The 57671-nt window shown below is 34.0% G+C and carries 49 protein-coding genes, 8 tRNA genes and 1 pseudogene (1 of these 58 running past the window's edge); 30 read left to right on the top strand and 28 right to left on the bottom strand.

What is annotated here, in order from left to right; genetic code table 11:
• Window positions 1-606, top strand: partial view of a two-component system sensor histidine kinase RcsC gene (gene rcsC, locus M997_RS12465; protein WP_074379360.1) — the end only. Its footprint begins 2223 nt before the window's first position; only the last 606 of its 2829 coding nucleotides appear in the window; its start codon lies off the left edge, out of view; the stop codon is at window positions 604-606.
• Window positions 607-1012: 406 nt separating this feature from the next.
• Here rcsC and rcsB read toward each other — a convergent pair whose 3' ends face one another.
• Together rcsB and rcsD are read right to left on the bottom strand one after the other, a co-directional pair.
• On the bottom strand, window positions 1013-1669 hold the full coding sequence (gene rcsB, locus M997_RS12460; protein ID WP_064720435.1) for a response regulator transcription factor RcsB: 657 nt from the start codon (window positions 1667-1669) through the stop codon (window positions 1013-1015).
• Between the two features lie 2 nt (window positions 1670-1671).
• Complete coding sequence (gene rcsD, locus M997_RS12455; RefSeq protein ID WP_064720434.1) at window positions 1672-4386, bottom strand: phosphotransferase RcsD; 2715 nt, start codon at window positions 4384-4386, stop codon at window positions 1672-1674.
• A 201-nt stretch (window positions 4387-4587) separates the two neighbouring features.
• Here rcsD and M997_RS12450 point away from each other — a divergent pair.
• The 5 genes from M997_RS12450 to M997_RS12430 all read left to right on the top strand — a co-directional run bounded on the left by M997_RS12450 (window position 4588) and on the right by M997_RS12430 (window position 5690).
• A tRNA-Ser gene (locus tag M997_RS12450) sits at window positions 4588-4675 on the top strand.
• A 6-nt stretch (window positions 4676-4681) separates the two neighbouring features.
• Window positions 4682-4757 (top strand) — tRNA-Thr (locus M997_RS12445).
• Window positions 4758-5019: 262 nt separating this feature from the next.
• Window positions 5020-5107, top strand: a tRNA-Ser gene (locus M997_RS12440).
• Between the two features lie 6 nt (window positions 5108-5113).
• Window positions 5114-5189 (top strand) — tRNA-Thr (locus M997_RS12435).
• A 75-nt stretch (window positions 5190-5264) separates the two neighbouring features.
• On the top strand, window positions 5265-5690 hold the full coding sequence (locus tag M997_RS12430) for a GNAT family N-acetyltransferase (RefSeq protein WP_064720433.1): 426 nt from the start codon (window positions 5265-5267) through the stop codon (window positions 5688-5690).
• A gap of 553 nt (window positions 5691-6243) precedes the next feature.
• Here the strand turns inward: M997_RS12430 and M997_RS12425 are convergent.
• The 3 genes from M997_RS12425 to M997_RS12415 form a co-directional block, all read right to left on the bottom strand.
• Window positions 6244-7146: a helix-turn-helix domain-containing protein gene (locus tag M997_RS12425; protein ID WP_064720432.1), complete on the bottom strand. Its 903-nt coding sequence runs from the start codon at window positions 7144-7146 to the stop codon at window positions 6244-6246.
• Between the two features lie 410 nt (window positions 7147-7556).
• On the bottom strand, window positions 7557-8003 hold the full coding sequence (locus M997_RS12420) for a hypothetical protein (protein WP_064720431.1): 447 nt from the start codon (window positions 8001-8003) through the stop codon (window positions 7557-7559).
• A gap of 177 nt (window positions 8004-8180) precedes the next feature.
• Window positions 8181-8360 carry a GhoT/OrtT family toxin gene (locus M997_RS12415; protein ID WP_064720430.1) on the bottom strand — a complete coding sequence of 60 codons (180 nt, stop codon included), beginning with the start codon at window positions 8358-8360 and terminating at the stop codon, window positions 8181-8183.
• A 658-nt stretch (window positions 8361-9018) separates the two neighbouring features.
• Between M997_RS12415 and M997_RS12410 the strand changes: the two genes are divergently transcribed.
• Window positions 9019-9561, top strand: a complete 543-nt coding sequence (locus M997_RS12410; protein ID WP_064720469.1) for a DUF924 family protein — start codon at window positions 9019-9021, stop codon at window positions 9559-9561.
• A 71-nt stretch (window positions 9562-9632) separates the two neighbouring features.
• Here the strand turns inward: M997_RS12410 and M997_RS12405 are convergent, their stop codons facing one another.
• Genes M997_RS12405 through M997_RS12395 form a run of 3 tightly spaced genes read right to left on the bottom strand, consistent with a single transcriptional unit; the run spans window position 9633 to window position 13474 of the window.
• Window positions 9633-10409: a dimethyl sulfoxide reductase anchor subunit family protein gene (locus M997_RS12405; protein WP_064720429.1), complete on the bottom strand. Its 777-nt coding sequence runs from the start codon at window positions 10407-10409 to the stop codon at window positions 9633-9635.
• 3 nt (window positions 10410-10412) lie between these two features.
• Window positions 10413-11030 carry a DMSO/selenate family reductase complex B subunit gene (locus tag M997_RS12400; protein WP_023581764.1) on the bottom strand — a complete coding sequence of 206 codons (618 nt, stop codon included), beginning with the start codon at window positions 11028-11030 and terminating at the stop codon, window positions 10413-10415.
• 11 nt (window positions 11031-11041) lie between these two features.
• On the bottom strand, window positions 11042-13474 hold the full coding sequence (locus M997_RS12395) for a DMSO/selenate family reductase complex A subunit (RefSeq protein ID WP_064720428.1): 2433 nt from the start codon (window positions 13472-13474) through the stop codon (window positions 11042-11044).
• A 939-nt stretch (window positions 13475-14413) separates the two neighbouring features.
• Here M997_RS12395 and M997_RS12390 point away from each other — a divergent pair.
• Window positions 14414-16054 carry a hypothetical protein gene (locus M997_RS12390; RefSeq protein WP_064720427.1) on the top strand — a complete coding sequence of 547 codons (1641 nt, stop codon included), beginning with the start codon at window positions 14414-14416 and terminating at the stop codon, window positions 16052-16054.
• Window positions 16055-16158: 104 nt separating this feature from the next.
• Here the strand turns inward: M997_RS12390 and M997_RS12385 are convergent, their stop codons facing one another.
• Entirely contained in the window at window positions 16159-16737 is a 579-nt protein-coding gene (locus M997_RS12385; protein ID WP_064720425.1) for an HdeD family acid-resistance protein, read from the bottom strand.
• 194 nt (window positions 16738-16931) lie between these two features.
• On the opposite strand from M997_RS12385, the gene M997_RS12380 reads away from it, so the two are divergent.
• Window positions 16932-17789, top strand: a complete 858-nt coding sequence (locus M997_RS12380; RefSeq protein ID WP_064720468.1) for a D-amino-acid transaminase — start codon at window positions 16932-16934, stop codon at window positions 17787-17789.
• 149 nt (window positions 17790-17938) lie between these two features.
• Here M997_RS12380 and M997_RS12375 read toward each other — a convergent pair whose 3' ends face one another.
• Window positions 17939-18499, bottom strand: a complete 561-nt coding sequence (locus M997_RS12375) for a helix-turn-helix domain-containing protein (protein ID WP_064720424.1) — start codon at window positions 18497-18499, stop codon at window positions 17939-17941.
• 85 nt (window positions 18500-18584) lie between these two features.
• Between M997_RS12375 and M997_RS12370 the strand changes: the two genes are divergently transcribed.
• Both M997_RS12370 and M997_RS12365 read left to right on the top strand, forming a co-directional pair.
• A complete protein-coding gene (locus M997_RS12370; protein WP_064720423.1) occupies window positions 18585-19247 on the top strand; it encodes an AzlC family ABC transporter permease in 663 nt (220 codons plus the stop codon).
• Window positions 19244-19579 carry an AzlD domain-containing protein gene (locus M997_RS12365; RefSeq protein WP_064720422.1) on the top strand — a complete coding sequence of 112 codons (336 nt, stop codon included), beginning with the start codon at window positions 19244-19246 and terminating at the stop codon, window positions 19577-19579. The genes M997_RS12370 and M997_RS12365 overlap by 4 nt, the downstream gene beginning before the upstream one ends.
• Before the next feature lie 94 nt (window positions 19580-19673).
• Here the strand turns inward: M997_RS12365 and M997_RS12360 are convergent, their stop codons facing one another.
• From M997_RS12360 to M997_RS12350, 3 genes and pseudogenes are all read right to left on the bottom strand, one after another.
• Complete coding sequence (locus tag M997_RS12360; protein WP_064720421.1) at window positions 19674-21074, bottom strand: ATP-binding protein; 1401 nt, start codon at window positions 21072-21074, stop codon at window positions 19674-19676.
• Window positions 21075-21740: pseudogene (locus tag M997_RS12355) on the bottom strand (response regulator). It abuts the gene before it with no gap.
• A 671-nt stretch (window positions 21741-22411) separates the two neighbouring features.
• On the bottom strand, window positions 22412-22903 hold the full coding sequence (locus tag M997_RS12350; RefSeq protein ID WP_064720420.1) for a hypothetical protein: 492 nt from the start codon (window positions 22901-22903) through the stop codon (window positions 22412-22414).
• 402 nt (window positions 22904-23305) lie between these two features.
• Here M997_RS12350 and M997_RS12345 point away from each other — a divergent pair, with 402 nt between their 5' ends.
• The 8 genes from M997_RS12345 (at window position 23306) to M997_RS12310 (ending at window position 30528) form a co-directional block, all read left to right on the top strand.
• Complete coding sequence (locus M997_RS12345) at window positions 23306-23647, top strand: DUF5713 family protein (RefSeq protein ID WP_064720419.1); 342 nt, start codon at window positions 23306-23308, stop codon at window positions 23645-23647.
• Window positions 23648-23986: 339 nt separating this feature from the next.
• On the top strand, window positions 23987-24253 hold the full coding sequence (locus M997_RS17240) for a DUF2798 domain-containing protein (protein WP_074379359.1): 267 nt from the start codon (window positions 23987-23989) through the stop codon (window positions 24251-24253).
• Window positions 24254-24537: 284 nt separating this feature from the next.
• Window positions 24538-25185 (top strand): hypothetical protein, encoded by a 648-nt coding sequence (locus M997_RS12335; protein WP_064720417.1) that lies wholly within the window; start codon window positions 24538-24540, stop codon window positions 25183-25185.
• A 296-nt stretch (window positions 25186-25481) separates the two neighbouring features.
• Window positions 25482-26573: an NADH:flavin oxidoreductase/NADH oxidase gene (locus M997_RS12330; RefSeq protein ID WP_064720416.1), complete on the top strand. Its 1092-nt coding sequence runs from the start codon at window positions 25482-25484 to the stop codon at window positions 26571-26573.
• Between the two features lie 255 nt (window positions 26574-26828).
• Window positions 26829-27458, top strand: coding sequence for a CatB-related O-acetyltransferase (locus tag M997_RS12325; RefSeq protein WP_064720415.1), 630 nt, complete (start codon window positions 26829-26831; stop codon window positions 27456-27458).
• A 53-nt stretch (window positions 27459-27511) separates the two neighbouring features.
• Window positions 27512-27940: a hypothetical protein gene (locus M997_RS12320; protein WP_064720414.1), complete on the top strand. Its 429-nt coding sequence runs from the start codon at window positions 27512-27514 to the stop codon at window positions 27938-27940.
• Window positions 27941-28311: 371 nt separating this feature from the next.
• Window positions 28312-30099: a YadA-like family protein gene (locus tag M997_RS12315; protein ID WP_064720467.1), complete on the top strand. Its 1788-nt coding sequence runs from the start codon at window positions 28312-28314 to the stop codon at window positions 30097-30099.
• A gap of 117 nt (window positions 30100-30216) precedes the next feature.
• Window positions 30217-30528, top strand: a complete 312-nt coding sequence (locus M997_RS12310; RefSeq protein WP_064720413.1) for a hypothetical protein — start codon at window positions 30217-30219, stop codon at window positions 30526-30528.
• A gap of 231 nt (window positions 30529-30759) precedes the next feature.
• On the opposite strand, the gene M997_RS12305 is transcribed toward M997_RS12310, so the two are convergent.
• The 7 genes from M997_RS12305 to ttrS all read right to left on the bottom strand — a co-directional run bounded on the left by M997_RS12305 (window position 30760) and on the right by ttrS (window position 39001).
• Complete coding sequence (locus tag M997_RS12305; protein ID WP_064720412.1) at window positions 30760-31170, bottom strand: acyl-CoA thioesterase; 411 nt, start codon at window positions 31168-31170, stop codon at window positions 30760-30762.
• Between the two features lie 105 nt (window positions 31171-31275).
• Entirely contained in the window at window positions 31276-32055 is a 780-nt protein-coding gene (locus M997_RS12300) for a PhzF family phenazine biosynthesis protein (RefSeq protein ID WP_064720411.1), read from the bottom strand.
• Between the two features lie 125 nt (window positions 32056-32180).
• Complete coding sequence (locus M997_RS12295; RefSeq protein ID WP_064720410.1) at window positions 32181-33716, bottom strand: peptide MFS transporter; 1536 nt, start codon at window positions 33714-33716, stop codon at window positions 32181-32183.
• A 420-nt stretch (window positions 33717-34136) separates the two neighbouring features.
• Entirely contained in the window at window positions 34137-35345 is a 1209-nt protein-coding gene (mdtG, locus tag M997_RS12290; protein ID WP_064720409.1) for a multidrug efflux MFS transporter MdtG, read from the bottom strand.
• A 267-nt stretch (window positions 35346-35612) separates the two neighbouring features.
• Entirely contained in the window at window positions 35613-36554 is a 942-nt protein-coding gene (locus M997_RS12285) for a Kdo(2)-lipid IV(A) acyltransferase (protein WP_064720408.1), read from the bottom strand.
• 73 nt (window positions 36555-36627) lie between these two features.
• Window positions 36628-37230: a tetrathionate respiration response regulator TtrR gene (ttrR, locus tag M997_RS12280; RefSeq protein WP_064720407.1), complete on the bottom strand. Its 603-nt coding sequence runs from the start codon at window positions 37228-37230 to the stop codon at window positions 36628-36630.
• A gap of 13 nt (window positions 37231-37243) precedes the next feature.
• A complete protein-coding gene (ttrS, locus tag M997_RS12275; RefSeq protein ID WP_064720406.1) occupies window positions 37244-39001 on the bottom strand; it encodes a tetrathionate respiration histidine kinase TtrS in 1758 nt (585 codons plus the stop codon).
• Between the two features lie 163 nt (window positions 39002-39164).
• Between ttrS and ttrB the strand changes: the two genes are divergently transcribed.
• Genes ttrB through ttrA form a run of 3 tightly spaced genes read left to right on the top strand, consistent with a single transcriptional unit; the run spans window position 39165 to window position 44003 of the window.
• Window positions 39165-39905 carry a tetrathionate reductase subunit TtrB gene (ttrB, locus tag M997_RS12270; RefSeq protein WP_064720405.1) on the top strand — a complete coding sequence of 247 codons (741 nt, stop codon included), beginning with the start codon at window positions 39165-39167 and terminating at the stop codon, window positions 39903-39905.
• Window positions 39902-40930: a tetrathionate reductase subunit TtrC gene (gene ttrC, locus M997_RS12265; RefSeq protein WP_064720404.1), complete on the top strand. Its 1029-nt coding sequence runs from the start codon at window positions 39902-39904 to the stop codon at window positions 40928-40930. Before ttrB ends, ttrC begins: the two co-directional genes overlap by 4 nt.
• A complete protein-coding gene (gene ttrA, locus M997_RS12260) occupies window positions 40923-44003 on the top strand; it encodes a tetrathionate reductase subunit TtrA (RefSeq protein ID WP_064720403.1) in 3081 nt (1026 codons plus the stop codon). Before ttrC ends, ttrA begins: the two co-directional genes overlap by 8 nt.
• A 261-nt stretch (window positions 44004-44264) precedes the next feature.
• Here ttrA and M997_RS12255 read toward each other — a convergent pair whose 3' ends face one another.
• The 6 genes from M997_RS12255 to M997_RS12230 all read right to left on the bottom strand — a co-directional run bounded on the left by M997_RS12255 (window position 44265) and on the right by M997_RS12230 (window position 47632).
• Entirely contained in the window at window positions 44265-44867 is a 603-nt protein-coding gene (locus tag M997_RS12255) for a response regulator transcription factor (RefSeq protein ID WP_064720402.1), read from the bottom strand.
• 277 nt (window positions 44868-45144) lie between these two features.
• Window positions 45145-45399, bottom strand: coding sequence for a biofilm formation regulator BssS (gene bssS / locus M997_RS12250; RefSeq protein ID WP_064720401.1), 255 nt, complete (start codon window positions 45397-45399; stop codon window positions 45145-45147).
• 211 nt (window positions 45400-45610) lie between these two features.
• On the bottom strand, window positions 45611-46663 hold the full coding sequence (gene pyrC / locus M997_RS12245; protein WP_064720400.1) for a dihydroorotase: 1053 nt from the start codon (window positions 46661-46663) through the stop codon (window positions 45611-45613).
• A gap of 196 nt (window positions 46664-46859) precedes the next feature.
• Window positions 46860-46935, bottom strand: a tRNA-Asn gene (locus M997_RS12240).
• A 269-nt stretch (window positions 46936-47204) separates the two neighbouring features.
• Window positions 47205-47280: transfer RNA gene (locus M997_RS12235), tRNA-Asn, on the bottom strand.
• A gap of 276 nt (window positions 47281-47556) precedes the next feature.
• Window positions 47557-47632 (bottom strand) — tRNA-Asn (locus tag M997_RS12230).
• Window positions 47633-47930: 298 nt separating this feature from the next.
• On the opposite strand from M997_RS12230, the gene M997_RS12225 reads away from it, so the two are divergent.
• Window positions 47931-48872, top strand: a complete 942-nt coding sequence (locus tag M997_RS12225; protein ID WP_064720466.1) for an AraC family transcriptional regulator — start codon at window positions 47931-47933, stop codon at window positions 48870-48872.
• 91 nt (window positions 48873-48963) lie between these two features.
• The gene (locus M997_RS12220) at window positions 48964-49554 is read left to right on the top strand and encodes an NAD(P)H-dependent oxidoreductase (RefSeq protein WP_064720399.1); all 591 of its coding nucleotides are present in this window, start codon (window positions 48964-48966) and stop codon (window positions 49552-49554) included.
• Window positions 49555-49710: 156 nt separating this feature from the next.
• On the opposite strand, the gene M997_RS12215 is transcribed toward M997_RS12220, so the two are convergent.
• A tRNA-Asn gene (locus tag M997_RS12215) sits at window positions 49711-49786 on the bottom strand.
• A gap of 157 nt (window positions 49787-49943) precedes the next feature.
• Window positions 49944-50450, bottom strand: coding sequence for a YlaC family protein (locus tag M997_RS12210; RefSeq protein ID WP_064720398.1), 507 nt, complete (start codon window positions 50448-50450; stop codon window positions 49944-49946).
• A gap of 455 nt (window positions 50451-50905) precedes the next feature.
• Between M997_RS12210 and cspE the strand changes: the two genes are divergently transcribed.
• From cspE to M997_RS12180, 6 genes are all read left to right on the top strand, one after another.
• Window positions 50906-51118, top strand: coding sequence for a transcription antiterminator/RNA stability regulator CspE (gene cspE, locus M997_RS12205; protein ID WP_004243573.1), 213 nt, complete (start codon window positions 50906-50908; stop codon window positions 51116-51118).
• 110 nt (window positions 51119-51228) lie between these two features.
• Window positions 51229-51423, top strand: coding sequence for a protein DsrB (gene dsrB / locus M997_RS12200; RefSeq protein ID WP_064720397.1), 195 nt, complete (start codon window positions 51229-51231; stop codon window positions 51421-51423).
• Window positions 51424-51789: 366 nt separating this feature from the next.
• Window positions 51790-52488 carry an MgtC family protein gene (locus M997_RS12195; RefSeq protein WP_064720396.1) on the top strand — a complete coding sequence of 233 codons (699 nt, stop codon included), beginning with the start codon at window positions 51790-51792 and terminating at the stop codon, window positions 52486-52488.
• 3643 nt (window positions 52489-56131) lie between these two features.
• Entirely contained in the window at window positions 56132-56482 is a 351-nt protein-coding gene (gene flhD, locus M997_RS12190; protein WP_064720395.1) for a flagellar transcriptional regulator FlhD, read from the top strand.
• A 2-nt stretch (window positions 56483-56484) separates the two neighbouring features.
• On the top strand, window positions 56485-57066 hold the full coding sequence (flhC, locus tag M997_RS12185) for a flagellar transcriptional regulator FlhC (protein ID WP_064720394.1): 582 nt from the start codon (window positions 56485-56487) through the stop codon (window positions 57064-57066).
• 134 nt (window positions 57067-57200) lie between these two features.
• Window positions 57201-57671 (top strand): motility-associated protein (locus tag M997_RS12180; RefSeq protein WP_156510824.1); only part of this gene is annotated, 471 nt, incomplete at its 3' end.

Raw genomic sequence — 57671 nt, 5'->3', positions numbered from 1 at the left:
GAAGAAATTGCGCTTACTTCAACGGATTTTATTATCACTGATTATGATCGAGAGATAATCACTCAATGCCAAACAATCAGAATTAATGAGCATTATTTTGATCCAGCAAAGAAAATAGATGAAAATACGTGGCTGTGTAGCACTTATAAACTTAATGAGTTATCTAAGATTATGCTACAGCTTCCTCAAATAAATGCTGATACTATTTATTCAGAATCTAAAGCAATAACAACGGATAGCGGTTTACAAGGGCTAAGAGTCCTTATTGTTGATGATCATCCTATCAATCGTTTATTGCTTACGGATCAATTAAAGAAAATTGGATTTGATACAGCAACAGCAGAAGATGGTTGTGATGCGCTGGAATTTATTGCTAAAAATTCGATAGATATTATTTTAACTGATGTCAACATGCCAAATATGAACGGTTATCAATTAGCAACCCATGTTAGGCAAATGGGAAGTACTATTCCTATTATTGGCGTGACAGCGAATGCAATAGCAGAAGAAAAACAGCGTTGTATTGATGCGGGTATGGATGATTGTGTTTCTAAACCTGTTTCACTCATTATTTTAAAAGAAGCATTATTAAAAAATATTTCTTAACTATGGTAATAGAAAGTGGTGTTAATCGAATAATTTGTTGATATTTAATAATGGGCTTAATAAAAAATAAGAGCGACGAGTATAACGATTAAGTATTCAAAAGGTGCTAATTTTTAGCACCTTTTTTGTTTTCTTTGTTAGTAAGAAGAGAAAAAGGTTATATAAGATTTTTAATAAAAAGAAGATGTAGCGCTAATTTTTGCAGTCTGGGTGTAGATTAATAATATCTATTTAAATCGTTTAAAAACACCCTATACAACGTTTAGAGTTTGGATACAAGCTGAGAAAAGAGGTGTAAATGGAATGTCTAGATAGGAAATAACACAGATAAAAAGCAGAGAAGCTCCCACAAAGGGTATGAGCTTCCTGATTTTATCGGTACTGCCAAGATAAGTTAACGAGCGAGTTAATCGTCGCCGTTAATTTCCTTATCAATAGTCACGGATGATAAGTAGTTGAGAAGTGCAATATCATTATCAACACCTAACTTCATCATTGCTGATTTTTTCTGGCTACTAATCGTTTTAATACTACGATTTAGTTTTTTAGCAATTTCAGTGACAAGGAAGCCTTCAGCAAACAATCTAAGGACTTCGCTCTCTTTTGGTGATAGGCGTTTATCGCCGTAACCATTGGCATTAACTTTCTCTAATAGTTTTGCAACGCTCTCAGGCATAAATTTTTTGCCTTTCTGTAACGTTGCCAAGGCTTTTGGTAAATCTGTTGGTGCACCTTGTTTTAAAACGATACCTTCAATTTCAAGGTCAAGCACTGCACTTAAAATAGCAGGGTTGTTATTCATGGTTAGTACAATAATAGACAAGTTAGGATAGTGTCTTTTTATGTACTTAATCAATGTAATACCATCGCCATATTTATCACCAGGCATTGAAAGATCGGTGATTAGGGCATCAGCATTTAGCTTTGATAAGTTATTGATAAGTGAAGTTGAATCTTCAAACTCACCAACAACATTAACCCATTCAATTTGTTCTAAATATTTACGAATACCGAATAAAACAATCGGATGATCATCGGCAATAATAATATTAAGGTTATTCATGTTTAATTGTTACCTTGCTGCAGCAACTGTTGAATCCATTTATCCAGTTGACTGATACGTTCTTTTATCTCTAATTCATTATGATTTTTTATGTCACGCTCTAAATATTCACAGCTCTCTTTGAGATACTCCAAATCTAACATGGCAAAAACCCCTTTTAGGCGATGTGCAGTTTGGGCTAGAGAAGGAAAGTCTTTATTAGTTGCCTCTAAATGTAATTTTTCAATATCAGTTGGAACAGTATTGATAAATAGCTCCTTATAATCACTACCATCCAGCTTGTGTCTATAATTATTAAGAATTACTTCGTGATTATCAAGGTTATTATTTTCATTTAAAATACTCGCTTGAGTTGTTTCTAGAGTTAATGACTCATTTTCTTCAATCAAATAAGTAATAGACTCTATTAATGCATCACCGAAGTTATAGTTACACTTTATTAAATTTTTTGATATTTTTTCAAATCCAACAATAGTACTAACTAATAATATTGTTGCTGATTCTGCTTTATCATCAGGAGTATCTTTAAGTATGATATCGTATTCAGGATAAAGATTCTCTTTATTTTTATCAAAGTATGTAGCGCCATATTTATCAAGCTGTTGGCAAACAATTTTTTCTATTTCAGGGTTTTTTATGGCGAGTTTTGCACTTACGCCTTCTAATAATACGTCAAAGCTACGTTCTTGGGTATCAATATGCTGGTATGGTAGTACGATGCGGAAATGAGAACCAATACTTTCCTGACTCTTAATAGTTAAATCTCCCTGTATTTTCTTACACAATAAATGGCATAAATAAAAAATAATTCCAGAGTTGGAATAATATTTATCACCCATAGCTTGCCCAAGAAATGGATATTTAATATTAGCAATATCTTGTGGTGTAAGTCCGCTACCACTGTCAATAATATCAATAAGTATTTCTTCTTTATCTTTGTCTTTATTTTTTACTAAATTTAAATTAACAGCAATTTTTCCATAATTAGTCGTGCTGATGGCATAATTAATCAGAGATAAAATGATTTTACTTAATGCCGGTCCATCGTTAATTAAAAGTAATCCAGGCCTTATATTGTTATGAAAATAAAGTGTTAGTCCTTTTCTTATCATAAAAGGCGTAGTAGTTAGAAGAATAGATTCAACAAGCGTTGAAAGTTCAAATTCATCTTTATGAATCTTCCATTCTTGATTTTCTAACTTATTAATTAAAGTGATGTTTTCAATCCACTCTGAAATATAGTTAGTTTTTTCTAATAGAAGGCTAAGCAACTGCTGATGGATATCTTCAGGTAATAGTTCTTTAAACTGATAAACCATTCCATTAATGTCTTTAATTGGTCGCATTAATTCTAATGACATATTGGAAAGGATTTTACGACGAGCAATAGTGTTTTTTTCATATTCTTGCTGCGCTAGTTGCAATTTTTTATTGATCAAGGCTTCATTATCTTTATTCAAAAAAATGAATAGAGAGGTATTATCAATATTGTTGTTATTACTTGTTCTAATTTCATAGATTTCATTATTGATGGCTGTTTGTATCAGACCATTGTGTTCTATCGCCATTTGACGAATTTTTGATAAATCAATATGAGGTAGTAGCTTTTCAGCGTGACTATTGCTGATAATCTTATGATTAGAGGAAAAATTGTATACTAATAATCCGATAGGAAGGTTAGAGATAATGTCATTCGTCATTTCTTCTTTAATACGCAGATTGCGTGTCATTGAGATGTAAGGATAGACATATTTATTGCGAATATAGATATGGCCAAAAATAGAGATCAGAATAAAAGAGAAAAGGCTAATTAATAGCCAGATATTTTTATAAGTGATTTCTGTGATTATCGCCTTTAAAGGGTATTCATAAGAAAGAGAATAAGGGATCCCTGCAATAGGCTGAGAAAAGATGAGTGAAGAGCCATCGGTCGAAACTTCGATATCATTTTTATCATAAATTGTTTGCTGACCCGTAGGCAGTAGTCTCAAATACTGAGGCTGTAACTCATAAGGAAGAAAGTTATTTATAGGTAAATCAAAAGCAATGACGCTAGTTAGCTGCCCAGGAACATTAAACATAATCCGGTAAGTGTAGTAATAAATGTTTTCTGTAGACATTTTCCTAATCGGAGAAATACTCTCTTTTTCATCTAATGCAGTAGATTGCATTAAAAGTTCAGAGCGTTTGTTCTCTGCAGTTAAAGTTAGATAACTCTCTTTATAACGGATCTCAGGTTTAAGTACTGAGTGTGTAGTAACTAATATAAGGTCATTGCCTTTACCATTAAGGTAATAAAGAGAGCTGTAGTCATTACGAACGCCCCAAAGTATTTCTAGTGAATTAGCAAAACGTCTTGCTAGTTGAAAAGTATGTTCATTTGCTTTACCAAATACAATGGTATCAACCGTTTGATCTCTGCCTTCAAGCCAATAAACATCGGTGCGTAATTTTATTGGGTTGATAGATATTGGTGGATAAATAGTCGAGTCGGCCATTTTGTTTGATAATTGGAAAAGCTGGTTTGAATGATAGCGGTAATCTTCAACCTGTAATGCGAATTTGTGTGTTGTGTTATTTAATGCATTCTTTTTATTGTCGAGCCAAGAGTTAAAGTAGCTATAGGCATATAAAAAGAGAGATATGACCAGAAAAATAAGAAATAGGGCATATATACGAGTCAATGTATTTGGTTTTAATTGAGTCAGTTTGCGCATTCAGTTTGCGAACCTTTAAAAACGAAGTAAGTAGAAGATAATTATTGGTTAAACAACCATCAGCATTTAGCCATTATATTAACAGGTTATCACTTTAAAAGGGATATTCGAGTGAACTTTGAGCAAACAAACAGAAAAAGCGAAATTTTTTATATTCAGAACTAGACAGCACGACGAGAGATAGGCATAATTCCGCGCTATGGAAGGATGGCCGAGTGGCTGAAGGCAGCGGTCTTGAAAACCGCCGATGGGAAACCATCCTAGAGTTCGAATCTCTATCCTTCCGCCAGAATTAGCCGGCTTAGCTCAGTTGGTAGAGCAACTGACTTGTAATCAGTAGGTCACCAGTTCGACTCCGGTAGCCGGCACCATATAAGAACCCGTTATCTCGCAAGAGGTAGCGGGTTTTTTCTTTGTTTATTTTTACACTATTATTCCTCTATTTTTAAATCAGTAGTGATATGAATTAATGTTATTGATATCTCATTAATGTAGCTATTCGACCGAAATATTAATAAGTTATCTTTTTTTAATCAAAATTAGACTGAAGTTTAATCAAACGAATAAAAAAATGATTTTTTTTGCCTTCAGGACTAGACAGCGCGGCGAGAGATAGGCATAATTCCGCGCTATGGAAGGATGGCCGAGTGGCTGAAGGCAGCGGTCTTGAAAACCGCCGATGGGAAACCATCCTAGAGTTCGAATCTCTATCCTTCCGCCAGAATTAGCCGGCTTAGCTCAGTTGGTAGAGCAACTGACTTGTAATCAGTAGGTCACCAGTTCGACTCCGGTAGCCGGCACCATATAAGAACCCGTTATTTCGTAAGAAATAACGGGTTTTTTCTTATCTATAGTTTTATTACTTAAAAACTATCACTATGAAAATTAGACTCGCTACACTTTCTGAACTGCACTTAATAAGCCAAATCGACACTTATGCTCAAATACATTCTTCACGCATTGACGAAATAAAAACTTGGATTAATGAGAATTCACTTTATCTTGTCGTTGTTGATACGGTTATTGTTGCTTATGGTGTTTTTCATTATCGTTTTTTTCAGTGTGGTTTTATTGAATTGATTATGGTTGATGAAAACTATCGTTCACAAGGTTTAGCGACTAAGCTAATTACATATTTTAAGGCATCATCAAAAACAGCGAAGATTTTTACTTCTACAAATCAATCTAATCTTAAAATGAAAACGATATTGTCCAGATCAGGTTTCGTCGAAAGCGGTTGTGTAGATAATTTAGATGAAGATGATACTGAATTAATTTATTATTTTAATACATTAAATATGTAAAACAACATCCTCAAAATAGGATCATTTTATCGCAAGGTGATTTATAAATTATCGAGTTGCGTTATTTGGGTTGTATTCAAGAAGAACTTTATTTTTGATATCATTTGCATTGATTGTCATTTTCTGTGGTATGAATGCTTTTGATTGTTGTTTTTAGGTTTTGTATCGCAATCATTTATATCGTTAAAAATTGATACAATGAAAGAGAAAAGAGTAGTATTTAAAGATAATCAAGTAAGTCTCTAGCTAGTTTATATAAATGGGATACGGTAATAAAATCACGTAAAGAAATAAGAAAATAAACTTTTCAATAGAAAATATTATTACAACTATTTTATTTTTTTTTCGTTTATTACAGATAGAACATGAAAAATTTAATTGAAAAAGATTAATTTATTTTTTTCTTGAGTAATAATAAATTTTAACTAGTATAAATAATTTGAAATGTGATTAGTAATGTATTGATAATTATAGTTTTTTATAAATCATTTTTTATTATAGTGTAAGGTTAATATTCTACCCTTATTCTCTGAGAAGATAGAATATTAAATTATTATTTGAGGTTCGGTTTAATATCAATAGGAATATAATAATTAATATTTTTTATTAAAGATAATGGATTATTGATAAGATCTAAAACGTGATAGTTTTCTTTTAAAATATATTCCTCAATGTCCGGTTCCCCTTTTTTTCGTGGAATATTTAATTTTCGCATTAAAACACCATAAATATTGTAAATAATATCTTTGTAATCAAGTTGTAATAGCGCTGGCGAAAGCGTGATTTTTAAATATTTTTTATTATTAATTATCTCGGTGTAATTAAAATTTGAATTATCTCTATCTACTAAATTCTCTCTCATTGTTGCATAATTAATAACGAGATTGTTTCTTTGTTCAGAAAAAATATTGTGAGTAGCATAGATTTTATTGTGATTATAAAGTGCTTTTTTGAAAAATATTTCCCAATACTCTTTGCGCTTTTTTTCAGTATTTAGATTCCACTCAATAGAATTAGACTGGTAAGTATGGCTGATCCCAATTAGAGAAAGGTTGTCAATATCAATAATTTGCATATCTAAATTATAACCTGCAAATTTTCTTAATGGTAAAGTAAAACCATGTGCTTGCCAATTTGCTTTTCGGCGATAATCGTAAGGGGTAATATTAAATAGCTTTTTAAAAGCACGAGAAAAAGTTTGTTGAGAGTCAAAACGATATTTCAATGCGATATCAAGTAATGGTGTACGCTGTAAGCGTAATTCAATAGCAGCACAAGAAAGACGTCTAGCTCTTATATAGGATGCTAGTGTTAAGTTTGTCTGTTCTTTAAACATTCGCTGAAGATGCCATTTAGAGTAGCCTGATTTTTGTGAAACACTTTCTAAGCTCAGATTTTTTTCTAAATTATCTTCGATCCAACAAATAATATCAGTAATGACATTTTCACTAAACATATTTTAACTCTAAGTAGAAACTCTATTTAAAAATAGAAAATATTAATAATCGTAATTTACCTAAAATACTGTAATGTTTTTACTCTTATTTGTAAATGTATAATAAAAAATAGGTTAATTAAAATAAATATTTTTGTATTTAATCAATTGGTTAGTGTTTTTAAATTAAGGTGTTTAAGTGAATTTACCTGGCAAGAATTTAACAAAATAAAATGGTCGAATATTAGATGTTAATTCGTTAATAAAATCTAAGCTAAAAGAGTTATTTTTAGAACGTTTAAATTAATAATATCTGGCTTTGAAAATATTATTTTTAGTTATTACTTTTCAACATTAACAGGGCTATTATCTTAGATAATAGCCCTGTTAATTAATAATCTATCTTTATTTTATAGAAAATAGCAATTAAATCATGCATTCATTAATGTAATTTGCCAAGATCTATCTAATTCTCTTTGGCTGTAAATATAAAAATGACCTTTAATAATAAATATAGCACCTGATTTGTTAAAACCTTCAAAATAATCATGAGTATCAGTTGATAGCAATTTCCCATCACTTTGAATTAAAAATAATTCAAAGTATTTACTATCTGAGGAAATACAACATAAATATTGTTTTCCATTTGCAGAGTCATAGATAATTTGCATGTAGTCATAATAATGCTTAAAGATATTAGTTTCAACCAATGGGTCAAATTTTCCATCAGAAGTAAGTGTCTTCGTTTCATATTTTCTGTCTCGATTCAATGAAAGCATGTAATCATTTCTTCCTACAGAAAAAGAGATATTCATAGCATAAAATGTGTCAGCTACTCCTGAAGCAGTGACTTTAGTATTACTCTTGGTTTCACTCATTTAAAATTTCCTTATTGATTTGGTATCCAATATTACTTTATCTTTATTTTTTATTTTTTAAATAATAAAAATAGATACATCTATTTTAATATTTAATTAACTATCTTAAAAAAAGAGAGTAGATATAGAAAAATTAAATAAGGAAAATAATTAGGCTATGATTATAGACTTAAAAATTTAGCTAAAAATAGAAAAAACAAGAGCCATAAAGAAACTTAATGGCCAGGTAATGGCAATCAAGAACGCACTTAGCAGACGCATGACAAGGCTAGGATCTTTTGTTAGAAAGAAAGTAACAATAAAAGAGAGTACAGCACCAACAAGGTAGCTTATTCCAATAACAGCAATGGTAGACATAACGATTCATTCAGTAGATAGACTATGACGATTGTACTCCAAATTTGTTAAAGAAACAGAGGAATAGCGCAAATTTTTAGATAAATGTCATTAGTAATGCGTGTTTTTTAATCTTTTATCTCATTATTGATCCTCATATATTTTATACAAAATAAATTGATATCCTTATAATAATATCGATTGTTATTTATTTATCTTATTGAATTATAAATTATTTATTTACAATAAAGATTGTTAAGTAATAATGCTTATTTAAAGCCTACTAAGTAATACATGTAATATTTATTAGTATATCGTTAATTTTTTTTAAGCTGTTTTGCTGTTTGTTTTGTAGGCATATTGTTTGAGTTAGTTTGTTTTTATATTTATTAAAATAATAAAATATGAGATTGAAAAAATATTGTTAACAATATTTTGAGTAGATAGAACGATAGCTTATGGATGGCGTCACTTAATGGATATAAGTGTTCGCTAGGAAGCGATTTTAATCTCCTTTGAATCGATCCAAAGGAGATTTATTTTTTTATTAAATTGATGATAGGGTTAAGTAATAATAAGGTTTAAGATATATCACTATTAAAAGTAAGATAGTTTGAAGAAAAACTCAGGTAATAATAAAGCTAATTTTTCACTAACAAGCGACAGCGTGGTTATGAATATGAATCCCTATCAATCAGTTTTAACTTTTTGGTTTGATGAATGCACTCCCGAGCAGTGGTTTAAGAAAGATGCTTCTTTCGATAAAGAAATTAAAGACAGATTTGGTTCGCTTTGTGAACAAGCCAGCCGAGCAGAGTTATCATATTGGCGAGAAAGTATTGAAGGGCGTTTAGGTGAAGTTATTATACTCGATCAATTTTCACGTAATATTTGGCGTGATACACCTCAAGCATTCTCTCAAGATAATATGGCACTTATTTTAGCTCAAGAGGCGATTCGCCAACCTGAATATCTTTCTTTAACCCCGGTTAAACGAAAGTTTTTAATTATGCCATTTATGCATTCTGAATCTAAAAAAATTCACCAAGATGCGCTGACTCTTTTCTCTCAGTTAAATGATGAAAACACTTATCAATATGAACTGCGACATAAAGAAATTATTGATAAATATGGCCGCTATCCACATCGTAACGAAATTTTAGGCAGAGAATCAACACCAGAAGAGCAACTCTTCTTGCAACAACCTGGTTCATCATTCTAAAAAAAAATGCATACCTAAAAAGGTATGCATTTGCTTTTGTTTCTTAAAATTACGTTTTAAGAAAATCAAAGTTACATCGTAATATGCCACAAATTATAGAAAGCAATACGGCCTGATAATTCAGCAATAATGACTGCTGCGGCACAAGTTGCTAGTGTCATTTTTGATGTCTGTGCTTTCAGAGCCGTGAAACCAACAATCACAATACCTAATGCAAGTACTGCAAGTTGGAATCCCCAAAAAATAGTTTGTTCTGCACTAAGTTCAGGGCCTGTAAAACCAAGGAAGCTCACGTAACCAGAACGTGTTGCTAAGGTGATAATAGCGCCAATAATAAAAGATAATGCACCTAAGCGTCTTGCACCTGTGGCCATAGCCAAAACACCACCACCGACTAACAACGTCATCCAAAATTGCAATGTTGTGTAATCAGTATCCCAGTTAGCAATGGTTGCAATATGATAAACTTGTGGAATTGACCATACAAAAGCTAATCCAAAAATAACGGTAAATAGATTACAAATTTCACGTAATCCATTCCACTTTTTCATTACTGTTAATGCAACAGTAACAAATGCAAATCCAGTAAATATGCCACTTAAAAATGCTTCGTTACTCATAGGAGAACGGCCAACACCTAATAGCATATTAAAGAAACGCAGTGGTTGCCCTACGTGTAACCCACCAATTCCTAAACCGATCAGCATTAAGATTAATGCTAAGATATTTGCGTTACGTAATTGGTTTTGATCAATTTGACCTAATTTTTTACTGATATAAGCAATAAGAAACAGCCCAGCTGCTGAAGAACCTAATACAGTAAAAAAGACTAGAGGAAGTTCATGCATGGTTTATACCTCCGCCGCATTTTGAACTGAACCGGTTTTATCACCAGAAGGTTTGGCTTCTTTATGTGCTTTGATGACGATATTTGGGTTAGTTAAGCTTGGGTCTGGCATTGGTGCAATACCACACTCAGTGCCATGTTTTGCTCTAATCACTTCAATATCATCAAAATCCAGTGCGCGTTGAGGGCAAGACTCAACACAAACCGGTTTCATGCCTTGTGCTACACGTTCATAGCAACCATCACATTTAGACATGAGTTTTTTCTTTTCATCAAATTGTGGTGCACCATAAGGGCAACGCAATTCGCAATAACGGCAACCTACACAAATATCTTGGTTAACAACAACTAAACCATCTTCTTCTCGTTTATGCATTGCACCAGTCGGACAACCTGCAACACAAGTTGGGTTAGAACAATGGTTGCAAGAAATGGATAGATAATAACTATAAATATTTTGTGTCCAGATGCCATCTTGTTTAGCCCAGCTACCACCACCATATTCATAAACACGACGGAATTTAGGGCCTAAATCTAAATCTTTTTCATCCTTGCAGCTGACTTGACAGGTTTTACAGCCAGTGCATTTAGTGGAGTCAAAATAAAAACCATATTGCTTCATGAGTTAACTCCTTATGCACGTTTCACTTCAACAAGGTTTGTATGTTGTGGATTACCTTTAGCAAACGGCGATGGGTGCCAGCTTGTTAATGTGTTAATACATCCACCTTTATCTACACCTGTTGTATCAAGATCTCGCCATGCACCTTGAGGCACTGCAATAACGCCAGGTAAAACACGATCTGTTACTTTTACTCTAATATTCAAGCGACCGCGGCTATTATAAATTTCAGCAATATCACCTGATTTTAAGCCGCGTTCTTGTGCATCAATTGGGTTTAACCAAAATTGATGAGGGATCGCTTCACGTAACATCGCCACATTATAGTAACTAGAGTGAACGTGACCTTTATCGTGGAAACCGGTCATTTGCAGAGGGAATTCTTCTTTCAATGTAACGTTTTCAACGCCTTCTTCATTCTTACAATATTCTGGAATAGCAGGGATACGGTCGCCTTCAGGTAAAACCCAGCCTTCGGTATCTTGCATTAATTTTTCAGAATAAATTTCAATCTTACCTGACGCTGTTTTTAATGGGTTAGCGATAGGGTCTTGACGGAATGCTTCAAGTGCAACGTATTGATTACGATTAGGTAATTTACGATCTATAATCCCCATATCATTGGTTTCTGCAAAGGTAGGCAGTGCAGGGTTTTTCTCACGCATTTGGTTATAGCAATACTCAATCCACTCTTCGTAAGTCCGACCTTCGGTAAATTGCGCTTTGGTACCCATTTTTTCTGCAATATCTGTTAAGACATCATAGCAAGGGCGGTTTTCCCAAAGAGGTTTAATCGCATTTTGTAAGCGGACAACATAGTGGTAAGCACCACTGGCGTAAGAGTTGTTAATAAGATCGTTTGTTTCAACCGTTGTCACATCTGGCAGTAAGATATCAGCGTATTTTGCAGATGGTGTCATGTGGTTATCCCACACTAAAATAAACTCACATTTTGATTCATCTTGCAGTAAATCATGAGTTTTATTCAGGTCAGCATGTTGGTTACCAATCACGTTACTGGAATAACACCACATAAATTTAATGCCAGTATCTAGTTTATCTTTATTTCTAACACCCGCATTTTTACTGGTTAATTCTTCACCATGCGCAATCGCTTCAGACCACATAAAAGTTGGGATCAACGTTTTTACAGGATTAGGAAGTGCGAAGCTTGCAACAGGGTAAGCAACGTTACCGCCCCAACAGCCAGTATTTGTACCAGGGCGACCAATATGACCCGACATTAATGGCAACATCATAATAGAACGACAAGCTTGTTCACCATTAGTGGTACGTTGAATACCCCAGCCTTGAGAGATCCACGCCGCTCTTGCATTACCAATTTCACGCGCCAGTTGAATAATACGCGCAACAGAAATGCCGGTTAATTTACTTGCCCATTCAGGGGTTTTTGCAATGCCATCAGGTCCATTACCTAAAATGTAATCTTTATAAGAGCCATTTTCAGGTGCTGATGCAGGGAGTGTTTGCTTATCCCAACCGACGCAATATTCACGTAAGAAATCTTCATCAGTAATACCTTCTTGGATCATCACATAACCTAGTGCTGCAACTAATGCAGCGTCGGTGCCTGGATAAATAGGGATCCATTCAGCACCGAGTGTTGTCACACTGTCAGTACGGCGAGGGTCGATGATGATAACTTTGCTTTTGCTCTTATCTAACGCATTTAGCGTTTCATAGAACTGGCCACCACCTGACATACGTGTTTCAGCAAGATTATGACCAAACATCACAACTAGGTCTGAATTCTCAATTTCCGTTAACAGAGATTCCAGCATATCGCCATAAACATAAGGGACGATACCGGTTAATTGAGAGTAAGAATAAGTGCCATAGTCACTTAAAAAGCCACCTACGGTGCTTAATAAACGTTTACATGCTGTTCTACCGTGCAAGTTTGCACCGGTAGAACCTGTACCATATTGATAATAAATTGCTTCATTACCGTATTTTTCGATGGTGTATTGTAATTTTTCGGCGATGATTGATGTTGCTTCATCCCAAGAAATACGTTCAAATTTACCTTCACCACGTTTACCCACACGTTTCATTGGGTATTTTAAACGATCTGGGTTATACGTTTTCCAACGTACAGAACGACCACGCAGACATGGGCGAATTTGGTGAAGACCAAATGTTGAATCGTCATACATAGTTTCATTAGAAATACGACGAATAACGCCATCTTTCACATGAACTTTTAATGGACAACGGCTACCACAGTTCACTAAACATGCACTGTATTTGATAGTTTCCGCTGTTTCATCAGGACGGATACCCTGGATATTTTGAGCATTTGCAGAGAAAGGTAATGACACCGTTCCTGCCACAGCAGCAGCGCCTGAAAGAACCGCTGCAGACTGAATGAACCCACGCCGGCTCATTTCAGTAATCGAAGTATTATTTTTAATTTTTGACATTGACATTACCCTAACATTTTTCACAACAAGTAAAGTTGTATATATATGTTAAGTTATAACCCTCATACCTATAATGATTTATATCAATATAAAAAATGTTAATAACGTTATCTAAAAAAATAACTATTAAACAAATGGTTACATATTTTGATAATATACCACTTTAGTGGTAAAAAAATATCAGTTAAATAGGATGTAGCAATCAATCGATATATAATAAATAACATAACGGTAATAATTAGAATATAAAAAACAAGATTGTTAACATAATAATAAAATAGAGACTCATTAATAATTGTTAATCTTTAAATAAGAAAGGGAAGGTTTTTTCTGTTCAGAAATAAATTTAGTATCAGCACTTAGTCAATTGGATATTTAATATTCAACGTATTGCAATGAATTAAGCGAAGTAAAATTTATGTTACTAAAAATAATTGAGAAAAGTAGAATGAGAGGAGAAATAAAAAGAAAATAAAAGCCAGAAGTTGTCTCTCGATAAAATGATGACTTTTCTGGCTTTATGCTATATTTGTTTTAAATAACAAACAATTACAGTAAGCGTGATGATGATAAATGAACAACAACCTGATGCAGTTGAGTAATAAAAGAAGTCATTGATTTCATGTTAAGTATCCTATTAATAAAATGTGATTCATGTCACAAATATTTTCTGATACTGATTTTAGTCACATTCTCATAACAGTCAATAGTTTTTTAAAAAATATTTTAAAAATTAAATTATTTTTTATTTTAGATGTATTTATCTTGGAAATTAATATCATTTTTAATCTGCATTAACCTTTATCATATTGTTTTTATTGGTTTTTATTTTTCATCTATTAACAATGCTTAGTTGACTCTTTTCCATTGTGATTTTCTCTGCGAATTTTTGCTTTAAGCTAAAAATGGAGTCGGTAATAAAAAAAAGGAAATCACGTAATGACAATAGAAACAAAAGAAGAACGTTTGCAGAAAATCTTACAAGCTCAACAATTATCAGCTAAAAAAATCGTGCAGTCAGATGATAACGATAACGATCAAGACCTAGATAAAGGAGATAAAGATATTGATAATGGAATAGTTGTTCACTTTAAACAGATAAAAAACACACCAGATGAACCCGATCATGAAGTAAAGATTAATCAAAAAATAAAATATGAAATATCGGTTACAGGAACTGATTTACGGTTAGCTGAATGGAAAACAAGCCCTAAAGGTATTCTTGTTCTACCTAATAAAAAGGATATTTTTGTTTCAATTATTGATAGCGACAAAACGGAAGTGACCTTAACGGGAAATCGCAATGGTGTTGCTTCATTAAATCTTATTTTAAAAGATGAAAATGACGAGCAACCTCAATACAGTACAAATATTCAAATACGTGTAACTTCCACCGCACCTGATTTAAAATTTGATTGTTTAGCAACTAATTGTGAGAAATTTGAAGATCTATTAACTATTCGTTCAGAATCTATGCAGTGGCCAAGTAAATGGGAGGAGGTTTCTAAAAACTTTATTGTTCATTTAATCGATGAAGAGGGTAATGACGTACAAAATAAAGTTGTTGAGTTAGTTTTTACTAGGGATAAGAGTACGATAATTACAGAGCCTACAATAATAAAATCAGAAGATGATAGTGAGGGAAAAACAAGAACAAATAAGTATGGTATAGCAATATTTAAAGTTAAATTTAAACATGCTAAGCCAGGTGAAATAGCGGTGTTTTATGCTAGTAGTGAAAATTCAGAAACACCAGCCAAAGAGATCAAGTCAAAAGATTTTTATGTTGAGATAACTAATGAAAAACTCTCATCACCTAAAGTGCCTGCTGCATTAAACGGTGTATTGAGTTATCACAGTGATAATTATTGTGTTAATGCTAATCTTATTCTCGGTCGAGATATTAGTGAAAGTACTCAAGTCGGTTTTTATTTTAATGACCAGTTAAAAATGCTGCCGTGCACTGATAAATCAGCCATTTCAGTAAGATTAGAAAATCAAGCATTAACCAATGGTGTACATTATATCTCTTTCTTCACTGTCGATATTTTTGATAACGTGTGTTTCTCTCGTCGAGAGCGAATTATTGTTGATAATTCACTTACTGGTGAATGTGGTAAAAAAATTAAAAATATTGCCCCAAAACCTTGTATTAGTGTAACTATCCCTCAGATTTGTGATCGTTACTTTAATTCCTCTAATATACGCTTAGTTCCTACCTTGTGTTTACAAATTAGAAATCGTGTTGCGAAAATGAATATTCAAAAAATGATTATTATCTTTAATGGTTATTCTAAGAATATTGGTAGTGAAAAAACACTCGTATATCGTTCTACCATGGAAATTTATGCAGACGATCCTAGGTTGAAAAACTTTTTACAAGATACAACACCAAATGTTGAACCTATTAATATTGTTGAATTTGAAGACCCAGAATTAAACAGTATTCTTGCTGATGCATTGCCTAATATTGAAGTGGGCTATCTTGGTATACAGGTGATGGTATTTGAGAAAACGGGCGATTGCTATCTCTGTGGTGAAAATATGTACACTGTGGCTTTAAGACTTCCATGTGCATAATAAATTAAAGAAATAAAAGAAATAAAAGAAATAAAAGACAAAGAGTCACATTACAGTGGCTTTTTGTCTTTTATATAATAACTATTAATTTTCTCTCATTATTTTTAACGAACCATGCGTTTCATGGCACTTGTAATAGAAAAAATTGTAATTGAACTAAAAATAAGTTGGATCCCAATAAGTGTCATCACTAGTGCAACCGAATTCTGAGGACCAAAAGCAAGTAAAAAGTAGGCGACAATAATATCTAAAAAACCGACTAATACATTAAACCAGCCATAAAAATTATCTTTGATTTGCTTAAAACCAAGAAATAAGCGTAAAACACCGGCAAAAATAAATAGAAAACCAATAAGAAAAGCGAGGCTTAACATTCCTTGCAAAGGGTCAGTAATAAAAATATAGCCTAGCAGTAAATAGATAAATCCAGCTAACAAAGTAATTAACATTGAAGTGCCTGATGATACTTTGGTATTAAATCCAGCAATAATGCTGGTTATGGCACAGGCAAAAAAAATCACGCCAAGTAGAATACTGATAACAACACCAGAAGAAAGTGGGTTAATTATGCAGATAATCCCCGCAATAAATCCTAAAACAGCAATAATATTCATAAATATGCACTGTTTCTTAACCAGATTTTCTGTTAGTTGAGATAAATTATTCTTATTAATATCTAACATAACAACCTCCCTTATTTATATTTAACGACAATAAGCTAAATTATAGCAATTTTTATCTGTATAACATGATTTCTTTAAATAAATAGTGAAAAAATAAAACAAGATGTAGATAAAATAGCATTTGAAATGTAATTACCAAAGAGTAAGGTAGTAAAGTGATATAAAATGTAAATGAAATGAGTGACGGAGGTAAAGTGTCTGATATTGTTTATTTAAATCATCAGTTTGTGCCTAAAGAACAGGCGAAAATATCTGTTTTTGACCGTGGTTTTTTATTTGCTGATGCCGTATATGAAGTTACAGCAGTTATCGATAAAAAATTAGTTGATTTTGATGGTCATTTTCAACGTTTACAGCGTTCATGCAAAGAATTAGGTTTATCACTTTCATTGTCTAAAGATGAATTAAAACAAATCCATTTACAGCTTATTGAAAAAAATTCTTTACATGAAGGATTAGTCTATTTACAAATTACACGGGGTACTGATTCATCTCGTTTTTTTGATTTTCCTTCATCATCAATACATTCAACTCTAGTCGCCTTTGTTCAGCACTCTACGATTATTAATCATCCTAATGCAACGAAAGGGATTTCAGTGGTTACAGTCGATGATATTCGTTGGCAGCGCTGTGATATTAAAACGGTGGCATTATTAGCCGCGTGTTTAGCAAAGGATCATGCTCATCAACAAGGCGCTGATGATGCCATTTTTATTAAAGATGGATATGTGACTGAAGGGAGCTCAAGTAATTTTTTTATCGTAAATCAAAATAATGAAATAATTACACGGCCACTAAGTCAAAATATTTTACCAGGAATTACACGACAAGCACTTATTCAATTAGCAACAGAAATGGGATTAGAAATTAAAGAGCGTTTATTTACTGTTGATGAAGTCAAAATAGCAAAAGAAGCTTTTATTAGTTCAGCAACAACATTAATTTGGCCTGTTATTTCAGTTGATCAAAATTTAATTAATAATGGTGATGTCGGCCCTATATCACAACGCTTGCGAAAAATTTATCTTGATAAAGCAGTAGAGAAAAAATAAAAATGAGTGCTCAGACTTTATTTTTATTAGTTGAATTTTAAAATAGTTAAATATATTACCGTACTGTCTTCGTACTTTTATTAGACAAGTCAGTACGGTAAATCTTTGTAGTATTATTATAAAATGTAAAAAATTATTAAATATAAAAATTAATTATGGTGTTCAATAATCATAACCGCAGTTGTATCGCTTTCCAGAGCGCGCAAAACGTGAGTAATATCACCGGGATAACAAATATAATCACCAGGATGTAATTCCTGTTGATTTTCTAATGTACCAACAATTGCGCTGCCACTAATTATTATAATGTGTTCAGTGACGTTTTTACTATGAGGCTCCGATACTCTATCTTTACCTGGCTGTGCAATCACTGTGTAAATATCGCGTTTGGCACCATTAGGACAAGACGAAAGTAAAAAAGCATGATAGTAAGCTTTTTCTGCACTGATTTTAAATCCATCTCCTTTACGAATAACTTTAACTTCGGATTCTGGTGATGAAATAAGCTGAGAAAAAGGAATATTGAGAGCAACGCAAATTGCCCAAAGTGTTTCAATACTCGGATTTCCTTGTCCTGCTTCTAATTGTGATAGCGTAGATTTTGCAACACCTGCTCGCCTTGCTATTTCAGCAAGAGAAAGACCCGTTTTTTTTCTTTCTCTTGCAAAAGCTTGGGAGATAATTTCAATAGGTGTACAAGGTGATGACATCATAATTTCCTTTAAAAAATCAGCTTGCAAAAAAAACGGCCGTTCAACATAATGAACGAATCGTTCAATAAAATACACATTCTTTATGCAAATTAACAATCGCCTTGATAATAACGTACTTAGAGACATTCTGCTTGTTTCATTAGCTGATGGCATTGTTGGCATCTCTTATGGTGCATTGGCTCATACGCAAGGTTTTGATTTTTGGGTGCCATTAGCATTATCTATTTTTGTATTAGCAGGAGCATCTGAGTTTTTATTTATTGGTGTTGTTGCTATGGGAGGCAGTGCAATATATGCAGCTCTGGCTGGGCTAATGGTTAATGCTCGGCATATTCCATTTAGTATGGCGGTTAAAGATCTTCCAGGTAAAGGATTTAAATCATTACTTGGTTTTCATATTTTAAATGATGAAAGTGTTGTTTTTGGGTTATCACAACCAACAGCAGAGCAAAATAAACGGGCTTTTTGGGCTTGTGGATTAGGAATTTTAATTGCCTGGCCTTTAGGCACAATGTTAGGTGTGTATTTAGGCTCATTTATTCTTGATATTAAAATGCTGGGGCTCGATGCTATGTTTCCGGCAGTTATTCTAGCTCTTAGTTTACCTGCATTAAAAAATAAATTAACACGTAAAGCAGCGATTATTGGTAGCTTGATTGCACTAATAACAACTTTATTTTTACCTGTTGGTATACCTGTTTTACTTTCATTATTTGGTGTTTTATTTGTTGTGAGGAAAATGTGATGTCTACCACTTCTATTATTACGGGAATTGTTATTTTAGCAGTGGGAACTTATGCGATGCGAATGTCAGGAGTATTACTAAATAATAAGGCAGATATTTCTGAACGTGTAAAAGAAATTTTCTCTCTCTCTGCTATTGTTATTCTGTTTTCTGTTGCTATGACTTCCACTTTTTTTGATGGTGAGCAACTTGCTGATTTATCAAAAGTAATTGGTGTTGGAGTTGCGGGTATTTTAACATGGAAAAAGAAGCCCTTTATTTTGATTGTATTAAGTGCTGCAATTGTAACGGCGGCTCTTCGGTGGCTACTCAGTTTGTTTGGAATAAATTAGATAAATAGTAAAAACAGACTAGTACCTTGGCCTATTAATACCATCTATTGAAAGTGTTTATTAAAGTTAAGAGAGAGTTATATTCCCCTTAACTTTAATCATTATCAGTTAATATCGTTTCTAATGGTAGAGAAATAATAAAACCAATACCTTTATTATCTAGTCCTTGGGTAACCATAATTGAAGCATGAATTTTATTTGCTAAATTTTGAGCAATAGATAAGCCTAATCCACTACCTGTCTCTTCTGTTCCTGGAACTCGATAAAAACGAGAGAATAGTGCTGCTATATGCTCTTTCGCAACACCTGGGCCATTATCACGCAGAATAATATTTATACCATTTTTCCATCTATTTTCGATGGTCACTTCAACTTGACTACCTTTAGGACAATATTTAATCGCGTTATCAATTAGATTATTAAAAATAGACAATAATGCTTGTTTATCTGTTTTTATTTCAAGAGAGCAACCTTCATTTAATGATAATTCAATATTTTTTGTTAGTGCATAAGGCACTCTTTGAGCAATAGCATTACCGATAAGATTGTAAATATCGATTTCTTCTATTTTAAGAGGAAAATCGTCACATTCTAATCGTGCTAAATCAATTAATTGATGTGATAGTGCCGCCGTTCTATCTAGCGATTGTTTCATATCTTCAATAATTTCTTCGCGCTCTTGCATATTATCTACCAAGGAAAGTAGATGTAGCTGTGCTATAACTGCGGCTATCGGTGTTCTTAATTCATGAGCGGCATCTGCCATAAATTGCTTTTCTCTAATATTTGCAGCATCAATCCTCCTCATAAGTTGGTTCAGCTCTTTAAATATAGGGCGGATCTCTTTAAATTGTTGCCCTACATTAATTGGGGTGAGGTTACGAGGTTTGCGATTAGAGATAAGTTTTGCAGCTTGTCTGAGAGGACGCAAACTAAAATAAGCCGTTATTAAAATGGCGAAGATAACTGTGGCAAGAATAAATAAGAATGGAACAAAAGTTCCTTCAATAGGATTACCAATAATATGGCCTCTGTCTTCAACAGACTCACCAATAAACACTTTTATTTTGTGTTTTTCACCCCAACTATAAGAAAGGATCCACTTTTCACCTGCAACAGATATTCGTTCAGAAGCTAGTGAAAGCACTCTTGGAATGGGTAATTCGGGTCTATTGGTATAAATAATATTATTGTTTTGATCGAGGGCTATAATCCAAGGAAGATAGGGCATGTCATCATCTTCTCCATTGAGCATGGCATCGATATACATACCCTGTAAATTATGTGCTATTTCTTTTACCACTTCAGGTTGATCAGCGACAATTTCTAAAGTATTAGCAAAACCTTGAGCTATGATTTCTTGCTGCTTATTATATATTTTTTCGAAATCCGCAAGATAATCAAACTGTATCCACGCTAACCAAACACCCCATAACATAATAATAGAGATAATCTGGAGAACGATAGTATAGATAAAAAAGGAGCGGATTTTCATTTAATTAACTTCTTTTTTTAATAAATAACCTACACCACGAACAGTAATTATTCGTTCTTTGCCTATTTTTCTACGTAAATTATGCATATGAACTTCAAGAGAATTACTTTCAATCCTATCATCTAAACCAAATAAGCGTTGTTCTAACTCAGACTTACGAACCACATTATCGGTATTACGCATAAGTTCATACAGTAATTGATATTCTTTACCTGATAATAAAAGTAATTCATTATTTAATGTGACTTGATGATTAGACGGATTCAGTTGTAAGTCACCAATTGACCATATTTGTGATGAAAATCCAGCCATTCTTCGGCTTACTGCTTTTACTCTGGAAATAAGTTCAGGCATTGCAAATGGTTTTGGTAAAAAATCATCAGCACCTGAATCTAATGTTTGTACTAAATTATCGATTTGTGTACGCGCTGTAAGAATAATGATAGGGATTTTTTCTCCACTTTTTCTTAGTGCGATAAGTTCATCTTGACCATCGCCATCCGGTAACCCTAAATCTAATAACATTAAATCAAATGCCCGTTGACTTAATTGAGTTCATGCATCGGCGAGTAATCTTACCCAGCATGGATGAAAGCCCGCAATTTCAAGTCCTCGGCATAGTGCTTTGCCAAGTTGTAAATCGTCTTCCACTAATAAAATATTCATAATAATACCTATTTAAATCTGATTTAAGAAAGTATATGTGGCAAATAAAAATTGAGCAATATAATAAAATATAATGTTAAATACGATTAATCAAATCTTAATGTAAGATGGATATTTTATTTAATATATACTCTAAGTATAAATAACATTAAATGAGTAAAACAGCTTGGCAAGATTTGTTGTTATATAATTTAAAAAAATATTTTCATTAGTAAGGTATGATGTAATTTATATTTTAATTAAAGTTATAAACTAAAAAGTAATTATGTTTAAGTATTTATAATTCTATTTATCAGAAAGAATAACTATATTAATTTGTTTTTTTATAAGATAAAATAATGTAAGTTAACTTTAGTACAAGATTAATATTTTTATTTTAAAATGAATTAAAATAAAAAAATATTTTATCCTTAGATTTATCAATAAATTATTATGTTTATCTTGTCATTGTTTTTGAGAGAATGAAGTATGATTATTTTGTTGTGCAACGAGCTTTTTATTTAGTTACTTTATCTATACTATACTCGGCAATAAAAACCATTAGTTTAAAATGGAATAAACAATAGCGCTAAAAGGAATTAATATGGGATTAAAAGGTATTTTTTAGTATTAACTAATTTATTCTGTGTCAGAAATGCTCCCAACCCTCTGGGAGCATTTCAATAGTAAAATTAATTATTACAAGGTACTTTATCCCATAGAATAAGATCAAAAGGTAGATTTAATGGTGCGGCTAATTCATTAGCCATTTTTTGCATTTGTGTCTTTGCTTCGTTAGTTCTTTCTTTATCAATATCAGGAATTATTTTATCTTTTCCTGGCAAATCATCTAATATGCGTTCTTCTATTATTTTTCCTTGTGACCAGCGCTGAAAAATCCAGTTTCCATTTTCTATCAGTTGATATTTAGTGCCTTCAATTAACGATATTCTATCTTTATTATAGTGAACAGGAATAAGTTGATTTGCTAAATTATCCCAAATCCATCCACGATATGTACCATCATTTAAACGAGTTGCCCACCAATGCATGTCATCAGGCTGATACAAATAAAGTTCAATAAATGGAATATAAGGATAAACATTATTTTTTAGTGATGCTTGAATGAGATTATCATTAAAATAATAAATAGAAAGAATTTTATTTTCTACCTTTAATTCCAAAGAACAGCTATTCCATTTAGTTAACTTTAAACCGTCAATAGTTGGAACTTCTGGAATAGAAATAATTTCATTCGTTGCACTATCTTGCTCTGGTGGGTAGTAATATCCTGTAATATATTCACCATTTTTACCATAGAATTGCCATGATGCGAGTGGTCGGGTATTTAAATAGTACTTAACTATGATAAAAAAGAGAAAAGTTACGCCAACTAATAAGGTAATAAAAAATATTTTTTTGTCATTTTTCGCTAACTTATAAATGATAGATTATATAATAAAAATAGTGCATTTTAGTGTAATGGATACTAGTAATTTAATTATGAATCGTTAATATACGTTATATTAAGAATAATAAACAAGTATTCTTAATCAAAATGATAAATTTTAATTCAGGATTTTTTTATGATAATTAAAAACAAGGTGTTAGCGCAATATCACTTCTTAAGTGAGATGGAAAATGATAAATATTATCCCACTCATTTAGTGAAAAAAGGTCAAGAGATCCTTAAAGAGCTTTGTATTAATATTGAAGAAACTCAACCCAAAATGCTAAATGAACTTTATGCTTTAAGTCATAAGGCGACAGATAAATTTAATCAGTTAGCTGAAGAGTTTGAAGAAGAAAATAGTGAGATAGAAACAGTAGCAAGAGAGTGTATCGCTGAGAATATTTATATTATTGCCAAAGAATATGGATTTGAAAAAGCTGATGCTGAAGAATTAATTGCAACTAGAGATTGGTAAGAACTGTAGTAAAAAAACCTTATGTTTATAAGGTTTTTTATTGAAAAGTCATTCAATGTTAGTTATTTAACTATAAAGATTAATAAAGAAACTTTGTTGTTTAGTTTATTTAAACGTAAACATTTTCTAATGTATTTATATCAAAACACCATTTTTTATATTGTTTTTAATAGAAAAATAATTAGTTGACAAAAAAAGATTTATTTATAAACTGTGTCATTCAGTTGGTCTAAAAAGACTCGTAAGCGTTTACGTTAATCAACGCATATAACTAATTTATTGGCCTGTTGTATTGGCAGTTATGTGCTGTTGTACATCGTATTATTGGAGTCTTTATCTATGTCTTCTCAAGACAAAAACACTATTTTAGGCATTCCTAAATTTCCTGTTAGAACCATGATTTTTTTGGTTCCTTTCTTCTTATCTTTTGTAATGTGTGGCATCGTATCCTTTATTAGTACAGTCAAGACTATAGGGATTGGGCTATTTATTATATCTCCTTGGTTAAGTTCTTGGGGAGTATCTTGGTTAATTGCTTTTCCAACCGTTTTATTTGTATTACCGGTTGCAAGAAAACTATCATTATTATTAGTCAAACCGCATTAATCATAAAGTTAGAAAAGACTTGCTTAATTAAGTGGGTCTTTTTAAGTTTAAGATTTCAATTTTCATTTAATTTTTTTATTTTTTGCTGTTTTTATCATTTTTTGTGATTTTTAATCTTAATTTTATAGGGCAGAATTATTTAAAACTGTATAAAGCAACTGCTCCTTACTTTAAGAAAATGTTGGTAACTTAGAGGTTTATTTTCAGATATTTTAACTAATGAATAGTTTAAATAAGATAATATATTAACATTATTTTTTACTATTTGATAAATAAGGAATTGCATGAAAATAACAAAACTATTATTACTTGGTTTCTTATTTTTCCTTGTTGCATGTACTACAACCCATGATCTCGATAAAAAAGAGAATGAAAAAATAACAGCATTACTGCTGAGCAATGACAAACTTTATGCCGTTGGTGAAGTAAATGATTATGAGTTTTCTGGTGAGATAGTCAAAGAATTATATCTCTTTAGCTTGAGTCGTTATGCAGATAAATTGATTTATTCTACAGCAAATCTAACCGTTACAGATAAGAAATCTGTTAATGGCACTTATCGAGTTTATATTGCAGTTGCAGGGCTTTCAGATATTGAGAAAAAAGAGCTGATAGATAAATATCACTTTAATGTTACGCGATATCTACCTAAAGCGGCGACAACCCAGCCTAGTAATACAGAAAAACCAGAATTTTTAATGCATAGTTTTAGTACTAATGGAAATATTGTTGCATTGGAAAATAAACACGGATTAACGAAAAAGTATGCGCTAAGAAAGCCTTTAATTGCAGAAGTAAATTATTTTATTTCCAGTAAAGATATTGCAGGGGATGTGGGCGCTGTTTTAATGGCCCCCGTTGCTATTATTATGGTTATACCCGTTATGCTAGTATGGGGTGTTGCTTGTGCTGGCAGTAGTGATGGATGTTAAAAATAGGGAACTGAAAAGTTTTTAATAGCAAATAGCATAAAGAACTAATAAACAGCAAACTATTATTTTTCAGTACAGGTTGTGGGTTGCTAGTGTGAAGGAAAATATTGCCTTTTTCTTATTACAATGTGAAGCAGCGCATCGCGTAAATAAAGGCAATCCGTTAGCCTGGTTCCATTGCATTAAAATTGTCGCAAATCTAAAATTAAATAGTAGGCAAAAAGTTATTTTCTGAATATGGATACAGTAAAAATAATTTCTTTGCCTCGATGCTTATTAATAGCAGGAGGCTTTATATGAATTTGTTATTTTCCCCTAAAAAATTAGGCCCCCATCAATTAGAAAATCGCATAATTGTTGCTCCTATGTGTCAATATTCTGCTGAAAATGGACTTCCGACTTCTTGGCACACGATGCACTATGGGCAATTAGCATTATCAGGTGCTGCATTAGTTATTATGGAAGCGACTGCTGTTGAGCCAAGTGGGCGAATAAGCTATAAAGATTTAGGTTTATGGTCAGATGAACATGCTAGTTCATTAAAAACGCTTGTTGATAATATTAAAACCTACTCAACAGCTAAAATTGGTATTCAACTTGCACATGCGGGAAGAAAAGCATCGACTGATTTACCCTGGAATGGTGGTAAATCTTTAGCATCAACAGAAATGCATGGATGGCAAAAAGTTGCACCATCTCCTATTGCATTTGGGCAATATCATACTCCCCACGCATTAACTATTGATGAAATTGAAGAGATAAAAACAGCCTTTATTCAAGCAGCAAAACGAGCTGAATCTGCGGGTATTGATGTTATTGAAATACATGGTGCACATGGCTATTTATTGCATGAATTCTTATCTCCTTTATCAAATCATCGTACTGACCAATATGGTGGCGATTTTAATAATCGCTGTCGGTTATTGGTGGATGTATTTACTGCGGTGAAAGATGTTGTATCAGATAATATTTGTGTTGGTATAAGAATATCAGCAACAGATTGGGTTGAAGGTGGTTGGGATCTTGAAAGTTCAATTGCATTAACTCAACATTTAGAAGAATTAGGTTGTCATTATATTCATGTTTCTTCTGGCGGATTATCTGATAAGCAAGCCATTAAGTTGGGGCCTAATTACCAAGTTCCTTTTGCTCAGGCTATTTATAATGAAACACAGTTGCCGGTTATTGCAGTGGGTTTAATTACTCAACCTGAACAAGCAGAGGCTATTTTACTGACAGAACAGGCTGATTTTATTGCACTTGGTCGAGGTATTCTTTACGATCCTCGTTGGCCTTGGCATGCAGCAGAAAAATTGAAGCAGACTATTAAAGTTGCACCTCAATATTTACGCTGTGCGCCTCATGGCAGTAAAGATTTCTTTAAATAAAATAGAATGTTTTGCCACTTGTTATCCACTTAGTGGTTAATGAGTGGCTTTTATCTTTATTCTGCTGATATAAATTATCTGTAAAATTAAGCAGCATTATTTTTCTATCTCAAAAAAGAAAAAGTGATACGAATGATAAAAAATCCATTATTACTACAGCCCAGAATAGCTTAAGACGGTGTGTTTTGAATGCGAACACATCATCAGAGAATTAAGCATTCTTTGATGGCTCATCAATTTGTAGAGAGTCATTTTATGAGAAATAAACATTGGTCGCATGTAGAGTATCTGCATGAAACAGTAAAGAATAAGAATATTATTATCAAAGGCCAGCATAGCTATTATAGTGATTGTTGGGATAATGGTTTTGAGGCTTCTGTTGTACGTTATCTCTATGGTGATGAGATTAGTTTACAGTGGGAACCATTATGGGAAATTGATAAATTATATATTGGCGATTATGTCTGTATTGGTGCTGAAGCCGTTATTTTAATGGGAGGAAATCATACCCATCGAATGGATTGGTTTTCTCTCTACCCTTTTATGGACAAAATAGAAGAGGCTTATATTGGCAAAGGCGATACCCATATTCATGATGGTGCTTGGATAGGAATGCGTGCAATGATAATGCCTGGTGTTACTGTTGGTGAAGGTGCCATTATTGCGGCGAACAGTGTGGTATCAAAAGATGTTGAGCCATATAGTATTGTTGGTGGAACACCAGCAAAGCATTTAAAATATCGTTTTGAGCCAAAAATAATAGAGCAACTTTTATCGTTGTGTATTTATGAGTGGTCTGATAAAAAGTTTACAGCATTAAGGCCTTATTTATGTCAATCATCGATAGAGACACTGTTAAACGCTGAACGCCTATTTATTGAATAGAGTGATGCCCTTGCTAGTGAATGCTATCAAGGGCTTTTTTCGGAGTAATATAAATGAAAAATATCCTTTTTATATTGGTCGTTATTTTTTCACCATTATCAATATCTGGAGAGAGTAAAAGTATTGATTCTTTTATTATTAATAATAATGAAACTAGTAATATACTGTCTTTTTCTACCGATTTAGCCATATTATCGTTATCTAACAAATGTATTGATTCAGTTATTCCCGTATCAAATCATACAGAAAAAAGTTCAACAGATGAAATTCTTAGTATTACTTTAACTAAACAGTGTGAGAATATGTTTATCACTTACACTGAAAGTAATATAGGACATGAAATGACATTAAGTATAAATAATAAGTCGATAGTTTCTGCAAATGTGGTAGGTAAACTTTCACCATCATTCCGTGTTTCTGTTGATAAAAATAAATTCTCACAAGATATTAATGTTCTATTGAAAATGTTCCCAAGAAAATAATGTTAATTTTTTACTTTTATAATTATTAAAATAAAAGGTTTTAATTAAAATTTTTTATTTGATCTTTGTCGCAAATATAAAAGATTATTTTAACGATAAAAATACATGTAATTTCACATTTTGTTTTTTTATTATTTTTATTTTTAAATTCAATAATTAATTTATCTTGTTACTTGTTGATTTTATTTGATATATGGAAATTGTATTTTTGTTTTTTATGGTTAAAATATAATAATAACTATCTGTCATTATTGTTGTTTGATTAAGTTTACTTTATTCATTAAATTATTTTATAAAATATATAATGTGTAAAAATAAAAACATGCATTACTCTCTGTGTGAGTAAAATATATATGGAGAATAGTGTGAATATGAATAAGATTATTTTTTTTAAAGCAAATATACTATTAATTTCATTATTTTCAACTTCACTTTCATATGCGCTAAATACGACGAAATTAGGACCAGAAAGTAAAGCTGATGGTAATGAATCTACGGCTCTGGGATATAACACTTGGGCTCATTCTGACCAATCTACAGCTATTGGAGCTACCGCTGGGGCTGAAGGAAAAAGTGCAACAGCCATTGGGCATAGTAGCACTGCAATTGGTGATAATTCATTATCTATAGGTAGTGGTGCAATGGCTATTGGAGAGGGTTCTATCTCTATTGGTGATAAGGCATATAGTGAAAATAATAATTCTATTAGTATAGGTAAAGGTGCAACAAATAATTCTGAAAATGGCGTTATTTTAGGTGGTAGTAGTTATTTGGCCGACAGCGCAAATAATACAGTTATTGTTGGTAGCCAATCATCAGGTACTGCAAGTAACTCAATTATCTTAGGAGATAAGAGTAAGAATAATCGTAATAATACGTTATCTGTAGGAAGTGATAGTAATACAAGACAGATAATTTATGTTGCGGCTGGTACTGCGGATACCGATGCTGTGAATGTTTCACAATTAAAAGAAACCAAAGATAATATATTCAAAGAAACAGACAAACGTATTACTGACAATAATAACGCTATTTATAATAAGATTAATGATGAAAAAAACTTCATCTTAAAAGAAACCAATAATAAAATAGCCGAAAATAACAAGAAAATTGAATCTGATATAGCCAATTCAAATAAGGTTGTATTATTGACCAGTGAAACAAAAGCTACTGAATTAGCAACTGAAGCAGAAAAAAATGCTAATCGTTATACTGATGATAAAGTAAAGGCACACCAAAAGGATACGATTAATTATATTACTGAAGCAAAAAATGATCTTTATATTTATAATGATAATAAGCTTGCTGAAATGAAAAATAATGTTGAGGATTATGCTGATAAAAAGACTGAGGAAATAAAAAAAGGAGTAGAGAATTATACAGATAAAAAAATAGACGGTATGAAAAGAGGAATAGAAGAATATACTGAAAATAGGATTGTTAAATCAGAGATAATTCTTAAAGAACATACTAATAATAGAGTGATGGAGATCGAAAGTAATAGTAAAGAATACACCGATTTTAAAGTAAGTGAGCATAATGATAAAGTTATCGAGCATGTTAATAATGCAAAACGAGAAACTGAAATACTCACAGATAGCCGAGTGAGAAAGACGAAAAAGGATGCCAATGATTATACTGATATTGAAATTGGCAAAATTACAACGAGTATCCAAGATATTTTAGGGAAAAATAATGAAAAAATAATAAGGGATAATCAGAAATATATTACTCAAAAGGGCAATGAATTTATCAAAGAGACAAATGTTATTCTTAAAGAAAGAGATGTATCGTTAAAAGAGTATATTGACGGATCTAAGAATGAGTCTATATTTATTGCAAATGAGTATACCAATAATAAGATTAAGAATGCTTTTATTGATAATGATGCGTCTTTAAAAGCGATGGATAATAAAATAGATAAAGCAGATAAGCGAGCAAGTGCAGGTATTTCTTCTGTTGCTGCTATGGCAAATATTCCTTACGTCACTAATCATACATTTAGTCTAGGTATTGGTGTTGGTAATTACCGCGACGCTAATGCATTTGCGACGGGTGTACAATACCAAATAAATGATAGTACTTTATTTCGTGTTTCAGCATCATGGAATACTGAAGATAGAGCGGTTGTGGGCGGTGGTATTTCTTATGGTTGGTAGCCAAATTTAATAAATACTCGCTAAGTGTAAGGTTGTAGCTTTTTATCTAAAGATTGGCTTTGGTTTATAATACGAGGATAATAAGTATTACAACCTTTGTTTAGTTTGGAAAAAATAATGATTTATCTTTATTCTGGTGGTGGTGATTTAATAAAACAAGTGAGAGTAAATAAAGCCGCAGCAGATAAGGTATTAGAAATAGCTCAAAATAATCCTATTTTTACTATTGATTCAGAATACTACGATATTCCAGAGCTTGATAGGATAAGTACGATATTATTAATCGAGCCTTCTATTGAATTAGCACTGGATATATGTCGAAACTATTCCCATCATATGGATATTGTTATTGCAGAAAGTGCTTTGGTAGGTATGAAGTTAACTGTTTGTCAGGTTGAATTTGAAGTAATAAAAATCTGTGTATTGTGATTATTTTCTGGCGCTAGTTATCCACATTAACTGTGGATAACTCTTGTCTTATATGTGAGTAATTGGTTTACTTATTGATTTTATTGTGAATTTTTCATTGGGTGAAAAGTGCACATGATGTCTTATGGTTCTGATTTAGTATTATTACGTAAATATCTATATGGTTAATATAAAACAACTCTTTTTTAAGATAATTTAATTTAAAAGAAAATTTATTGTCTTTATTAAGCGTTATTTATCGATTAATGGTGTTGGTTTACCATTATTGTCAACAGCAACAAAATTAAACTGTCCATGAATGACTTCTTCGCGCCCTTCAGCGTACATATCTTCAAGAAAGATAGAAACATTAACCGTTAAACTTGTTCTACCAACGCGTATCACTTCACCAACAAGTTCAATAATAGTGCCTGATGGAATAGGGTGGTTAAAGTTTATTTTTTCGGTGGATACTGTAACTAAACGCTTACGGCTAAAACGTGTTGCTGTAATAAAAGAAACCTCATCCATCCATGCTAATGCAGTGCCACCAAAAAGTGTAGAGTGGTGATTAGTTGTTGTCGGGAAAATAACTTTAGAAACACGTGTTACTGAATTTTTGATTTTATTTTGTAACTCAGGTGATAAATCAGCAATGGACATAACGATAAAACCTTATTTTGATACCGTAGGGAATAATATCCCCACAGTATAAAATAGAGAAAAATGAAAGCAAAGTAGATGAAGGGATGATAATGGTGTTTGTCATTAAAAAGTAATACTGCCTTGTAAAAAGAGTGCCGCTTCTCCGGTAAGCAAGATACGTTTATTCTTTAGTTCACAAAATATATTTCCACCTCTTTTTGAAACTTGCCGGGCATTTAATTGTGTTTTATTCAGTTTTTCTCCCCAAATAGGTGCTAATACACAATGAGATGTACCAGTAACGGGATCTTCATTAACACCCTTTTTAGGGGCAAAAAAGCGTGAAATAAAATCAAAGGGTGCGTAGCCTTTCGCCGTTAATATGACTCCAGGTAAAGGTAATTGAATTATTTTGTCAAAATTAGGCTGATAGTTAATAACTGTTTCTGGATCAGAAACAAAACAAGTGTATCTATCATGAGAGATCCAAACTTCATCTATTTTAATCGCTAAATCTGATTCAAGCTGTGCTTTTATATGTTCATTTTTAGTTGCTGATATTTGTGGAAAATCAAGCGTAAAGCTTGATGAGTGACAAGAAACAGAAAGCTTTCCAGAAAGAGAATTAAATTTAAATAAAGACGCTGGTGATTGTTTTATTGTCTTTAACACAAAAGCGGTAGCAATAGTCGCATGGCCACATAATGGCACTTCGATTTTAGGTGTAAACCAACGAATATGATCACCAACTAAAAAAGCGGTTTCTGGTAAATTAATTTCACCGGCTAAGGTTAATAATGTGGAGTCAGGAAGCCATGTATCTAAAAGAATAACGGCTGCGGGGTTTCCTGAAAAAGAGGTAGAAGAAAAGGCATTGACATAATAGATAGGAAGAACAGCCATAAAATCACCTTATTCATAAACAATAAACAATAAATAATAAGGTAATGAGATTAAGTGTTTTATAGAGAAGCCGCAATCAAAACAAAAAGCCATGCCTAATAATAAGGCATGGCTTAAGAGGTTAATTAAGCATCTGCTTTTTCTTTATTATCTGCACTTTGTAATAATTTGCGTACAGGGATAATTAACGCAGACAGAGCAACTGCACAAATTACCAGCGCAATAGAAACGTGAGAGAAGAAGTCAGGCATAACATCAAGTTTATCTGGGCGAATATTACCCCCCATAAGACCCGCTGCTAAGTTACCTAGTGCACTTGCGCAGAACCATAAACCCATTACCTGACCACGCATTTTAGCGGGTGCTAAAATAGTCATGGTAGCAAGTCCAATAGGGCTTAAGCATAGTTCTCCTAAAGTCAGTAAAAATATACTAGAGATTAACCACAGTGGTGATACACCTTCACCTGTGGCGATAACACTTTCAGATGCATACATCATGACGGTAAATCCGCCAGCAGCAAATAAAATACCAATGACAAACTTAGTCATGCTGCTTAAATTCAGATTTCTACGCGCCATCATCGGCCATAACCAACTGAATATTGGCGCGAGAATAATAATAAACAGCGCGTTTACAGACTGGAACCAAACAGCCGGGATCTCAAATCCCATAAAGTTTAAATTGGTGTAGTCATTAGCGAACAAGTTAAATGATGTTGGCTTTTGCTCAAATGCAGACCAGAAAAGTGCTGCTGAAACCAATAATAGGAAACAGACAAATAAGCGTGAACGGTCACTGCTACTTAATCCAGCAAATAGGAATAAATAGATAAAATAAGCAATCACACTGCCTGAAATGACATAAACCATAAAGTTTGCGACTAATACCGGATTAAACGGAATAACGCCAGATATGATTAATGCCACAATGCCAATAAGTACCACAGATAATGCCATTACCCATTGAGCAACATTACGGCGGACAACAGTAGGGCGATCCCAGCTTGAATCTAAGCCTACTTCACTATCGAAACGGCGCATTGTCGGTACTGCATAGAAGCGGAAAATCAGTAATGCGACAAGCATACCAATACCACCAATACCAAAGCCCCAATGCCAGCCATAATCGCGAACTAACCAGCCCGTGATAAGAGGTGCAATAAAGGAGCCCATATTAATACCCATGTAAAATAAAGAGAAACCACCATCTCGGCGTGTATCATCTTTTTTATACAGGGTTCCGACCATTACGGTGACACAAGTTTTAAATAACCCGGTTCCTAATACGATAAATAATAAACCGATAAAGAACAGGTCTTGTGACCAAAACGCAGACAGCGCGATAGAAAGATGCCCTAAGGCAATAAAAATTGAGCCGTACCAAACAGCTAAACGCTGCCCTAACCAGTTATCAGCCAACCAACCACCAGGTAGTGATGTTAAGTAAACACCACCAGCGAAAATCCCGACAATAGCAGAAGCCTGCTCTCTGGGGATATTCATGCCTCCATCATAAACAGTTGCCGCCATAAATAAGATTAATAATGGGCGAATACCGTAGAATGAAAAACGTTCCCACATTTCGGTAAAGAAGAGGGAGCTAAGCGGATAAGGATGGCCAAAGAAAGTTCGGCTTGATTTTGAGTGAGTAGATTGCATCTTAAAATCCCAAATAAAACCTCTACAGGTTGTTTGCAAGTAAAAAGAACAAAATAACAGCAGGTGGCAAAACAAAACGATTTCATTCTGTTATCAATTGCTACTGCATTTAATTAATATATTTTTAACATACTTTTAGCGCGAGTAAGTGACTAAAAGCATATTTAATACTTTATAAACCATTTTTTGGTGCAAAAGTCGATAAAAATCTCATTTTACAATAGTTAAACTTGCTATTTTTTGAAAAAAAAGGGCAAGAAAAATTTATAAGAGGGAATAAATTGTGCTTAGGAATTTTCTTAATAAACAATAATTTATAAAATACATAAGAAAAAAAATAACAATTAGGGCTTTAAGCGCAAAAGTGTAATTTTTTGTAGTAAAAAAACTATTAACTTGTCTTATTTGTGGTTTTTTTGACTACTTGTTTGAAGGCTTGCTAAAGCTAATCCAGGAATAAATAAGATTAAAAAATACAACGGCAGCGGTGAAATAAAAAACAGCTCTAAAACCATAGCTGGCCGCGACAAATGCACCCATTAACGGTCCAGTAACATTTCCTACATCTCTTAACGCCTGATTGTAGCTGAATATTCGACCAGCAATCGCTGGTGTAATGTTATAAAGAATAAGTGTTTGTACAGCAGGTAACATTGCCGCATTAACCGCGCCTAATAAGAATCTTAATGCACCTAATTCCCAGTAATTTTGTACTAAAGCCATGGGAATGAGCATAAAAATAGAGAGTCCTAAAGTAAAAATAAGCACTTTATCTGGGCCAATTCTATCGCCTAATTTACCAAATCGGGGGGCACTAATTAATGCGGCAATACCAGGAACAGAGGCAACAACGCCACTAATAAAAGCAAGATTAGCGACAGAGCCACTCAAATCACGAATATAAAGTGTTAATATCGGGGTTACTGAGCCAGTAGCGACTTGAATAATCATTGTAGTGAAAAATAAACAGATAACGAGTCGTTTATTTTTAAGTGATGAAAAAACTTGTTGTGTTGATAAGGCGTCTTTTTTAGATACAGGCGTGAAATTTTCGCTAACAAAAAAGAGAGTGACTAAAAAGCAAATAAATAAAACAGCAGAAGTAATAAAGAATACGGGACGTAAGCCATAAAGGTCGGCAAGCATTCCGCCAATTAATGGTCCAATTAATGCACCGCTAACCGCGCCCGTTGAGAGGGTTCCTAATGCCCAACCACTTTTCTTAACAGGAACTTGCGTTGCAATTAATGCATTAGCATTAGGAACAAAGCCACCTAATACACCGAGCAAGGCTCGTAAAATAAGTAAATGCCAAATATTTTGTGCAAAACCAGTTAGTACCATTACTATCGCCATGCCAAGAGCTGAGCGTAGTAGCATTAATTTTCTGCCTTTTCTATCGGATAATTTTCCCCAAAAAGGCGCAGCAATAGCAGAAAATAGAAATGTAATACTAAAAGCAACACCCGTCCAAAGGTTTAATTCTTCATGATCGGTAATACCTAGTTCTTCTACATAAAGAGGTAAAAAAGGCATGATTAAACTAAAACCGGCACCAGTTAGAAAACAACCGAACCAGACAACATAAAGATTGCGTTTCCAAGAGTTATTTCGAGGTTTTAGATTCATGTCACTCCTTTAGCCAAGAAAATGAAGGATAAATTGAGAACATAGGCAAAAATAGCAGCAAACACATCGTTGTGGCTGTTATTTATCTGTTTTCTTATGAATAAGAATATAGCCATGATACAGAATAAGGGCGATAGGTCTTGCTCTTATAATGTGTTTTGCAGGAGTTTACGTTTGTGCTGTTAGTACTTTTATTATTGTTGTATTTAAATAATGGTTATATTTTTAAGTGGCTGCTTTTTTTATTAAAAACAGCCACTTTGTGTATTAGTGTACTTTTTTTATCTCATTATATAAAGAGGGTTCGCCCTCTGGGCGTGTTTTAAAGCGACGATGTAACCACATGTATTGATCGGGTGCTCGTAAAATTTCTTTCTCAATCACCTTATTCATTGCTATAGCACTGCTTTCTTCACTATCAAGAGGAAAATCAGCAATAGCGGGTGAAATGATAAGTTCATAGCCTTTAGCTTCTGGTAAGCGTTTAGGTGTGAAGGGAACAATCGCTGGGTTACTAACTCGTGCCAAAATATATGTTCCTGTGATTGTTGCTGCTTTTTCCACTGCAAATAAAGGGACAAAAACACTTTTACGAGGGCCGTAATCGTGGTCTGGCGCATACCAGATAATTTCACCCGCTTTTAAACCACGCAGCATACCTTTGATATCTTTTCTATCAATCATATATTTATTGGAACGAATACGACCCCATGTTTGTAGCCAATCCATTACTGGGTTGTCGTTAGGGCGATACACACCAACACCGGGGTTATATATACCAAAAATACGAGCACCAAGTTCAAGAGTAAGGAAGTGGATCCCAATAAGTAAGATCCCTTGCCCTGTTTCTTTGACGTTGTAAATATTTTCTACACCACTAACTTTAAACCAGCGTTTAACGCGCCAGTCAGGCCAGAACCAAGCCATTCCAGTTTCAAATAGACCCATACCAACAGATTCAAAGTTTTTATTTAATAACGCTTCGCGCTCATTTTTGGGCATTTGTGGAAAACAAAGCTCAATATTGCGTTCTGCGATTTGTACACGTTTTTTTAAAAAAACTTTAGATAAACGGCCTAGTCGGGTGCCTAACCAATAAATTACAGGATAGGGTAACAAAACCAGAAGGTAGAGTACGCCAATCCCAAACCAAGTCAGCCAATATTTTGGCTGTAGAAATGATGCTTTAAATGGGGGTGACTTTATCATGAGCCTATCTATTTACTATTTTCCAATGAATATTCTATATTGTGACACTTTTTACTGAGGATCAGAAATTTTGTTATAAATTAGGTGCGAAAATATCGATACCTTGCAGTGCAGTGACTAATTCAGCAATATTTTTTGCCGCCATTTTTTCCATGACTTTTGCTCGATGAACTTCAACAGTACGAATAGAAACACAAGCGACTTGAGCAATTTCTCTATTCATTAATCCTTGAATAACGTAATGAGCAATATCTTTTTCTCTAGGGGTTAAAGAGGCATAACGACGACGAATTTCATGTGCGCTAAAGCGTGATTTTGTATCATTAAATGCAGCATCAAGCGCTGAAAGCAGAGCACTACTATCAACAGGTTTTTGTAAAAAATCGATAGCACCTTTTTTTATTTCTTCAACAGCCATTGGAATATCCCCATGGCCTGTCAGGAATATCACTGAAAGTGTGCTGTGTTTATCAATAAGATATTGATGTACTTGTCTGCCATCAGGCTTAGGCATTCTCATATCTAATAGCACGATACCGGGTTGATATAGATTGATATTGTTAATAAAGAACTCGCTATCATTCCAAACATGCGCAGCATGACCTAAGCTTTCTAATAAAAACTGGCAAGCATCAGTAACAGCCAGATCATCATCAACAAGATGAATTGTTGGCATTTTTCCTCCGTTATTAATTTTTTTTCGGGAAAATTAAGGTAATTTTTAATCCAATTTTATTATTTTCATTTGTCTGATTATCAATATGAATATCAGCTCCTTGCGAGAGTAATAAACGCTGACAAATCACTAAACCTAATCCAAGTCCTTCTGCTTTTGTGGTTTGAAAAGGTGAGAATGGTTGTTCAAGTTGGCTGTGGCTCATTCCACCTGCATCATCTTCAATCACAATTAATAATCTGTCAGGCGCTTTATGTGTACTTACTTTCAGTGTGTTGGTGCCAGCTTGCAGACTATTAGTAATTAAATTAGATAATATTTGTTCTAATAATGTCTCAGGTAGATATAGGGTATCATGTTCATCAACATGGATGATCAGTGATACCTGAGGATATTTTTCTTCTACTCGTAATAATGTCCAAATATGTTGAATACAAGTGGCTATATTTTGTTCTACTAAGGGAATGCTTTCCATATTAGACGATTGTTTTCCAACCCATAAACGGAGGTTTCTAATAATATCTGCACCGCGTTGAGCTTGTTTGTCTATTTGTTGTAATGCGGGGAGTAAAGGGTGAGATTCGTTCTCTTTTTGTAAGCGGATCACACTACCTTGAGCATAACTTTTAATCGCTGAGAGCGGTTGATTGAGTTCATGAGCAAATCCTGATGCCATTTCACCTAAAATATTCAAACGCTGAGCTTGTTCTAGTTCTTCTTTGTGTTGTCTTAAGCGATTATGTGCTTGTTCTAATTGACGGCTTCTGCGTCTAACCAAATAGCTTACCCATACTTGGTTTAGCACCAAAAAAATCACCCCACAAAATGAGAGTGCCAGAATAAAACGGTGCTGAATTGCCCATATTTTTACATCTTGCCAAAGTTGTCTTTGTTGTGGATGTTGATTTACTTCCCTTAATAAGTTTTCCACTTGGGTATGAGAAGCTGGCGCTCCCCATTTCATTTTAGGTTTACTCTCATCCATAAGTAGAGTGCGCGTTACTTTATCGACCAATTCATCCGGTACTGTATCTAATGCCGCAAATGACCAGTTTGGGTAAAGGGGGGTACTTGTTAGACAGGGTGTTTTGGTTTCATAAGAGATAAGCGGCCGAAAATCTTTTTTACGAATTAATCCTTCGTTATCCATATTTTCTAATAAACAGACAGGAATAATCGCAGCATTAATATCGTTATCACGTAGTTGGTAAAGTAGGGCGTCAGCAGGAAAACCAGAAAAACGTAACGTAAAATCTTTATCAGGATCAATCCCTTCTTCTCTTAGCGCTTTATACCCTAAAAGATAACCACCAAAAGCATCTGGTGCAATGGCTCCTACGCGCTTTCCTATTAATTCATTAATTGATGTTATTGCGCTGTCATTACGCACTAAAATAAGGCTTCCGATAACATTTCTAGTGGTGTTATCTGGCTCATAGCTCGAACGCAAAGAGAGTAACCAGCGTAGCGGGAAAGCATTATCAAGTTGGACAAATTGGGCTGGATTTGTGAGCAGGAAATCGACATTTTTTTGCGCCACAGCTTGTTTCATTTCTTGTAAATTTAATGGCAACAAGGTGAAGTTTTCTGTTGGAAATTGCTCGTTAAGTGTTTCAATTAGCGGTTGCCAATGTCGTTGAGTTGAGGCATCTCCTCGTAACGCTAATACACCAACAGTCCATTCTTTTGCATGTAATGGAAATGAAAAAAATAGCAGTGTTAGCCACATTGCTATGATGTACTTAACCCCAATTGTCTGTTTTGTCTTCATAAATATCTAATGTTAAATATTGTTTTGGATCAATTTCATACCCAGTATGTGGTAAACCACAATAGGTGAATTCCTCGGTAATTTTTACAATGCCCTTAACATTTACTTTCTATTTCCTTCGCTCATTACGACATGTATTTACTGAGTGATACTGGAGACAAATATGGATCTTGGAAAACGAAAATTCTTACAGCAATTAGGGGTCCTTACCGCAGGTGCTTCGCTTGTTCCTTTGGCGCAAGCAGGCATTAAGTTATCACCAGAGCGTCGTGAAGGTTCGGATGATAAACGTTATGGCATGCTGATTGATTTACGTCGTTGTGTGGGATGTCAGTCTTGCACAGTGAGTTGTAATATTGAAAATCAGACACCACAAGGGCAATTCAGAACGACAGTAAACCAATATCAGGTTGCTATCAAGGGGCAGGAAGGAATTACCAACGTCCTATTACCAAGATTATGTAACCATTGTGACGAGCCTCCTTGTGTTCCTGTTTGTCCCGTTCAAGCCACATTTCAACGCAAAGATGGCATTGTTGTTGTTGATAATGAACGTTGTGTCGGTTGTGCTTATTGTGTTCAAGCCTGCCCTTATGATGCCCGCTTTATTAACCACTCTACGCAAACAGCTGATAAATGTACCTTTTGTGCTCATCGCCTAGAAGTTGGCTTATTGCCTGCCTGTGTTGAATCTTGTGTCGGTGGTGCTCGTATTATTGGCGATATGAAAGATCCAACAAGTACGATAAGCAAAATGCTTCTCACTCATGAAAAAGAATTAAAAGTATTAAAACCAGAAAGTGGTACGGCGCCACAAGTGTTCTATCTCGGCTTAGATGATGCATTCGTACAACCATTACTTGGTCAGGGGCAACCCGCATTATGGCAGGAGGTTCACTCATGATCCCGCAAGTCTCTCAAATTCAAGAAGTCATAGCTATTCCTCAAGAATACTTTTGGTTGCCTTGGGCTGTGCAATATTTCTTTTTTATTGGTATTGCTTGTTGTGCAACACTTTATGCTTGTTGGCAATGTTGGAAAGGCAGTGCGAGCAATCAGCGTTTAGAAGCTGTCGCGGTTTTTATTGCTGTTACCGCTGGTATTACAGCGCCGCTTGCACTCACCGCTGATTTACACCAAACGGCGCGAGTCTGGCATTTTTATGCTTATCCAACACCTTGGTCGTGGATGGCGTGGGGCTCTTTATTATTACCGTTGTTTTCTGCATTTAGTATGCTTTATTTTGCAGCTATGGTAGTGCGTTTGGTTTGGAAACGTGAATACAAATTGACGCGTTGGGTAGCTCTTGCTTGTGCGTTAACCGCCATTGGTTTGTTGCTATATACAGGCCGAGAAGCGTCCATTTTAAAAGCGCGCCCAGTGCTGTATACCTACTGGTTACCGATTCTGCTGTTTTTTAGTGCGATGCAAGTGGTGCCAACACTCCTTGCTTTAGGTACACGCCGCGAACCTGTTCATCAACGTGAATTAGCAATCTGGTTTATCAGCTCATTAATTCTATTAGCTGTATGTATGGGTTTTTGGATTGCTGGGGATACCATTTCAGGTGCTGCAATGAGAGAACAATTGGCATTGGGTAGTTTGGGCTGGTGGAGCGCTATGGGGACTATCGCTTTATGGATTATCTCTGTCGCAATGGGTGCTTTGATGGCAAAACAAGCACGCTCAGTCGCTTTTATTACTGTGATGGCATTTGTATCAATGGGATTAGCATGGGTACTGCGTTGGTTAATGTTAATGGGTAGCCAATATATTCCTAAATATAACATTATTACAAACCCTTATGAGTTCCCGTTAGGTAATGACGGGTTATTAGCCATCATTGGTACCTTTGGGCTTTGGATAGCGTTAACTATTATATTCAGAGAAAGTATTCGTTGGGTTGTCAGGAGAGTACAGCATGGCTAAGTTTACAAGACGTCAATGGCTTAAAGGTGGATTAGTTATCGGTGGTATCGCCGCGTTTGCTACCAGTTACCGCGATGTTGCTAAACGTGCCGTAGATGGTCTCGTTGATGGCACATCAGGAAAAGTGACTCTCGATAGGATAAATGGGAACTCGCTATTACCAGAAGGTAAAGTGACTAAAGGAACTGTTTGGCAACCCAATACAGATCAGGCAGTTTGTATGACGCAATGTTTTGGTTGTTGGACCCAATGTGGTGTCCGTGCCCGAGTTGATAGAGAAAACAACAAAGTACTGCGTATTGCCGGTAACCCTTATCACCCACTTTCTCACGATCACCATTTTGGCTATAACATGCCAATAAAAGAAGCCTTTGAAAAAATGGGAGGGGAGAGTGGCTTAGAAAATCGTTCAACGGCTTGTGCGCGTGGTGCGACAATGATGGAAAGTCTTGATAGCCCAACACGTATTTTAGAACCAATGAAACGAGTGGGTAAACGAGGCGAGGGTAAGTGGAAACGCATTAGTTTCGAGCAACTTATTCAAGAAGTTGTCGAAGGTGGTGATTTATTTGGTGAAGGGCATGTCGATGGTTTACGTGCTATTCGTGATTTAGAGACACCAATAGATCCCAAACAGCCCTCTTTAGGATCTTTAGCTAACCAGCTTTTAGTGACAAATGCGGGTGATGATGGACGAGATACTTTTATTCGTCGTTTTGCACAAAATTCGTTTGGCAGTAAAAACTTTGGCGCTCATGGTTCATATTGTGGCTTAGCTTATCGCGCTGGCTCTGGTGCATTAATGAATGACCTAGATAAAAATGCCCACGTAAAACCAGATTGGGATTATGTTGAGTTCGCACTATTTTTAGGGACATCGCCTGCACAATCAGGCAACCCATTTAAGCGTCAAGGTCGCCAGCTTGCAAATGCACGTATTCGTGATTCTTTTAATTATGTTGTTGTAGCCCCGGCATTACCATTAACCACAACGTTGGCAAATGATCATGGACATTGGGTGCCAGTACAACCAGGCACTGATGCGGCATTAGTGATGGGCATGATCCGCTGGATCATTGAGAACAAGCGCTATAACGCCGAGTATTTATCGATACCTAGTGAGATCTCAATGCAAAATATGGGTGAGAAAAGCTGGACTAACGCAACACATCTGGTTATTAGCGATGAAAAACATCCACTTTCAGGTCAGATGTTAACAACGGCTCATTTTGGCGAGGTTGCTGAAGGTGAAGAAGAAAATTTAGTTATTTCACTCAATGGTGAATTAACGCCAGCAACAAAACTTGATCGTGCTGAGCTGTTCGCAACCCATAAAGTGACCTTAAAAACAGGTGTTGAAGTGACAGTAAAATCGAGTTTTCAGTTACTCGATGAAGCGGCTAAACGTATGACATTGGCGCAATATAGCGAACGTTGCCATGTACCAGAAAAAACCATAGAAGCACTGGGCCGTGAGTTCACTAATTATGGACGTAAAGCGGCGGTTATCTCTCATGGCGGTATGATGGGAGGTAATGGTTTTTATACAGCTTGGAGTGTCATTATGCTTAACGCACTCATCGGAAATTTAAACCTTAAAGGTGGTGTTTCTGTTGGTGGTGGTAAGTTTAATGGTGCAACAGATGGCCCTTGCTACAAAATGGATAGCTTTAAAGGTAAAGTTAAACCGAAAGGCATGGTGTTATCGCGTAGTAAATCAGCATATGAAAAATCAGATGAGTACCGTGAGCGTGTAGAAAAAGGTGAATCACCTTATCCTGCAAAAGCACCTTGGTATCCGTTTGCCGCTGGGCAGTTAACAGAACAATTAGGTTCAGCATTGGCAGGTTATCCTTATTCATTAAAAGCATGGATAACCAATATGACTAATCCTGTTTATGGTATCGCAGGCATTCGCCAAGTAATGGAAGAACGTCTTAAAGATCCAAAACACTTGCCATTGATTATTGGTGTTGATGCGTTTATGAATGAAACGACAGCACTGGCAGATTATATCGTTCCAGATACGCATAACTTTGAAAGTTGGGGGTTTAGTGCTCCGTGGTCTGGTGTTCAAGTTAAGGCAAGTACAGCACGTTGGCCGATAATTGAGCCTCGTGTTGCTAAAACTACAGATGGCCAGCCTATTTCAATGGAAACGTTCTGTATCGCTATCGCTAAAGCGCTGAATTTACCTGGATTTGGTGATAAAGCGATAGAAGATATGGATGGTAATTTTTACCCAATTAATAATGCTGAAGATTATTATCTACGAGTCGCCGCGAATATGGCATTTATGGGTGAAAAACCTGTTACTCCTGCGACGAATGAAGACATTCTCTTAAGTGGTGTAGATCGTATTTTACCCGCAATAACTTCAACATTGAAAAATGAAGAAGCACTTCGAGTTGCTTATATTTATACCCGAGGTGGGCGCTTTGCACCTTATGATAAAGCGTGGAATGGTGATGCAACGGGGCCTCAATGGAAGAAACCGTTACAAATTTGGAATGAAGAAGTGGCTAAAAATCACCATGCAATAACGGGTGAACGCTATAGTGGATGCCCAACTTATTATCCACCACGTTTATCTGATGGTAGTGATATTCATCAGCATTACCCTGAGGATCAGTGGCCACTTAAATTGATGTCATTTAAATCTCATGTGGTGAGCAGTTCTACAGGAATGATCCAGCGCTTAAGAATGGTTAAACCAACAAACTTGGTAGCGATTAATCCTCAAGATGGTCAGAAGCTAGGAGTTAACCACGGTGATAAAGTACGAATTGTAACACCTGGAGGTCAAGTTGAAGCGGAAATTAGTTTACTTGATGGTGTTATGCCTGGTGTTTTAGCGATAGAACATGGTTATGGGCATCAAGAACTTGGTTCGCGACAACATTATTTGGATGAACAGCCATTACCAATGGATAAAGGAATTGGTAGTGGTATCAATTTAAATGATTTAGGATTTGCAGACCCAACCCGCGAAGTGAGTAACACTTGGTTGGATTGGGTTTCAGGAGCATCTGTTCGTCAAGGATTACCTGCAAAGATTGAGCGTATTGCTTAGTTTTATACAACGTAATAAAAGTATTAGGGCATAATATAAAGCCCTAATACTTACTAGTTATTTTTTATTGAAATTATTTATTCTCTATTCCAATAATTGTTACTAATAAGCTATACCCTAGATGTTTATAATTATTCTGATGGTTTACACGCTAAATTGCCATCAATATTACAGTGAGTAACGATAGGAAATGGATTCCTTTTTTCTTATTCTTTTGGATTGATTTATTTTTTATATACATAATATTTATTTCTCATATATTTATTTCTCATATATGTATTTTAGTATGTTATATATAAAAAATAATTCAATTCTATTTTTTACATTTATTTTTTCTGTTATATGTCTTTTATGAGAATAAACAGTACTATTGCTTATTTTTAATTTTTTAGCTATTTGGTGATTAGGTAATTCATTCATCCAGTAATTAATTATTTTTTGTTCTTGCATGCTGAATATAGAGCATAGAGAGTGTTTGTAGGTTGGAAAGACGACTTGATTACGAGAAGTGAGTAATAATGTTTTATCTAAGACCCAAGAAAGGATTCTTTTTGGTAGGATAAAACAGTTGTTTGTCAGTGCGATAGGGCGTTCTTTGTCTGGATAGTTTGCATCTATATAAAGGTAGAGCCGGCACTGTTTCGTTGAGAGAAAAAAATATTGTAGCTGTTCGCAATGGGATGTTTCTCGGCAATATTTTGTGAGATTTATAAATATGATATCGGGCATTGAATCAGTTATATAACTATTAGCAATTTCAATTGATGCAGTGTCAATAATATCATGTTTTGAACTCTTTTGAGATAAGAAGTGGCGTATGCCATTGCGAGTAAAATAACATCTATCAATAATTAATACTTTCACAAATAACTTCCTTGTTAGCCTCGTTCCTTATTTATTAAAATAGAGACAACTGAGTTTAGTGTCAATTCGGCTTATATATTATTTCATGAAAGATATATCGAATAAAATAAATATAATTACCGTGCTATTTAATAGACGAGTATTTTTTATTTAATTTAATAATTAATTTGTATATTAGTCATGATGAAATTACAGAGTTATCTATAGGTAGCATAAATGAGAACAGGAGTACAATGTACTCCTGCTTTGCGTTCTATATCTTTTCGAAATTTTCTTATTAATGCTTGGTGTTGTCTGAAACAGAATCTTCAGATGACTCAATTTTATCAATACCCGCTTGAAGAATATGAATCAGCTGTTTTGCTATATCTGTTGTGAGCCAAAGTGTTTTATCTACAACTGCATTTTCTGGATGATGTTCATTTTCAGGAAGATAGTGTAAACGCAACATCATGGCATCGTAGATATCAACGGTACTAATATCCCAGCCTACAACAGGGTGAGTCTGAATAACTTCATTTTTTCTACTCATAGTACCTCCTAATCATACAACCGGTTTTGACTAAGAGAGAAGCTCCCACTAATGTGGTTACTTTTCAGTATACGAGATTCGTTCTGATTAAAAAGAAAAATTTTTTTTGTAACAAAAAAGTGTGTGCTGGCTCTGATAAAAAGAGAAATGCACCATTTATCGGCTACTACTGATATATGGTGCATTGAGAAGAAAAGATCAAGGGGAATTATTAATTAGTGCTAATTTCCCAATGAATATCTTCATTTGCTAAGAATGGTATCAATGGTTCGTTATCACAAATAATTTGAGTCGGTGCTTGTACCGATTTTTCTGTTAATGTAATAGTACCTTCATTAACAGGTAAACCATAAAAACGTGGCCCATTAAGAGAACAGAAAGCTTCAAAGTGTTCTAACGCATTAAGTTCTTTAAATACGCTAGCATAAGCGGCAAGTGCTGTAGGTGCATTAAATACGCCCGCGCAACCACATGAAGATTCTTTGCGATGTTGTAAATGTGGAGCCGAATCTGTACCTAAGAAAAAGCGAGAGTTACCTGATGCGACGGCTTGTCTTAACGCCTCTTGGTGAACATTACGTTTAAGAATAGGTAAACAGTATAAGTGAGGCTTAACACCACCAACTAACATATGATTACGATTAAACATTAAGTGTTGTGGTGTAATGGTTGCTCCAAGGTATTGATTTCCATCTAATACATATTGAGCGGCTTCTTTTGTGGTGATATGTTCAAAAACAATCTTTAGCTCAGGAAATTGTTGACGTACTGGTGACATAACACTATCAATAAAACGAGCTTCTCTATCAAAAATATCAATCTCTGCTGCGGTCACTTCGCCATGAATAAGTAGTGGCATACCGATCTTTTCCATCACACTTAATATAGGATAAATTTTTGTGATATCAGAAACACCGTGACTAGAGTTAGTTGTGGCATTAGCAGGATAAAGTTTACAAGCGGTGAAAACACCTTGTAAAAAGCCTTGTTCAACTTCTGAAGGTTGCGTGCTATCAGTAAGATAACAGGTCATTAATGGTTCAAATTGATCGCCAGTAGGAATGGCTGCTTCAATGCGGTCACGATAAGCGCGAGCGGCTTCAATGGTTGTAACAGGTGGAACGAGGTTTGGCATTACAATGGCTCTGCCAAAATAACGACTAGTATAAGGAACAACGGTTTTTAGCATGTTGTCATCACGAAAATGGACATGCCAATCATCAGGGCGGCGAATGGTGATAGAGATAGGTTGTGCAGTGGTCATATACCGGCTCCGTGTGTCTTAGGAAAATCGAAAGATTCGGGATTGGATTGGACTATATAGATAGAGATAGTCAAGCCGGGATAAAATAATAGAACGAAAACGATTAAATAGCTACCATTTAATCGTATTTTTTTATTGTGTGTAAGGTAAAACAGAGAATAAAATCAAAAGCTTACGAGGGTGACACAAATAGAAATGGCTCCTCCAACTGGACTCGAACCAGTGACATACGGATTAACAGTCCGCCGTTCTACCAACTGAACTATGGAGGAATTGCATTAAGTGGCGTGTATCATATAGCGGTAAAAAGGGGATGTCAAAGGGCAATCATCATATATTGGTTTAAATGAATAGATAACCAACATATTGAATACTTTCAAATCAGATGTTCTAAAAAGGCGTTGGCAAATAATCAATTTGAGAAAAAAGTACTTAAGGCATTAAAAATAGATACAGATAAAATGAGAAGCAGAAGGGAAGTAAAAAATAAAAAAGCAAAGAATATAAAAACAAAAACCCGCACTAGGCGGGTTCTTAAATTTGGCTCCTCCAACTGGACTCGAACCAGTGACATACGGATTAACAGTCCGCCGTTCTACCAACTGAACTATGGAGGAATTGTGCTCTTGCGAGAACGAGACGAATGATAGCGAGGCTGGTGGAACTTGTAAAGTAAAAAAAACAAAATAATAGTTTAAGTGGTTAAAAAATAACTAATTTATCATATTTTGTATAAAAAAAATCATTTTAAGAAGGCATAGCTATTGTTTTTGCAGATAAATATTTAAAGCGTGATAAAAAGAGAGTGAAAAAAGAAAGTAAATATAAATAAGAGGATAAAGGAAGATAAGGGTAAGAAAAGCAAAAACCCGCACAAGGCGGGTTTTAAAATTTGGCTCCTCCAACTGGACTCGAACCAGTGACATACGGATTAACAGTCCGCCGTTCTACCAACTGAACTATGGAGGAATTGCGTTCTCGTGAGAACGAGGCGAATAATAGCTATCCTCTATCACCTTGTAAAGTAAAAAAACGAAAAAAATGACTGTTCGCTCAAGAGTGCATCATTTTGTTTCTTTTTTAGCAAAAGAGTATAAAAAATATATAGTTATCTATATCTCTTTTCTGATGGTTTTGACTTTTTACTAAAAAGCAGAGCGTATATAAAAAGAAACGAGAATTATGATGTTAAAAAGAGAATTTTTTACTCAAATTAAGTTATACAATTATGGCGGTGTTTAAACATATTGAATATTTTGGTGCTTTTATGGATATAAAACAATTATCGACATCTATTTTAGCTGAGTTTGAACAGTTTAAAAAAACGCTGATTAAACATACTCAGGGAAGTGAGGGGGGGTGGGATACAGCTGTTTCCAATTTAGCGTTATGTCGCTATACCAAGATAACAGAACCTGAAGGATGGATGTATGGACCAAGTTTGGCCATAGCAGCACAAGGGAAAAAGCGGGTAACTATCGGACAAGCTACATATTGTTATCATCCTATGAATATGCTGTTGACCTCGTCAGATATCCCAACTTTTGCCAGTGTGTGTGAAGCATCACAAGAAGAACCGTTTTTAGCCGTGCTTATCAAGTTAGATCTCTCTTTGTTACCAGAATTACTTGCGGAAAATAAATTTCAATTGATGGAAGAAAATCACCAACAGCAAGCTCAGCAAGTTGTTCATGTTACCACGCCTATTTTACAAGCCGTGACAAGGTTGATTAAATTAATGGATGCGCCTGAAGATGCCCCTTTTATTGCCCCACTTATTCAAAAAGAGATCCTCTATTATTTATTGAGATCAACACAAGGTGCTCGCCAGCAATTACTTGCTTCGCAAAGTACATCTTGTCGTCAAATAAGTGATGCACTCGATTGGATAAAACAATATTACCGTCAAACTATTCGAATTGAAGATTTAACCACATTGGTGGGAATGAGTACTTCTTCTTTTCATTATCATTTTAAAAATCGTATAGGGATGACACCATTACAATACCAAAAATGGTTACGACTTAATGAAGCTCGAAGAGTGATGCTAATAGAAACAGCAGATGCTGCCGAGGCGGCTTTTATTGTGGGATATGAAAGCCCTTCTCAATTTAGTCGAGAATATCATCGTTTATTTGGTTTATCGCCTTTAAAGGATGTGCAACGATTAAAAGAAAATCAGTCACGAACTGTATCTTTGGATAATTAGGCAAGAATAATGGAGAAATGAGTTAAGGCTATTGTGAATAATTGCGTTAGAGTCATTCTCATTAATTCTTGTGTGAACAAAGGAGTCCATAGTGACTAATGTTTTTATTGTTAATGCTTCAAAAGAGTTTGGTGGTTCAGAAGGAAAGCTAAACGACCATTTAACTGAGGTGGCAACATCACTGTTATCTTCATATAAGATCAATGTAAAATCGACGCGTATCGATGATGGTTATGATAATGATGCTGAAGTAGAAAAATATTTATGGGCTGATGTTGTTATTTATCAAATGCCGGCATGGTGGATGGAAGGGCCTTGGATCTTAAAAAAATATATCGATGATGTATTTAGTGCCGGCCACGAAAAAATGTTTATTGATGATGGTAGAACACGGAAAGATCCATCTAAAAAATATGGTTCTGGTGGATTATTACAAGGTAAAAAATATTTACTTTCAGTTACTTGGAATGCTCCTTTAGAGTCTTTTGAAGAGGAAAATCAGTTCTTTGAAGGTAAGGGAATTGATATGGTTTATTTTCCTTTCCATAAAGCAAATCAGTTTTTGGGGATGGAAGCATTGAATACATTCGGTTGTTTTGATGTGGTTAAGCAACCTCAAATTGAACAAGATATCGAAGCTTATAAAAAACATCTTGAACATGAGATTGTGAATAACCAATAAAAGTTGGTGAGGCAATAAACTCAGTGTTATTGCATTATTTTTTTGTTTATCTATATAAGAAGAAAAGAAAGTGCAGAAAGTGATAAAGCACAATGACAACAATTTTTATAAATCATAGATAGCAAAAAGCCCGCATTAAGCGGGCTTTTCTAAATCTGGCTCCTCCAACTGGACTCGAACCAGTGACATACGGATTAACAGTCCGCCGTTCTACCGACTGAACTATGGAGGAATCGGGTTCTTCATCAGAACGAGGCGAATCATAGCGATGATATATCAGAGTGTCAACGCCAAAAGTGGATAAAAAATCTGTTTGGTTGCTTTATCAACAAAGCGGTTAAAAAATAGAAGTTATTCTCCGTATTTTGTTGGTAAACACGGAGAGTCGATTATGATTGAGGCGAGAGTTGTGACATTGATATTGTTTTTTTTGCGGGATCAAATGCCATTAGATAAACATCATAAAAGTGAATTTCTTGCTTTTTATGAATAATGTCATCAATTTCGTCTTTTATTTCTTGAGCAATAGCAGGATGTTGGCGAATCTCATCTACTGCTTCATCTGAAATTTTTTCAAATGTATACCATTCACCGTTGTAACATACTCTTAAATCAAGTACGCCAATATCTTCGAACTTATAGATAGGCTTTATATCAAACAGTAAGACACCCGCCATAACGACAAACATCACTGTGAAAATAATGAGTGAAATTAGGCCAAAATAAGGTGAATAGATTAATAATGCGGCGAGTAAAATATAAGAGAGCACCATACTAATACATAGCCAAAGGTGATTTTTTAAAAATTGACTATTAAAGTGTGGTTTGCCATCTCTTTTTTCAGCTTTATTAATTCGGTCTAGATCACGCTCTAAGATTTCTTTTAATACATTCATTGTAAATACCTTAATATATGAATGTTGCAAACTTGTTTCTTGTTGATAGATTATCATGGAGGCAAGATAAGCGGGTAGAACAGTTTTTTTAAATTTGGCACTTAACTGTTATTGAAACTCTATTGGGATTATTCTTAGTTGTTGTTAATAATAGATATAAAATATCAAATAAAGTTTATGTTGGGTGACAAAAAGTGAGGAGGATTTGTATTTTTAATGTGCAATTTGCATTTTTTTAATCTTCAAGAGCATAAAACTATTGCTATTAACCTTGTCTCATGCGTTAATAAGTAAGGCCTTAATACAGACCTGATTTATGATTGACATTCTAAGTAAATGAGTTTTAAACAGCATCGCTTTTTGACCGTTTTCTTCATGTGTGCCCATAAGTTATAGGTGTTTCAGGCCAGTAGATGCCGAGAAGGCAACGTTTTATTGATATATAGGAAAGTCACATGTCTGACAAAATGAAAGGTCAAGTTAAGTGGTTCAACGAGTCTAAAGGCTTTGGTTTTATTACTCCAGCAGACGGAAGCAAAGACGTATTCGTTCACTTTTCTGCCATTCAAGGTAACGGTTTCAAAACTCTGGCTGAAGGTCAGAACGTTGAATTCACAATTGAAAACGGTGCAAAAGGTCCAGCTGCTGCTAACGTAACAGCTCTGTAATTTAAAGCCTTTTAAAAATTTTCTTCAAGCCTGTCACCTAACGGTGGCAGGCTTTTTCTTTATGGGTAAAATAAAGAAAAAGAGAATGATAATTTTTATCAGGAGATGAAATGCAAATTAATGATCAAGTTATAGTAAAAACAGATGGTATTGAAGATCGTCAAGGAACAATTATCTTAATTGAAAAATTTAATGAGGGTACGATGTATCTTGTATCATTACCAGAATATCCAAAAGGTATCTGGTTTTTTAATGAAAAAGAGGGCGATGAAGGTACTTTTGTTCGCCCTATACAGCAAAAATAATTTGTTTAGGTAACGTTCATTTACATCTCGAAATGAACTGCCTATACTCTTGGCACATTTTAGTTAGGGGAACATAAATTGGACAATCAAAGTTGTAGGTTAATTCAAGAAAATAGGTAAGTTGTTTTCTCTGCTAAAAACTGCTTACCAATATTGGTGGGCAGTGTGTACTTTATAATATCTTCTATACACTCACCCAAGTTTCATCTCCTCATTACTCGTAAAGTAAGTGGTGAATGTATGTGTTATGTTTTTTTCTCATTATTTCCTCCTCCTAGATCTGGCGCGGTATTTCAATAGCTTATCTATCAATACAGATCTGTGCTATGCACAAAATATTAGCCATAATTTATGGAGGAAATCCCCATGGTTATTACCCCTTATGTTTTAAATTTAGTCGTTGCAATGTTTCTTGGAGCATTAATTGGCGCAGAACGTCAATGGCGACAAAGAATGGCGGGATTAAGAACTAATGCGTTAGTTGCGACAGGTGCTGCTGTTTTTATTTTAAGTTCAATAGAAACTTCTCCTGATAGTCCGGGTAGGATCGCTGCACAAATTGTTTCGGGTATCGGTTTTTTAGGTGCGGGTGTGATAATGCGAGAAGGAATGAATATTCGCGGACTAAATACTGCGGCCACACTTTGGTGTTCGGCGGGAATTGGTGTGCTTTCGGGATTAGGTTTATATCCGCTGGCAACGATGGCGACACTTTTGATCCTTTGTGCCAATATTCTATTACGTGAAGCTGCACAACGGATCAATGCACAACCCCCTCATCAGGCTATAGATATAGAGCAACGATATTCAATACGTATTATTTGCGATGCAGAAGACGAAGTTTTAGTCAGAACGCTTATTTTACAAGCAATAAATGGGCTGCATGTTAGGTTACAATCACTGAGTAGTGCTGACACATTAATGCCCAGTCAGCTAGAAGTTTGTGCAGAAGTATTGGCTACACCTGTTGAGCAAAAAGAGATTGAAGCGATAGTTTGCCGGATAAGTTTAGAAAAAAGTGTTAGCGCTATAAATTGGAAAATAGCAGCAGAACATCCGGCGTAGCAAATATTAGGTATTATTCTATAATTTCAAATAGCTTTTTTATCAGATAAAGCTGCTTATATTCACTTATAAGTGGCTTTTTTTAATTACTATTCTATAGAAACTTTCCCTATAAGTGATTAATTTATTCCTCATTTTTCCAGAAATGGAAAGATAGATAAAATAAAAGAATAAGGATATTAGAAAAAAATATAAGAGAGGTGATCTTAAAAAGATGCAATTAGTTTTAAAAATAAGTTTATAAGATGACATTACTTAAGTATATATACTCGTTATTATACTTGAAAATATTTTATTAACGTAATTATTATTCGAGTAACTATTATTTGTTGAAAATAATTCTACTAAAAATGAGTGCAATATACCTATTTATGAGGAGATAAAATATTTCATATTTTTATCTGTATTCAATAATGCATTTTTTAAGACAAGAAAAGTACAATATTTGTATTGTGGTTTACCCGTATATAAAAATAAAGTGAGAGTGATAAATAGAAATTAGACGTATTTGATATAAGCATTCATATCAAATCTACTATTGGCATGGTTTTATACTAATAATGATAAGACTCTTTTTTGATTGAAAGCGTAATGAAGCTAGATTTGATTTGAAGACAATTATGTTAATTTAGCATAAATTTTATCTTTTAAATGGCTTAGTAGAATAGTAATAACAGGTGTGGGCGCTCATTTAGCAGGGGTTCTATCACTATGGTAGAAGGAAAAGTCGTTATTAAGGTACTTAATGCAGTATAGAATTTTGTCTTATTTTCAGCACGTTGCGTTGATAACACTAAGTTTTAAGTAAGTGACAAAATAATACTCTCAAATTATTTCAATGTATTTGGTGAAAAATCTAGCAGTGATTTTAATTTTGATTAATTAACATCTGTTTTTTTAAGTAAAATTTCTAATTTAATAAAATCGAACCCTCTTCTGGTAGGATGAGATCTGGCTCAAATAGCTGATTTTGCCTGCTACAGTAAAGTTGATGAATACTCAATTAACGTTGTTTGTCATTACTTATCGATAGAGCGCTAAAATCTTTTGAAAAAGTATCAAATTATTTGTAAACGTTCTGTAGACTAAATGATACCAATAAGTAATCTTATAATGACGCTGAAAAAATTATACCAATCTAATCTTGCTATAAAATGATAATTCCATGTATTAGTTAGTTATATCCTTGTCAAGGATATAACTCTCTCTTTTAACAGAAAGAGAATTATCTTAGTTTGAAATAAACGTATCGTTATCATTCATCTCAGGAATAAATATAGCTGTTATCTTATATTGTCTTTTTTAGATTTTCACAAATAGATAAACTTAAAAATGTGAAAAAAATTTAAAAAAATAGAATGTGATGATAAAAATAAATCATCGTGATTGCGTGATGGAAAACTGAAAAACAAGGAGTAATAAGGATAAAAGTTAAAGCGATACTTTACATCCGACGTATTCACTTGATGAATAATGTAATTTATTACAATAGATAAATACTGTAACAATATTTTGTAAATTAGCTACTTTACAAAAATCAAGGTGTCAAATTATGACTAAATTCATGGTGTGAATTATTGATGGCTATAGTAATAAAATAAAGGATGTATAAATGTTAAAAATCACCGCTATCAAGTGCTTTATTGTAATTAACATTAATTATAACCACTATATTACTCATTTAAGGAGTGATTGACTTATATGATAATGGTGTAAAAGAAAAAAAGATGAAGATATATATTTGAGGCTTTAAGGCTGATTCACTTCCTAATATAGCAATACCTTATTTATCAAAATTTGGGCACATTCTTCGTCAATTTGAAGACTTGCCAGTATAGGCACAAAAAGTACAGTGAAAAACATTAAGATGTGGTAATCAAGGCTGATAGTCAAAGGTTGCTTGTGTCGCCTTTAGAAGGCTTATAGACAAGAGGTCAAGAATTGCTGTTTTTTTGACCTTGTCTTTTATAATGATAACCAAAATTTTTTATAATTCATCCTACTTGCTATTAGAATGGTCAATAAGGTGTTATTTTGATCAAATTGTTTTCTTTTTGGTTTACTTTGACAAAGTTTAATTATACAGATGTAAACTCCTGCTTGGTGTAACTTATTTTCGCAAAAATTATTTTTTGATACTCATTAAGCTGGCGATATCTTAATAAAAAAGCACATATTCCATTTTAATATGGTGTAAATTAATTGCATTAGAATAGATATCTTTAAATTTTTTTTCTGTTTAATTGGAATGATTATTTCATATTTCTTTTTTACTTCTATGGATAAAGTGACTAGTTAATAAAAATAATAAAGCTTATTTTTATTGTTTTTTATTATTTTCATATGTTGCTTAATATTTTTTATTTTTGAGTTATAAATTAATCTCTTTTTATTAATAAATTGACTTTATTTTATTAATTATAATTTTCTTTATTATCACAATAAACTTTTGACTAAAATTTATAAATTATTTATTTTTTGTTTATATTTCACTTAAGCTAAATATTATATAATGTAGGTGTTTTAATTAATTTAAAGAGTAAAGAATTGGTTTTATACTATTATTAAAGTTAGATGTTTTTATTGAGATTAATAATGATGTCATTAAAATTAAAAATATAGATTGATTATAAAATAAACAGCGATTCATTAATAAATCTTATTTATATGGTGATATTTTTTTCCAATGCTTAATTTATGTTCGATAAAACTCTAATTAAGAGTCCTGTAATTTTCGTGTTAAATTGTCACTTGAATAAATTAGATAAATTACTTTATTTCATAATGAAACCTTAATGAGATGGTAATAAATATTCAATGATTAGCGGTGTAAGATGCATAACTAAGAATTTAATTTTACGTGACTTATACTACTAACTGAATTTAATATGCATATATCATATTGAAAAATAATATTTTTTTATAAATATAAAAGTATCTAGAAAATGAGATAACCAGAAATAATTATATGTGGGTGTTTTTTGCTCAAATTGTAAATAAAAAGTGATCATTTCTAAGGGTTTAAGTAAACAGTGAAAAAAATAATATCTATAGAAATATTTATTAAATAACGATTGTCCGTTTAGACAAAGATGAGGAGGAGGTATTGCAATATATGTTACTGTGATCAAAAAAATCTATAATTGTAGTTTTGTAAAATTTTTGTGCTGTATTTTTAAGTTTATAAGTTTAATAGATCGTATAAAATAAAAAATTATCATTAATATTTTAATTTGGGTAGATTAGCTTATTAATTTACACAAAGTTTTATTAGCATTATCACTTGAATAGTTAATGAACTAATTCCATAATAATGATTATCTTTTTGTGATGTAACTCACATAGTATTTAAATTAGACTACTTTATCCGTTGAATAACTTAATCGTTAAGGAGTAAAGTTGTCGCGTTAGGATTATTCTTAACACGCTATATTGGCGAGCATTTAAAGTTTCTTTTTAATTTAAATGTTTTTTTCGCTACTTTTGAAAATGACCGTAACTAAGTAATACAAGGTAGTGTTACTACGAGTCATGTTCATAAAATGGGGCCTGGAGATTCAATATACTTTTATATTAATTTCCTCGGGATCTTGCTTTAAGGAAGATCCTCTTTGTTCAATATAATCGGACGGGATGTAAAGAGATGAGTACGGTTGAATTGCTTAAGCATATTTATGACATAAATTTATCGTATTTGCTTTTGGCGCAAAGGTTAATTAACCAAGAAAAGGCTTCAGCAATGTTTCGGCTTGGTATTAGTGATTCTATGGCTGATGCGTTAAAAGAGTTGACATTGCCTCAATTGGTTAAGTTGGCTGAAACAAACCAACTAATCTGTAATTTCCGGTTTGAAGACAGCGAAACAATAGAACAACTCACTAAAGAGTCTAGAGTGGATGATTTGCAGCAAATCCATACTGGTATTCTTCTTTCTTCTAATTTGTTTCGTCAATTAGCGGAACAAGATACATCTGCAACAAAGAAACGGGCATAACAATGAGTGAGAAAAGTATAGTCCGAGAGGCGAAAGATATTCGCTTAGCAATGGAATTAATCACCTTAGGTGCTCGCTTACAAATGCTTGAAAGCGAAACTCAGCTCAGTCGGGGGCGTTTAATTAAATTATACAAAGAATTAAGAGGGAGCCCCCCTCCAAAAGGAATGTTACCTTTTTCAACGGATTGGTTTATGACATGGGAACAAAATATCCATTCTTCAATGTTCTACAATGCCTACCGTTTTCTATTGAAAAACGGGGGATGTGTTGGTGTTGAAGCGGTCGTTAAAGCATATCGTTTATATCTAGAACAATGTCCACCAGACAAAAATGAAGAACCAATTTTAGCCTTAACAAGAGCATGGACATTAGTACGCTTTGTTGAAAGTGGTATGTTGCAACTTTCAGTTTGTACCCGATGTAATGGTTCATTTATTACACACGCACATCAGCCAGCCAGCAATTATGTTTGTAGTCTGTGCCAGCCACCTTCTCGCGCAATAAAAAAACGTAAACTTTCCGCCAATCCTGCCGATATTAACTTACAACTGTTGGATGGTCTTGAACAGTTTGCAATGTGATTCGAGATTGAAAGTTAAATACCAGGTTATAGAGTCAACTTTTCTATAACCTGAACCGCTTCTTCATCCCCTCCTATCTCTTGCTGCTATGTTCGCCATTCTCTCTATAACGAAATTAGCTAAAGGGATATCGCGTGTTAGTACTCTTAGGATATATCGTGGTTACTTGTGCTGTCCTCGGAGGGTATACCCTCGTCGGAGGAAGTTTAGGCGCATTATATCAACCCGCAGAGTTTTTAATCATTTTTGGTGCCGGCATCGGTGCTTTTATTGTAGGTAACAACGGTCGCGCTATCGTATCGACGGTAAAAATCTTACCTAAGTTACTGCGTAGCACAAACTACAATAAAGCGATGTATATGGATTTAATGGCACTCATGTTTCGTTTATTGTCCAAAGCACGCCAAAACGGCATGTTAGCGCTAGAGAGAGATATCGAAAACCCGCAACAAAGTGATATTTTTTCACAGTATCCTCGCATCATGAAAGATGCCTATATTCTCAATTTTATTACCGACTATATGCGCTTAATGGTTACTGGGAATATGAACCCTTATGAAATCGAATCGCTGATGGATGAAGAAATTGCCACTTTCGAAGAAGAG

This window comes from Proteus hauseri ATCC 700826 (assembly GCF_001654965.1).
GTDB classification, from domain to species: domain Bacteria; phylum Pseudomonadota; class Gammaproteobacteria; order Enterobacterales; family Enterobacteriaceae; genus Proteus; species Proteus hauseri.
Note: the sequence above shows the minus strand (reverse complement) of the source record. Positions and strands in the feature narration are given on the sequence as shown.

Bases quoted from the DNA above. Each gene is read 5' to 3' on its own strand.
- rcsB (WP_064720435.1), bottom strand. From the start codon at position 1,669: ATGAATAACCTTAATATTATTATTGCCGATGATCATCCGATTGTTTTA.
- rcsD (WP_064720434.1), bottom strand. From the start codon at position 4,386: ATGCGCAAACTGACTCAATTAAAACCAAATACATTGACTCGTATATAT.
- M997_RS12430 (WP_064720433.1), top strand. From the start codon at position 5,265: ATGAAAATTAGACTCGCTACACTTTCTGAACTGCACTTAATAAGCCAA.
- M997_RS12425 (WP_064720432.1), bottom strand. From the start codon at position 7,146: ATGTTTAGTGAAAATGTCATTACTGATATTATTTGTTGGATCGAAGAT.
- M997_RS12420 (WP_064720431.1), bottom strand. From the start codon at position 8,003: ATGAGTGAAACCAAGAGTAATACTAAAGTCACTGCTTCAGGAGTAGCT.
- M997_RS12415 (WP_064720430.1), bottom strand. From the start codon at position 8,360: ATGTCTACCATTGCTGTTATTGGAATAAGCTACCTTGTTGGTGCTGTA.
- M997_RS12410 (WP_064720469.1), top strand. From the start codon at position 9,019: ATGAATCCCTATCAATCAGTTTTAACTTTTTGGTTTGATGAATGCACT.
- M997_RS12405 (WP_064720429.1), bottom strand. From the start codon at position 10,409: ATGCATGAACTTCCTCTAGTCTTTTTTACTGTATTAGGTTCTTCAGCA.
- M997_RS12400 (WP_023581764.1), bottom strand. From the start codon at position 11,030: ATGAAGCAATATGGTTTTTATTTTGACTCCACTAAATGCACTGGCTGT.
- M997_RS12395 (WP_064720428.1), bottom strand. From the start codon at position 13,474: ATGTCAAAAATTAAAAATAATACTTCGATTACTGAAATGAGCCGGCGT.
- M997_RS12390 (WP_064720427.1), top strand. From the start codon at position 14,414: ATGACAATAGAAACAAAAGAAGAACGTTTGCAGAAAATCTTACAAGCT.
- M997_RS12385 (WP_064720425.1), bottom strand. From the start codon at position 16,737: ATGTTAGATATTAATAAGAATAATTTATCTCAACTAACAGAAAATCTG.
- M997_RS12375 (WP_064720424.1), bottom strand. From the start codon at position 18,499: ATGTCATCACCTTGTACACCTATTGAAATTATCTCCCAAGCTTTTGCA.
- M997_RS12370 (WP_064720423.1), top strand. From the start codon at position 18,585: ATGCAAATTAACAATCGCCTTGATAATAACGTACTTAGAGACATTCTG.
- M997_RS12360 (WP_064720421.1), bottom strand. From the start codon at position 21,074: ATGAAAATCCGCTCCTTTTTTATCTATACTATCGTTCTCCAGATTATC.
- M997_RS12345 (WP_064720419.1), top strand. From the start codon at position 23,306: ATGATAATTAAAAACAAGGTGTTAGCGCAATATCACTTCTTAAGTGAG.
- M997_RS17240 (WP_074379359.1), top strand. From the start codon at position 23,987: ATGTCTTCTCAAGACAAAAACACTATTTTAGGCATTCCTAAATTTCCT.
- M997_RS12335 (WP_064720417.1), top strand. From the start codon at position 24,538: ATGAAAATAACAAAACTATTATTACTTGGTTTCTTATTTTTCCTTGTT.
- M997_RS12330 (WP_064720416.1), top strand. From the start codon at position 25,482: ATGAATTTGTTATTTTCCCCTAAAAAATTAGGCCCCCATCAATTAGAA.
- M997_RS12325 (WP_064720415.1), top strand. From the start codon at position 26,829: ATGAGAAATAAACATTGGTCGCATGTAGAGTATCTGCATGAAACAGTA.
- M997_RS12320 (WP_064720414.1), top strand. From the start codon at position 27,512: ATGAAAAATATCCTTTTTATATTGGTCGTTATTTTTTCACCATTATCA.
- M997_RS12315 (WP_064720467.1), top strand. From the start codon at position 28,312: ATGAATAAGATTATTTTTTTTAAAGCAAATATACTATTAATTTCATTA.
- M997_RS12310 (WP_064720413.1), top strand. From the start codon at position 30,217: ATGATTTATCTTTATTCTGGTGGTGGTGATTTAATAAAACAAGTGAGA.
- M997_RS12305 (WP_064720412.1), bottom strand. From the start codon at position 31,170: ATGTCCATTGCTGATTTATCACCTGAGTTACAAAATAAAATCAAAAAT.
- M997_RS12300 (WP_064720411.1), bottom strand. From the start codon at position 32,055: ATGGCTGTTCTTCCTATCTATTATGTCAATGCCTTTTCTTCTACCTCT.
- M997_RS12295 (WP_064720410.1), bottom strand. From the start codon at position 33,716: ATGCAATCTACTCACTCAAAATCAAGCCGAACTTTCTTTGGCCATCCT.
- mdtG (WP_064720409.1), bottom strand. From the start codon at position 35,345: ATGAATCTAAAACCTCGAAATAACTCTTGGAAACGCAATCTTTATGTT.
- M997_RS12285 (WP_064720408.1), bottom strand. From the start codon at position 36,554: ATGATAAAGTCACCCCCATTTAAAGCATCATTTCTACAGCCAAAATAT.
- ttrR (WP_064720407.1), bottom strand. From the start codon at position 37,230: ATGCCAACAATTCATCTTGTTGATGATGATCTGGCTGTTACTGATGCT.
- ttrS (WP_064720406.1), bottom strand. From the start codon at position 39,001: ATGAAGACAAAACAGACAATTGGGGTTAAGTACATCATAGCAATGTGG.
- ttrB (WP_064720405.1), top strand. From the start codon at position 39,165: ATGGATCTTGGAAAACGAAAATTCTTACAGCAATTAGGGGTCCTTACC.
- ttrC (WP_064720404.1), top strand. From the start codon at position 39,902: ATGATCCCGCAAGTCTCTCAAATTCAAGAAGTCATAGCTATTCCTCAA.
- ttrA (WP_064720403.1), top strand. From the start codon at position 40,923: ATGGCTAAGTTTACAAGACGTCAATGGCTTAAAGGTGGATTAGTTATC.
- bssS (WP_064720401.1), bottom strand. From the start codon at position 45,399: ATGAGTAGAAAAAATGAAGTTATTCAGACTCACCCTGTTGTAGGCTGG.
- pyrC (WP_064720400.1), bottom strand. From the start codon at position 46,663: ATGACCACTGCACAACCTATCTCTATCACCATTCGCCGCCCTGATGAT.
- M997_RS12225 (WP_064720466.1), top strand. From the start codon at position 47,931: ATGGATATAAAACAATTATCGACATCTATTTTAGCTGAGTTTGAACAG.
- M997_RS12210 (WP_064720398.1), bottom strand. From the start codon at position 50,450: ATGAATGTATTAAAAGAAATCTTAGAGCGTGATCTAGACCGAATTAAT.
- cspE (WP_004243573.1), top strand. From the start codon at position 50,906: ATGTCTGACAAAATGAAAGGTCAAGTTAAGTGGTTCAACGAGTCTAAA.
- dsrB (WP_064720397.1), top strand. From the start codon at position 51,229: ATGCAAATTAATGATCAAGTTATAGTAAAAACAGATGGTATTGAAGAT.
- M997_RS12195 (WP_064720396.1), top strand. From the start codon at position 51,790: ATGGTTATTACCCCTTATGTTTTAAATTTAGTCGTTGCAATGTTTCTT.
- flhD (WP_064720395.1), top strand. From the start codon at position 56,132: ATGAGTACGGTTGAATTGCTTAAGCATATTTATGACATAAATTTATCG.
- flhC (WP_064720394.1), top strand. From the start codon at position 56,485: ATGAGTGAGAAAAGTATAGTCCGAGAGGCGAAAGATATTCGCTTAGCA.